Here is a 56458-nt window from a genome sequence, read left to right as displayed (position 1 = left end):
CCTTTTTACGCCCAGCCGTAAGGATCAACGATATTGCAGCGACCGTTGCCGCAAGAACAAGTCTCAGAAAGCAAGGCGCAAGGAGTTCCCAGTTAACTCGACATCCTCGCCATCCAAGCGGCAGGACAATCGAAGGCTTTTCGACTCTGCCGCCCGACATGCGGAGATTCTATATACGATGCCTCCAGAGCGACGACTGGGGTTCATGAAGGAACTGATTGATGCAGCCAGAGAGGGAGACTCTCACCTAAGGCAAATGCTGACGAACCAATATATTCTGAGGGCTAGCAGGGAACACAGATCGCTGTTTTATCCGAGACCTCAAGGATATTATACGATCTCCCAAGCAGCGGATCGCTACTGCCGGGTGTATTGGAAGGCTTCCATCGCTGATGTTGTTTACGGACGCGTGCCGGAGCCGCTGACTGGCGAAGTGGTAAAGCGTCGTCACCATAATAATATAGGCGCTGCATTCAGGGCACAGCTCGGGAATGCTACGGTTGCGCTAAGAAGGCTCGTCTGTGGCTCTAAGCTTCTGCCCGTATTGGAGGCAGCGACGGTGTGATATTGACGTCACTCTCTCTGAAGATCCGTGGCACTGGTGGGATGCTTAGATAATCTAAAGTAGGCATCTATAGCCATACCCCCTATCATCAGATACTTGGTATACCTTGGAGGCTATGGTTCTCTCAGGACGACCAGCGCATTACTTGGAAACGTAAGAATGCCCCCAAGGTTTCCCTTTCGTTCTGAGGTAAGGGCTCAGCGTCAAGAATAACAATAAGAGTAATAATATAACCCCTCTTTTTGAAGTCGCTTCCAACCCCCCCCTCTGACGGGTTGAAAAGCGCTACGGCCCAGCACCTCGCCAGAGTCCCTGGGAGGGCCGTGGAGTCGCCTCTTGCCGTCCCGAGTCTCACCCACGGGAAAGCCCAGGAAGGCCATTCTGCGGCCCTCTCCGAGTCTCCCAGGGCCAGACCTCAGCACATCCCCTCTGCCATTGAAGCTTGCCCCAGAGGCAGGGTCATCTGTGGCGGAATAGCCCCGTCATGGAAGTGGGTTCTGAGTTTTGGCAGACGCCTCTCCCCCACCTCTTTGACCCTATTGGCAGTAAAGGAGGATCACATGCTGATCGGTTATGCCCGCACCTCGACCCTGGACCAGATCGCGGGCTTTGTGGCCCAGAGGAAAGCCCTGCAGGCCCTCGGCTGCGAGAAGCTGTTTGAGGAGCAGGTCAGCTCGGTGGGGCAGCGAGACGCCCTCTCTGCGGCGCTGGAGTTCGTTCGGGAGGGGGACACTCTGGTGGTGACGAAGCTCGACCGTCTGGCTCGCTCGGTGCGTCACCTGGGCGAGATCGTGGAGGCCCTGGAGCGCAAGAAGGTGGGGCTGAGGGTGCTCGACCTGGGGCTGGATACGGCCAATGCAACGGGCAAGCTGATGCTGAATGTGCTCGGGGCCGTGGCGCAATTCGAGCGGGAGATGATGCTGGAACGGCAACGGGAAGGCATCGCCAAGGCCAAGGCGGATGGGAAGTACAAGGGCCGCAAGCCCACGGCGCAGTTCAAGCAGGCTGAGGCGCTGGCCCTGCTGGCGGCAGGGACACCGAAGCGGGAGATCGCCCGCAAGCTCGGCATCTCTGAGCGCTCGGTCTACCGCGTCCTCTCGGCTGCGGCCTGAGCATCCCCCCAGACATCACGACACAGGAGAGCATCATGCTTCGCAAACTGATCACCCTTTACCGCATCGTCTTCTTCGCCTGGTGCGGCTTGTTCCTGGCCCTGGCCCTGATCGTGGGGCTTGGCTTCTTCATCGCAGGGGACACGCCCAAGGCCCGAGAGACGGGGCTGATGATGGCCCTTGGAGGGCTGTTCTGCAGCATCGTCTTTACCGGGAACATGGCCCTGGCCCTGGAGAACCATGAGCTTCTGAAGCGCATCGCTGAGGGCCAGAGCAACTGATCAAAACATATCTAAGTGCCGCCGATACAATGAGGGAATCAGTTTAAAATAAGCTGGTTATCTTGCTGATGTAATCACCTAATTGCAATCAAATTCGCGTTGCAAAAGGTGTTGCACTTTCTTCTTGCCGTGCGCTAGCTTGGACGCGGCAGGGGGGAAGTGCGGTTGTTATTTTGGGTGGAGGTGTGCATGAGTTCGAGTTCTTGAGAAATCGATGCGCCTATAAATGTTGATAATGGAGGTAATATGGAAAATAATTCAGTTGATCTTGTTGATGTCAACTTCGTCGGAATTAGTGCTTCTGCTGCCATTCCTGGTGGAACATTGAAGATTTGGACAAGGGTCGCAGTTACTTCGGATGATTCTCTTTTTTATTCAATAATTGGTGGCATAACTGGAGCAATTGAGGGGTGGTTGCGGAAAAGTGATAAATTCATTGATTTGGCGACGGCAAATTCTGTTGTTTTGGTTGTTAAGCAGGACAATACGGCAAAACTCTGGGTGGACAACTTAAAGATTGCCGCCAATACGAGAATTAGGCGGGCTCGTCCATTTGATGTTGGTGATATAATATATGAAGATGATGTTGTTGATATTTTATCAATTTCATTTCCTGAAATTGAGCTGCACCCCGAAGACCGTATTTTATGTATCCTTCGGGATCGATGGCACTTTGTGCTCTTCTTTGATCTTGATCGCACTGCAGATCTTGATGTTGCGTCGGTTCAACGTACTCTTGGCGCGTTGTATCGAAAAATCCGTTATGCCGATCTTTATGCGGCGCTATCTCAGGAGCGCCTCTTTGCAGGGATAGTTTCTGCTGGCTGGTTCCCTTTCTTGGAGTTGATGCAGGGAGAATTTAGGTTACTTGTCTCAATGCTTGAGGCTGAGCTTCCTCTTGAGTATGCAGAAGAAGATTTGCTTGCAAAGTTTGACGACGCAAGAGTGGACAGAATTTTTGATCGATGGATGCAGAGATCTCATTTTATTGAAAGGAAAGATATTCTTAGGTCTGCTATAGATAGATTTAAGGCCCGTGATCCAGTTCCTGTTATAAAGATAATACTATCAGAAATTGAGGGAATCATGGCGGATGCGTTCTATCGAGCAACTGGTGAACATACGGCGCGGATAGACCGCCTGTTGAGCCACGTTGTTGAGGCTGCAGAACAGCAAGCAGGTCAAGCAGACACGCTTTTATTCCCGTCAGCCTTCGCGAGATACTTGAGAGACTACACTTATGCTGGTTTCACACCCGGTTTGCGGAGTGAGGCAGTTTCACGCAACGCTGTTGGGCATGGGGTAGCGTCTAGCGATCAATACACGATGGTGAGAGCGCTCCAAGCGCTGTTAACTTTGGACCAGCTTGCGTTTTATTCATTGTTCAAGCTGCCAGACTGATAAATTGTTCTCACAACCTGTAGCGCTTCAGCGCCATTTACGCTGCACGCCGAGCTTTTGCGTGCGCGCCCGCCATACCGATTGGCGTCATTTGATTGCTTCGGAAACGCAGCAATTAGGGTGCGAAGCGCTTGTGGTAGATATGTGTGGTAAGCATGTGTGGAATGCGTGGCGCGCTATCTTTTAAGCGCCTGATTTTAATGGGAAATTTTCTCATTCACATAAGTGGCGGAGAGGGAGGGATTCGAACCCTCGGACCCCTTGCAGGGTCAACGGTTTTCGAGACCGCCGCAATCGACCACTCTGCCACCTCTCCGCATCAGGGGTCGTCGTGAGGCGGGGGTTTAACGTGAGCCTCTGGGGGGCGCAACCGGTTTTTTCATCCCCGGACAAACTTTTTCACCGCGCGCATACTGATGCGCCTTCGCAGGGCGGCAAGGCCCTTGCTCGGCAGGGGGCAAGGGGCGAAATCGGATGTCATCCGGTGGCATGGCCGTTCGGCCCGGCGCCGACGTATAGTGTCCGGCGACTGGAAAATCTCCGTTGAATGCGGAAAAATTTCGGACATGATCCGGCAAATGACGCATCAGAGCGGACAGATCGGCATCATGGACGAGATCGACAGAAAGATTTGCGCGCTTTTGAGCGAGGATGCGCGGCAGTCGATGGCGCAGCTTGGGGTGCGGGTGGGGCTGTCGCCCTCGGCGGTCAATGACCGACTGCGCCGATTGATCGAACGCGGCGTGCTGCGCCGCACGCGCGCCGATGTCGATCCCGAGGCGGTGGGCCTGCCGGTCGCCGCCTTCGTCTGGATCGCGCTGGCCGAGGGCATCGACGAGACCGCCTTTCGTGCCGCCATCGCGGACAACACCGCCGTCACCGCCTGTCATCATGTCACCGGCGGCTGGTCCTATCTGGTGCAGATCCGCGTCGCCTCGCTTGTCGCGGTCGAGGACTTTCTGGTCGCGCTGAAACGGGCGGGCTGGATCGCGCGGACCGAAACCATGCTGGCGCTTTCGACCGTGGTCGAGCCGCCGTTTCGTTACAGGAGATAGAATGGACGCGCTTGTGCTGTTCGGAAAGGGGCTGTTCATCGGGCTGGCGATCGCCGCGCCGATCGGGCCGATGGGGGCGCTGTGCATCCAGCGCACGCTGGCGCGCGGGTTTTGGGCGGGCGTCGCGGGGGGGCTGGGCACGGCCTTGGCCGATCTGACCTTTGCCACCGGCGCCGCCGTCGGCTTCGCCGTCTTCCAGGATCTGGTCGAGCGCATCGCGGTGCCGCTGGGTCTGATCGGCGGGGCGTTCCTGATGGGGCTTGCCTGGAACGGCTGGCCGCGCGGGCAGGCGGGCGAGCCCGCGGCGGCGCAGGTGCCCGAGGCGCGCAGCCTGTGGCGCACCACCCTTGTCACCTATGGGCTGACGATCACCAACCCGCCGACGATCCTTTTGTTCGCCGCGATCTTCGCCGGGCTGGGTCTGGCGCAGACCGGATCGGGGCTGGCCATCGCCGCCCTTGTCGCGGGGGTGTTTCTGGGCTCGATCTGCTGGTGGGCGTTCCTGTCCGGCCTGGTCGCGGCCCTGCATCACCGCCTGCCGCCCGCCTTCGCGCTCTGGACGGCGCGGGTCTCCAGCCTGACGATGGCGGGCTTCGGCCTTTGGGCCTTTGCCTCGATCTTTTAGCGGCGGGCTTCTGGCGGCGGGCGTCTAGCCGTCGGGGGCGATCAGGCCGAGCCCGCGCAGATAGACGCCGATGCCGCTTTCCAGCAGATCCTCGGGCGAAAAGGGCGATTGCGTGCCCGGCGCGGCGCGGGCGTAAAGCTCGACCACCCCATGCGAGAGCGCGCGGACATGCGCCGCCACCATCGAGGGCGGCGGGCGGCGTCCCTCGGGGATATGGGCCGAGAGCGCCTGCGTCGCCTTCAGCGCCACCGCCTCGGCCCGCGCCATCCCCGCCGCCAGTTCGGGCGAGCGGTTGGGCGACAGGCCGCTTTCGAACATCGCCATGTAATGGCCGGGAAATTTCCGCGCGAAGGCGAGATAGGCCCGCCCCGTCGCGCCAAAGGCCGAGAGCGCCGTAGGTTTGCCGCCGTTCCAGGCATGTTCCATCAGATCGGCGAAGATCGCATAGCCCTGCCGCGCGCATTCGGCGATCAGATCCTCGCGCCCGGCAAAGTGGCGATAGACCGCGGCGGGGGTGACGCCCGCCTCCTTGGCGGCTTCCGACAGCGTGAAGCCCTGCGCGCCGCGCGCGGCAATCAGCGCCAGGGCCGCCTCGACCAGAGCCTGGCGGAGGTTGCCGTGATGGTATCCTGCCTTAGCCATCGACGTGATCGATGCCCCCGCAGATCAGCGGATCGGGCGTGCCGATCGCCGCCCGGTCCTTGCCCGGGTAATCGAGCGCCGCCAGCACGGTCTGGATCGCGGCGATGCGGGCGCGATACTTGTCATCGGCGCGGATCACCGTCCAGGGCGCGGCCGCGGTGTCCGAACGGCGCAGCGTTTCCGCGATGGCAACCGTATAGGCATCCCATTTCCGCAGCCCCTCGACGTCGATCCAGCTCAGCTTCCATTGCTTGAGCGGATCCTGTTCGCGGTCGAGGAAACGCTTGAGCTGCTCGGCGCGGGCCACCGACAGCCAGAGCTTCACCAGAACGATGCCCTCGTCGATCAGCATCTGCTCGAAGCCGGGCAGCTGGGCAAAGAAACGCGTGCGCTGCTCGGCGGTGCAAAAGCCGAAAACCTGCTCGACCACGCCGCGGTTGTACCACGACCGGTCGAACAGCGCGATTTCCCCCGCCGCGGGCAGCCGTTCCACGTAACGCTGAAAATACCACTGACCCTGTTCGCGCTCGGTCGGTGTCGGCAGCGCGACGACATTGGCCTGGCGCGGGTTCAGATTCTCGCGCATGCGCTCGATCGTGCCGCCCTTGCCCGCGGCGTCGCGGCCCTCGAACAGCACCACGAGCCGCCGCCCGTCCCGCTTGAGCCCCCAGCTCATCTTCACCAGCTCGACCTGCAGCGGCCGCATCTGCGCCTCATAGGTCTTTTTCGCCAGCTCTTCGCGATAGGGAAAAGAGGCCGAGAGGATCTCGTCGGGTTTCGCCGTCTCGATCGCCCGGCGCAGGCTTTCGGGGGCGTCATGGCGCAGGAATTTGGTGATTTCCCCGACGAAGGGCAGTCTGGGAAGCCCCTCGGGCGTCAGGTCCTTCGTGTCCCCGGCTCTGTCCCTGTCGGAGGGTCCGTGATCCTTGCCCATGCGCCGCCCTTTGAATGTGAAGCGCCTTCACTATAGCGGCCCGCAAGCCGGAGGCAAAGACGAAGCCGCCGCCTTGCCGCGCGGCGGGCGGATCGTCGGGGCGGCGCGTCGGCAGGGAATCGCCGGTTCCGCTAACCAAAATGTGATTCGTCACATCCGCGGTGCATTGGCGAACAAAGTGGCGGTTTCGCCCGCTTTGGTCGCAATGGCGGAACAATGACGCGGCCGCCATTGTTCCGGCGCGGGCCGAAGAATGATGCCGGATCGGAAACGCTCGGGGCGCCGCATTGTTGCAATTCCGGAAACGCCCGATCGAAACCGCCCGCCCGAAGCCCCCGATCCCGCCCGTCGGGGCAGGGTTAATGCTTGGTAAACAGGACAAATTTTAGGTTTTTTGTCGCATTTCGGCGCCGTCCTCCGGGGATTGCGGAAACAATCGTGGCGGGATCGGCGCGAAATCGCGGCGGCGCTTGGGCAATCGGGGAGGGATCGGGGAAAAATCGGGGCAAGATTGCGGCAGATTCCCGTTCCCCGAAGCTCGGCCTCTTGGTATCACGTAAGAGCCCGTGTTGGGCATCGGCCGTGGGGGCGGTCGAGGACGTTCGACATCTTCGGATGCTCGGAACGGTTGAAGTGGTGCTGCCGTGACCGGGATGATCTGCCATCCCGCAACGACCGCGAAGCGATCGAGACCGAGACCGCCGTTTTGGCGGTCCGCTTCGTGCATCCTGCTCCAGCCCGACCGCGTGAAAATGTCGCGTCCTTTCAGGTGGGATTTTTTTCCGCCGGTGACGAGTGACGGGCGCTGCGCGGGGCAGGGCCGAACGTTCAAGGCTTGCGGGGCATTGTCTTCGCCAATCGGGGTAAGGAGAGGCTGCCATGACCTATACTTTCAGCGATCGCACGATTTTCGCGTGGGATTTGTCGAACATCAGCTCTTCGAAAGCGGGTCTTTTCGCCGACAGCGCCTCCGGGCTGAGCAATGCCGCGGGCGCCACCTTCACCATCGGCACGGGCGCGACGGTCAACCAGATCACCGTGCGCGACAATGACAGCTACTTCAACGACGGCGACGGCGATCAGACGCTGAACTCGAGCGAGACCCTCGAAGGCTCGAGCTACGGCTCCGCCTCGGGCCGCATCACCCCCGAATACGCCTATACCGTCTGCCCCGCCGGTTGCACCGATCCTTCGGGCTACATCACCGTCTATGCGTTTGAAATGTCAGACAATGACATGGTCGGCATCGTGTCTTCGGCGCCGCTGCAGACGGGGGTCAGCTACAAGATCGTGTCCTGCACCGACAACTGCCCCTCGGTTCCCTATTCCGCGCTGGCGACCTATCCGACGCTCGACGGCATCGTCGAGGGCACCGCGGGCGCCGATCTGATCGACACGAGCTACACCGGCGATCCGGAAGGCGACAGGATCGACGCCAACGACTACCGCGGCGGCCATGCCGACAGCGTCGTCGCGGGGGCGGGCAATGACACGATCCGGTCGGGCGCGGCGGCCGATACCGTCCATGGCGAGGACGGCAACGACCTGATCGACGGCGGCGCCGACAATGACCTGCTGTTTGGCGGCAACGGCGACGACACCTTTGTCGGCGGTGCGGGCAACGACACGTTCAACGGCGGTGCCGGGCTTGACATCATCGACTATTCGAATTCCGGCGCGGGGGTGAATGTCAACCTTGGCACCGGGGCGCTGTCGGGCGGCGATGCGGCGGGCGATTCCATCGCCTCGGGCGTCGACGGGGTGATCGGTTCGGATCACAACGACAGCCTTGTCGGCTTCGACCATCAGGGCACCTCGGCCTCGGACACCTATACCAACGTCTTCCACGGCATGGACGGCAACGACACGATTGTCGGCCAGGGCTCGGATGACAGCCTTTACGGCGGCGCCGATGACGACAGCATCGAGGGCGGCGCGGGCAACGACTATATCGAGGGCGACGGCGATCTGGACGCCGGCACCCCCGCGCGCGATCTGACGATGGACTGGCAGGGCTTCAGCCAGAATTGCGGCGAGATCGTCAACGGCGCGTCTTATGACATGGGCGGCGTGCGGGTGACCTTCGGCTTCACCGACCAGACCTGCGGCGGCACCGCGACCTCGACCAATGCGGCGCAATATGTCGAGGCTGGCGACGGGCTGAACGGCGCGGGCGGGCTGCAGCTTTACGGCAACGGCGGCACGGGCGACACTTCGACCACCGCGCTGAACTTCACCTCGACCAATGCCGATTACGCCTCGGCGGTGACCGATGTCAGCTTCCGCATCAACGACATCGACATCGGCCCGAACGGCGATTTCCATCAGGACATCGTCACCGTCCGCGCCTATGACGCGCAGGGCAACCTGCTGAACGTCACCTATACGCTGGAAGGCGGGCAGACGCTGTCGAACGGCACCGTCACCGGCCATGATCTGGACAATGGCGGCTCGCTCTCGCCCGCCTCGGCCACCGGCTCGGTGCTGGTGCATATCGACGGCATCGTCGCGCGGATCGAGATCGACTACAACAACGGCGGCGCCTCGGATCAGGCGATCACCGTGACCGACCTGACCTGCAGCACCGTTCCGGCGGTTGATGCGGACGAGGCGGGCGATGACACGCTTTCGGGCGGCGAGGGCGATGACACGATCCTTGGTCAGGGTGGCAATGACGTCATCAGCGGCGGCGCGGGCAATGACCGGATCTCGGCGGGCGATGACCGCGACGTGATCCATGGCGCGGCGGGCGACACCGTCGATGGCGGCGCGGGTGGCGACGATCACGACACGCTCGACATCCGCGGCCAGGGCGACTGGCGCGTGGTGAACCAGACCGCCGACAGCAACGGCAACGGCTACAACGGCACCGTCGAATTCCTCGATGCCGATGGCAACGTGACCGGCTCGCTCGACTTCACCGAGATCGAGAGCATCACCGGCGATGACGTCAACCACCGTCCCGATGCGGTGAACGACAGCGCCAGCCTGGCCGAGGACGGCACGAAGACGATCACCGTTCTGGCCAATGACAGCGATCCCGATGGCGACACGCTGACGGTGACCGGGGCCACCGCGCTGCATGGCACGGTGACGGTCAATGCCGATGGCACGCTGACCTATGTGCCGAACGCCAATTACAACGGCCCCGACACCATCACCTATACGGTGCGCGATCCGGCCGGGCTGACCGACACCGCGACGGTGAATGTCACCGTGACCCCGGTGAACGACAGCCCCGATGCGGTGAACGACAGCGCCGCGACGACGTTCCAGACCGCGGTCACCGTGCCGGTTCTGGCCAATGACACCGACATCGACGGCGACACCCTGACGGTGACCGGCGCTTCCAGCCCGAACGGCACCGTCACGGTGAATGCCGACGGCACCATCACCTTCACCCCGGCCACCGGCTTTTCCGGCGCGGCCACGATCACCTATACCGTCTCGGACGGTCAGGGCGGCACCGATACCGCGATCATCACCGTCACCGTCGGCGCCGATCCGCGCGACGGTTACGTCGATGGCACGGCGGGCGGCGATCTGATCGACACCGGCTACACCGGTGATCCGCAGGGCGACCGGGTTGACGGCAATGACGCGATCCTGCCGGGCGACGGCCCGAACGACGACCGCATCCGCGCGGGCGCGGGCAATGACACCGTGCTGGCGGGGCTTGGCGACGACACCGTGACCGCGGGCAGCGGCAATGACTCGGTCGAGGGCGGCGACGGCGACGACAGCCTTTCGGGCGAGGGCGGCGCCGACACGTTGCGCGGCGGCGACGGCAATGACACGGTCGATGGCGGCGACGACAATGATCTGCTGATCGGCGGCACCGGCGACGATCTGCTGATCGGCGGGCTTGGCAATGACACGCTTGAGGGCGTGGCGGGCAATGACACCGCGCTGGGGGGCGCCGGCGATGACAGCATCACCACCGGCCGCGGCTCGGACCGGGCCGAGGGCGGCGACGGCAACGACTATATCAACACCCGCAATGACGCGGCCGCGCCCGATCTGGGCTATCCGGGGCTTTTCCCGGCCGATACCGACCCGAACGATGACCGCGACACCGTTCTGGGCGGCGCGGGCAATGACACGATCCTGACCGGCGACGATGCCGACAGCATCGAGGGCGGCAGCGGCAACGACGTGATCGATGCGGGCGTCGATGCCGACACCGTGCTGGGCGGCGAGGGCGATGACACGATCACCTCGGGCGAGGGCTCGGATGTGGTCGATGGCGGCGCGGGCAATGACATCATCTACGGCGGCCTTGGCCCGACCGTGCCCGATGCGATGAACATCCCCGACGCCACCGATCTGGTGCAAAACAACGGCATGGACACGATCCATGGCGGCGACGGCAACGATGTCATCTATGGCGAGGATGACGACGACCTGCTGCACGGCGATGCGGGCAATGACACGATCGACGGCGGCATCGACGAGGACACGATCTTCGGCGGCACCGGCAATGACAGCCTTATCGGCGGCGCCGGGGCCGACCAGATCTCGGGCGGCGACGACCGCGACACCTTCGCCGTGGCCACCGCGGCGGCGGGCGCGGGCGACGTGATCGACGGCAACGAGGGCGGCGACGATTACGACACGCTGGATCTGACCGGGGCGGGCCGGACGAACATCCTTTATGACCCGAACAATCCCGAAAACGGCACGGTGCAGTTCCTTGATGACCACGGCAATGTGGTCGGCACGCTGACCTTCAGCAATATCGAGAACATCATCGTCGACCGCGACGGCATCGTGACCGGCACCGATGGCGCCGATCTGATCGACTATGATTACACCGGCGATCCCGAGGGCGACAAGATCGACCACAATGACGCGCTGATCCCGGGCGACGGCCCGCAGGATGACCGCGTCGTGGCCGGGGCGGGCAATGACACGATCCGTTCGGGTCTGGGCAATGACACCGTGGATGCGGGCACCGGGGATGACTCTGTCGAGGCGGGCTCGGGCGATGACTCGGTGCTGGGCGGGGACGGCAACGACACCATCCTGGGCGAAGCGGGCGATGACACGCTGGACGGCGGCGCGGGCAATGACAGCATCACCGGCGGGCTTGATGACGACAGCATCCTTGGCGGCGCGGGCGACGACATCCTTGACGGGCGCGGCGGGCTGGACACGATCGACGGCGGCGAAGGCAATGACAGCATCGACGGCGGCGACGGCAATGACAGCGTTTCGGGCGGCACCGGCAATGACACGCTTTTCGGCGAACTCGGCAACGACACGCTGACCGGCGGCGAAGGCCGCGATCTGGTCGATGGCGGCGATGGCGACGATCTGATCGACACCTCGGGCACGGGCAGCCCCGACATCGCCTATCCGGGGCTTTACGGCGCCGACAGCGATCCGAATGACGACCGCGACACGGTGATTGCCGGGACTGGCAATGACACGATCCGCACCGGCGACGATGCCGACAGCATCGATGCGGGGCAGGGCAATGATGTGATCGACGCGGGCGACGATGCCGACACCGTCGCGGCGGGGATCGGCGACGATCTGGTGATCGGCGGCGAGGGCTCGGACAGCATCTCGGGCGGCGACGGCAATGACACGATCCATGCCGACAACGGCCCGGGCACGACCAGCCCGACCGAGGTCACCGACGACACCGACCCGGTGCCGCAAAACGGCCGCGACACGGTGCGCGGCGGCGAGGGCAACGACGTCATCTATGGCGGCGACGACGACGATCTGCTCAGCGGCGACAACGGCAACGACTGGATCGACGGCGGCATCGACGAGGACACGATCACCGGCGGCGAAGGCAATGACACGCTGCTGGGCGGCGCGGGCGATGACAGTCTGGACGGCGGCAATTCGTCCGACAGCCTTGATGGCGGCGCGGGCAATGACACGCTTCTGGGCGGCGAGGGCAATGACACGCTGCTGGGCGGCGACGGCAATGACAGCCTGGACGGCGGCTCGGCCTCGGACACGCTGGATGGCGGGGCAGGCGATGACACGCTGACGGGCGGCGAGGGCGACGATTCGATCCTCGGCGGCGAGGGCAACGATCTGGCCGCGGGCGGGACCGGTCAGGACACGATCCGCGGCGGCGCGGGCGATGACACGATCACCGGCGACGATGGCGATGACCGGCTTTACGGCGATGCGGGCAATGACAGCCTCTCGGGCGGTCAGGGCCAGGATCTGCTGGAAGGCGGGGCGGGCAACGACACGCTTCTGGGCGGCGACGGCGTCGACACGCTCTCGGGCGGCGATGACCGCGACGTCTTCATCGTGGTCAACCGCGATGGCGGCAACCATGATGTCATCGACGGCAACGAGGGCGGCGACGACTTCGACACGCTCGATCTGACGACGGCGGGGCCGCTGCGGATCGCCTATGATCCGACGAACCCGGAAAACGGCACCGTCACCTTCCTCGACGATCATGGCAATGTCACCGGCTCGCTGACCTTCCGCAACATCGAGAAGGTGATCCCGCCCTGCTTCACCCCCGGCACACTGATCGCGACGCCGAAGGGCGAGCGGCTGGTCGAAGAGCTGCGCGAAGGCGACAAGATCCTGACCCGCGACAACGGCATTCAGGAAATCCGCTGGATCGGCCGCACCGATCTGACCCGGGCGCAGCTGCTGGCGGCGCCGCATCTGAAGCCGGTGCTGATCCGGGCGGGCAGCCTTGGCAACGGTCTGCCGGAACGCGACATGCTGGTGTCGCCGAACCACCGGATGCTGGTGGCGAACGAACGCACCGCGCTTTATTTCGAGGAACACGAGGTTCTGGTCGCGGCCAAGCATCTGATCGACAACCGCGGCGTGAAGCCGGTGGAGACGCTGGGCACCAGCTACATCCACTTCATGTTCGACCGGCACGAGGTGGTTCTGGGCAACGGCGCCTGGACGGAAAGCTTCCAGCCCGGGGATCAGTCGCTGGAGGGTCTGGGCAATGCGCAACGCGCCGAGATCCTGGAACTGTTCCCGGAGCTGCGCTGCCGCGAAGGCCTTGAGGGCTATGGCGCGGCGCGCAAGATCCTGAAGAAACACGAGGCGGCGCTGCTCCGGCACCGCTGAGACCCGGCTTCGGCCAAACCGATTGCGGCGCCCGGGGGAAGTCCCGGGCGTTTTGCTGTTGGGCGGAAATCCGGGCGGAAAAGGGGCACATTGCGCCGGTTTCGGGGCGGGAAACGGAAAGTTCCGACAAATTGTGACAATTTCTGGATCGTTAACCTATTGGAAAGGCGGGTTCCGGAGTATGCTGGACTGCGGGGGCCGTCCGGTGCCCCCGATGGTTCCGATCAGGACGCGCAGGATGATAGCGACGGGCAATTTCACGCCGGGGACGGCGTTCCTTGGCAGCCCTCCCGGGCCGTGGGGGGATGACTATTCCATGGTCGAAATCCGCCTGCAATTCGACGGCTATGACGGCATGGGCGGCCGCGCCGAGGGCCGCGATGCCGCGGGGGCGCGGATCTTCGCGCTTGATCTCGCGCAGATCGCCGCGGCGGTGCCCTGTTTCACCGCCACAAGCCTGATCGCCACCGGGCAGGGGCCGATGCCGGTTTCGGCGCTGCGGCCGGGGATGCGGCTGATCACCCGTGACAGCGGCATGCAGGACCTGCTCTGGGTCGGGCGTCGCCGCTTCGGCTGGCAGGCGCTGGGGCTCAACCCGCTGCTGCGCCCGGTGCGAATCGCCGCCGGGGCGCTGGGGCAGGGCCTGCCCGAACGCGACATGCTGGTGTCGCCGAACCACCGCTTCCTGACCTGTCTGCCGGGCGGGGGCGAAAGCGGCGAATGCCTGACGATGGCGCGCGATCTGGTCGGGCTTGACGGCATCACCCTTCATGCCGCCGCCGAGGTCGAGTATTGGCAGCTGCTGTTTGCGCATCATGAGCTGGTTCTGGCCGATGGCGCGTGGTCGGAAAGCTTCCTGCCGACCGAGATCAGCCTGGCGGCGCTGGAAAGCGACAGCCGCGATGCCGTGACCCGGGCCCTGCCGGAGCTTGCCGCCGGGTCGGGCCCCGCCGCGGCGCGTCCCTTTGCCGAGGTCGGCTCGGCGGCCTGAGGCCCGGCCATCTTCCCGCCACGAGAGCGCACCGACTTTGCCGCTTTTGCGGCCCCGATCTGCCATTGTGCTGACCCATTGTTTCTGAAAAGCCCGAACCGGGCAGGCAGGAACGAAGATGGCGATCAACGGCACGGACCAGAATGACACCCTGACCGGGACGGCTGCGGCCGATACGATCATGGCGGGGGCGGGGGATGATTCGCTTTCTGGCGGGGCGGGCAACGATCTGCTTTATGGCGAGGCGGGCGATGACACGCTGGCGGGCGGCAGCGGGCGCAACACCGTCTATGGCGGGGCGGGCGACGATGTCTGGCAGGCCGGGTCGAGCCTGGCGGGCGGCTATGGCACCGATCTGGTCTATCTCGAGGATGGCAATGATCTGGCCTATGCGGGCTGGTTTCCCGCGGGCGCGGCCGACACGCTCAACTTTGGCGCGGGCGATGACACGCTGTCGCTCGAGGCGCTGGATCCGGCCGGCAATCAGGGCATCACGCTGAACGACACCGGCACGGCGACGACCTCGGGCTTCACCTCGGTCATTCTGAATGTCGAGAACGTGATCGGCAATGCCGGGGCGAATGCGCTGACCGGCAACAGCCTGGCCAATCTTCTGGCCGGGGGGGCGGGCAATGACACGCTGTCGGGCGGCGGCGGGAACGATTCGCTGGACGGCGGCGCCGGGGCCGACACGCTTTCGGGCGGCACCGGCGATGACACGCTGCGGGGGGGCGCGGGCAATGACCTGCTCTCGGGCGGGTCGGGGATGGATTACGCCGATTATACCGAGGCCACGACCGGGGTCTCGGTCAATCTGGGCACGGGCACGGCGACCGGGGCGGGCACGGACACGCTGAACGGCATCGACGGGATCTTCGGGTCGGGCTTTGCCGATACGCTGACCGGATTTGACGGCCAGGGCACCAGCAGCGGCGATGCCTTTACCAACGTGTTTTACGGCCATGGCGGCGATGACCTGCTGAGCGGGCTTGGCGGCGATGACAGCCTGTTTGGCGGCGACGACGACGACACGGTTCTGGGCGGGGCGGGCAATGACCTTGTCACGGGCGATGCGGGCAACGACAGCCTGGAGGGCGGCAGCGGCAATGACACGCTGAGCGGCGGCGCAGGCAGCGACATCGTCCTTGGCGGCGCGGGGGCCGACCGGATCGACACCGGCGCGGGCGATGACACGGTCGATGGCGGCGCCGGGTCCGACACGATTTCGGTCGTCTCGGGCGGCAATACCACGATCATCGGCTCGGAGGATGCCGACAACAGCGACGTGGACACGCTTTACGTCTTTCGCCACAACATCGACTGGTCGCGGACGGTGATCAGCGGCGAATCCGGCACGATCGTCTGGCTGAACGGCGCGACGACGACCTTTTCCAACATCGAAAACGTTGAATTCGTGCGCAATGTGCCCTGTTTCACCCCCGGCACGCTGATCGAGACGAAGCGCGGTCAAGTGGCGGTGGAAAAGCTGCGGCCGGGCGACCGGGTGCTGACGCGCGACAATGGCTATCAGCCGATCCGCTGGATCGGGCGGCGGCGGCTGAAGGCGGCGGATCTGGCGGCGGCGCCGCAGCTGCAGCCGGTGCGGATCGCCGCGGGGGCCCTGGGCGAAGGCCTGCCCGAAACCGACATGCTGGTGAGCCCGCAGCACCGGATGCTGATCTCGGGGGCGCGGGCGGAACTGCTGTTCGGCGAGGCCGAAGTGCTGGCGGCGGCGCTGCACATGCTCGGTCAGCCCGGCATCACCCGGCTGAAGCGCGACGAGATCACCTATCTGCATCTGATGTTCGACGCGCATGAAATCATCCGCGGCAACGGCGCCTGGACCGAAAGCTTTCAGCCCGGCGACCAGACCCTGTCGCATCTGGATGCGCCGCAACGTGCGGAACTGGCAGCGATTTTCCCCGATCTGGACAGGATCGCCCGGCGCGGGCGCTGGACCGCGGCCCGCCGCGCGCTCAAGGCGCATGAGGTGCGGGTGCTGATGGGCCGGAACGCCGCCTGAAACGGAAAAAAGGGCCGGATGCTATGCACCCGGCCTCAGGAAGAGGCCGACAGGGGACTGCGGCGCTCGGGATCAGAAGGCCGAATACTGCGACGGCAGCGATTTCGCCGCGCCGCTGGGCGCAAGGCCGATGTCACGCAAAAGGTGATCGTCGAGGCGGGCCAGCGCCAGTCGGGCGCGGCGGTCATCGCGCCAACGGGCAACCGCGCCCAGCACGACCGCAAGCGACGACGGCGCGGAACGACGCGACAGCGACGAGACGGGGTGGGACAGGCTGATCATGGGGCACCTTTTCTGTATTGATACAATTCTATATTTGCTGGTAGGAAGAGATTACAATTCCCACACAAGCGGCGCGAGGGAAACATTGTGACTGATACAAGTTGGAAACCCGACCTGCCGGTGCAATCCGGTCCGAAATATCTGGCGCTGGTGCGGGCGCTGCGCGAAGGCGTGCGGCGCGGCGATCTTTCGCCCGGATCGCGGCTGCCGACCGTGCGCGATCTGGCTTGGAAACTGGGGGTTACCCCCGGAACCGTGGCCCGCGCCTATCAGATTGCCACGCAGGAGGGGCTGCTGGAGGCGGCGGTGGGGCGCGGCACGTTTGTATCGACACAATCGCGCCGACTGGGGCCGACGGAATCGCTGTATCAGCAGCCGCTCTCGGATCCGGCGGCGGATGGGGTGATCGACCTGCGCTCGCCGCAATTGCCCGATGTGGGACAATCGGTGGCGCTGTCGCAGGCGATGGCCGATGCCGCGACCGAGCTGGGCGAGCATTATCTGGAATATCCCGGCCTGCGCCGCGACCGCTATTGCCGCGAGGCGGCGCTCGACTGGTTTTCGCATTGCTCGCTGCATGGGCTGATCGGCGCCGATGATCTGGTGCTGACGCATGGCGGGCAGAACGGCATCAGCATCGTGCTGCAATGCTGCCTGCGCGGTGACCGGCCGGTGGTTCTGTGCGAGGAACTCGCCTATCCCGGTTTCCGCCATGCCGCGCGGCTGAGCCGGGCCGAGGTGGTGCCGGTCAAGCTCGATGACGAGGGGATGATCCCCGAGGCGCTGGATGCCGCCTGTCGCCGTCATGGCGGGCAGGTGGTCTGCGTCACCCCCGATGCGCAGAACCCGACTACGGCGCGGATGTCGAACCGGCGTCGGCAGGCGATTGCCGAAGTCGCGCGCAAGCATGATCTGCAGATCATCGAGGATGATTGCTACACCGCGCCGGTCTCGGGGCTGGAGGCGATCCGGGTGATCGCGCCGGAACGGACCTGGCATGTGACCTCGCTGTCGAAGACGATTTCGGCGGGGATGCGCTTTGGCATCGTCATCGCCCCCGAGGGCATGGGCGAGGCCGGGCGGCTGACGGCGCAGCACAGCTTTTTCGGCCTGCCGCGGCCGGTCACCGACATCATCACCCGGCTCTTCACCAGCGGAGAGGCGATGCGGCTGCGCCATGCCGCGCAGGAGGTGATGAGCCGCCGTCTGCAGATGGTGGTGCAGGCGATGGAAGATCACGACATCGCCTGGCAACCGGGGCTGAGCTTCATCTGGCTGCGGCTGCCGACGGGCTGGCGGGCCTCGACCTTTGCCCGCGTCGCCGAGGCCGAGGGGGTGCTGGTGCGCTCGGCCGATGAATATGTGCTGGCCGATGGCCATGCGCCGAATGCGGTGCGTTTCGCGCTGGCGGGCGGCGTGCCCGAGGACCGGCTGATGCGGGCGATCGCGAAATTGCGGGCGCTGCTGGAGAATCCGCCCCGCGATCTGCCGGTCTGAAACTGCACGTTCCGGTTGCAAAGTGGCAGCAATCCTGCCGCTTTGCTGGGCACTCGCGGGAATTTTCCCGAGGCAGGGGGCAAGCCGGGGCATCGTCCCCCTTTCCTCTGCCGAAACCTTGTGCAAATTTGGCCCAACCGCGCCTGAGACGCGCTGAGGGAGAATAGAGTATGTCGGCATCTCCAACCCGGCGGTGGGCGCGCTCGGAGGCGGCCAACGGCTGGTTCATGGTCAGCCCAACGCTGATCTATGCAGTCCTGTTGCTGGCGGCGCCGCTGGTGACCATCGTCGCCTATTCCTTTTTCAAGGATGGCTATCTGGTCGTGGTGCATGAATTCACCACGCAGAACTATATCGACGCCTGGTCGGATCCGATCTTCCGCACCATCCTGTTGCGGTCGGTTCTGGTGTCGGCGCTGGTGACGCTGGTCACCGTGGTCCTGGCCTTTCCGATCGCCTATTTCATTTCGTTCAGCGTGCCCGCGGCGCACAAGTCGCGCTGGCTGTTCCTGATCACCATCCCGTTCTGGACCTCGTATCTGATCCGGGTGTTCCAGTGGAAGGTGATCCTGAACTTCAACGGCGTGGTGAACTCGACGCTGATGGGGCTCGGCATCATCGACAGCCCGCTGCAGATGCTGAACTCGGTCGGCGCCATCGCGATCACGCTGGCGCATGCCTATGCGCCCTTCGCGATCCTGCCGATCTTTGTCAGTCTGGAAAAGATCGACCGCTCGCTGCTGGAAGCCGGGCAGGATCTGGGCGAAAGCAAGCTGATGACGTTCTGGCGGGTGACGCTGCCCCTGGCGATGCCCGGGGTGATCGGGGCGGTGATGATCGTCTTCATCCCGACGATCGGCGACTATGTCACGCCCGAGCTGATCGGTGGCGGCAAGCTGCCGATGGTGGCGAACCTGATCCAGAAGGACATGCTGAAGATCGACAACAAGCCTTTGGGCGCGGCGGTGGCGGTTTCGGCCATGCTGGTCGTCTCGGCGGTGGCGCTGATCTTCCTGTTCCTCAACCGTCGCTTCCTGAGGGGGGGCAAATGAAGTTCTCCGGTCTGAGGGCCTATGCCTTTCTGTATCTTGCCTTCCTCTATGCGCCGATCGCGCTTCTGCCGGTCTTCGCCTTCAACGACGGCACGGTGATCGCCTTTCCGCTCAAGGGCTTCACGCTGAAATGGTTCGGGCAGCTGTTCGAAAACCAGTCGCTGGCGACGGCGCTGGCGAATTCGCTGATCGTGGCGGTGTCGACCTCGATCCTGGCGACGACGCTCGGCATCTTTGCCGCGCGCTCGGCCACGCGTTACAATTACCGCGGCAAGGCGGGGGCGATGGGGCTGATCATGCTGCCGCTCGTGCTGCCCGAGATCATCGTCGCGGTGTCGCTTCTGGTGGTGCTGCTGGCGATTGGCGTGCCGATGTCGATCTTCACCGTGATCCTCGGCCATGTGCTGGTGGCGACGCCCTATGCGATTGCGGTGCTGAATGCGGCGTTTTCCTCGCTGGACCGGTCGCTGGAAGAAGCGGCCTATGATCTGGGCGAGACGAAATGGTCGACCTTCCGGCTGATCATCCTGCCGCTGGTGACGCCCGGGATCATTTCGGCGGCGCTGATGGCGTTCACCATCTCGCTCGATGAATTCATCATGGCCTTCTTCCTGGCGGGCGAGCAGACGACGCTGCCCACCTATATCTATTCGCAGCTGCGCTTTCCGAAACAGATCCCGATGATCATGGCGCTTGGCACCGTGCTTGTGGTCTGCTCGGTGCTGCTGCTGACGCTTGCCGAATATTTCCGCCGCCGCGGCATCGCGAAGACCGGCGCCAAAGACACTGGGGGGTTCCTGTGAGCCAGAACGTCATCACCGCGAAAGTGCCGCTCGAACAGCGCAAGAAGATGATCGAATTCGATCGCGTGCACAAATATTACGGCGATTACCACGCGCTGCGCGGCATCACCGCGACGATCCGCGAGGGCGAGTTCTTTTCGCTGCTGGGCCCCTCGGGCTGCGGCAAGACCACGCTTTTGCGCACCATCGCCGGGTTCGAGGATATTTCCTCGGGCGCAGTGCTGATCGATGGCAAGCACATGGAAGACGTGCCGCCGAACAAGCGCCCGACGAACATGGTGTTTCAAAGCTATGCGATCTTCCCGCATCTGAGCGTGGCGGAAAACGTCGGCTTCGGGCTGCGCCGCGATCCGCGGTCCGAGGCCGAAAAGGCCCGGGCGGTGGAAGAGGCGCTGGAGATGGTCGGCCTCAAGGGCTATGGCGCGCGGGCGGCGCATGCGCTTTCGGGCGGGCAGCGGCAGCGGGTGGCGCTGGCCCGGGCGCTGATCCTCAAGCCCAAGGTGCTGCTGCTCGATGAGCCGCTCTCGGCGCTCGACAAGAAGATCCGCGAGCAGATGCAGATCGAGCTGATCAAGCTGCAGCGCGAGGTGGGGATCACCTTCGTTCTGGTGACGCATGATCAGGAAGAGGCGCTGGTGATGTCGGACCGCATCGCCGTGATGTTCGAGGGCGAGATCGCGCAGCTGGCCGATCCGGAAACGCTTTACCGCCGTCCGGCCTCGCGCCGGGTGGCGGATTTCATCGGCGTGATGAACTTCCTGCCCGCCAATGTTCTGAGCGAGGGCGGCGGCCATGTGCAGCTGGACGTCGCGGGGCTTGGTCCGGTCGAGGTGACCGACGAACAGGCCTCGGCCAAGCCCACGGGCGGCGCGGCGGCGGTGGGCTTCCGCCCCGAGACGCTGACGATCCTGTACGAGGGCCAGAAAGCGCAGGATCGCGAATCCCCCGGCGTGATCGACGAGGTCGTCTATTACGGCGACATGACCTATTACGACGTGAAGCTGGAGGGGGTGGAGACGCCGGTCCGCATTTCGATGCGCAACGTCTTCGGCCGCCCGGTGCTGGATGTGGGCACACAGACACGGGTCGCCTGGTCGCCCGGTGCGCTGGTGCTGTTTCGCTGATGGAAAAGGGGGGCGCTGCCCCCCTCTTTCATTCGTGCCGAATGAAATTCACCCCCGGGATATTTGCGCCAAGGTGAAACCAAAACCGGAAAGGCCCGGTTTCACCTTGGTCCAAATATCCCGCGGGGGGTGAATTTGCGCAGCAAAGAGGGGGGCGCGAAGCCCCCCCTTTTTCGTCTTATTCCGAGCGCGAGGCGCGTTTGCGCTCATGCGGGTCCAGAAGCCGCTTGCGCAGGCGGACGATCTTCGGGGTGACTTCCACCAGCTCGTCGTCGTCGATATAGGCGATCGCCTCTTCCAGGCTCATCCGCACCGGCGGCGTCAGGCGCACGGCTTCGTCCGTGCCCGAGGCGCGGACGTTGGTCAGCTTCTTGCCCTTGAGCGGGTTCACCTCGAGGTCATTGTCGCGCGAATGCTCGCCGATGATCATGCCCTCGTAGATCTGTTCCTGCGCGCCGATGAAGAGCTTGCCGCGTTCTTCGAGGTTCCACAACGCATAGGCGACCGAGACGCCGTTCTCCATCGAGATCAGCACGCCCTGGCGACGGCCCTGGATCGGGCCCTTGTAGGGTGCCCAGCCGTGGAAGATGCGGTTCAGCACGCCGTTGCCGCGGGTGTCGGTCATGAATTCGCCCTGATAACCGATCAGGCCGCGCGACGGCACATGGGCGACGATCCGGGTCTTGCCGTGACCGGCGGGGCGCATTTCGACCAGATCGCCCTTGCGCGGCCCGGTCAGTTTCTCGATCACCGCGCCCGAATACTCGTCGTCGACATCGACGATGACCTCTTCGATCGGCTCGAGCCGTTCGTTGTTTTCCTCGCGGAAGATCACGCGCGGGCGCGAGATCGACAGCTCGAAGCCTTCGCGGCGCATGTTCTCGATCAAGACGCCCATCTGAAGTTCGCCGCGCCCCGAGACGACGAAAGCATCGCCGCCGGGCGTGTCTTCGACGCGGATCGCGACGTTGGTTTCGGCTTCCTTCATCAGCCGTTCGCGGATGACGCGCGATTGCACCTTGGTGCCGTCACGCCCCGCAAGCGGGCTGTCGTTGATCCCGAAGGTGACCGAAATCGTCGGCGGATCAATCGGTTGCGAGGGGATCGCGGTTTCGATTTCCAGCGCGCAAAGGGTGTCGGCCACGGTCGCCTTGGTCATGCCCGCGATGGTGACGATATCGCCCGCCTCGGCCAGATCGATCGGCTGTTGCGTCAGGCCGCGGAAGGCGAGGATCTTGGTGCAGCGGAACTGCTCGATCCGCTCGCCGGTGCGCGAGAGCGCCTTGAGCGTGTCGCCGACCTTGAGCCGCCCGGCCTCGACGCGGCCGGTGAGGATGCGGCCGATGAACGGGTCGGCCGAGAGCGTGGTGGCGAGCATCTGGAACGGCTCGTCGGCGCGGAATTCCTGTTTCGGCGGCTCGACATGTTCCAGGATCAGGTCGAAGAGCGCCGACAGATCCTGACGCGGCCCGTCAAGCTCGCGGTCGGCCCAGCCGCCGATGCCCGAGGCGTAGACATGCGGGAAATCGAGCTGCTCGTCACTGGCGCCAAGGTTGGCAAACAGGTCGAAGACCTCGTTCAGCGCGCGGTCGGGCTCGGCCGCGGGTTTGTCGACCTTGTTCAGCACGACGATCGGCTTGAGCCCAAGGGCGAGGGCCTTCGAGGTCACGAATTTCGTTTGCGGCATCGGACCTTCGGCGGCATCGACCAAGAGGCAGACGCCATCGACCATGCTCAGGATCCGTTCCACCTCGCCGCCGAAATCGGCGTGGCCGGGGGTGTCGACGATGTTGATCCGCGTGCCCTTCCATTCGACCGAGGTGCATTTGGCCAGAATGGTGATGCCGCGTTCGCGTTCGATGTCGTTTGAGTCCATCGCCCGTTCGGCGACGGCCTGATTTTCCCGGAATGACCCGGATTGACCCAGCAGCTTGTCGACGAGGGTCGTCTTGCCGTGGTCAACGTGTGCGATGATCGCAATATTGCGAATGTCCATGAAGTCCGCCTGTTCGAGATTTGTGCTGCCCTTACGGGAAAAGCAGCCGTTTGGCCAGCAAGAACCGCGTCAGGGATGCCCTGCGGATGAAAACAGGTTGATGACGGCGATGCCCGCGATGATGAGCCCGATGCCGAAAAGCGCGGGCGCGTCGAGTTTTTGCTGAAAGATCAGCCAGCCCGAGGCGGTGATCAGCACGATGCCGATCCCCGACCAGAGCGCATAGGTGATGCCAAGCGGCAAGGTTTTCAGCACGAGGGTAAAGAACCAGAAGGCCACGCCGAAGCCAAAGATCACGCCCAGCGTCGGCCAGAGCCGGGTGAACTGGTTCGAGGCCTGCAGGCAGGTGGAGCCGAAGGTCTCGAACAGCACCGCGATGAGGAGGTAGAGATAGGGTTTCATCACGACACGATATACCAGTCGCGGCGGTGGTTGAAGGCGATCACGAAGTTCAGAACGACGGCGCCGAGAAGCGACCAGCCGATGCGGTCCAGCGGCAGGATCAGCGTGGCGATGGCGAACAGGATCAGGTCATGCGCCAGTTGCACATGGCCCGCGCGCCAGCCGTAGCGGTCCTGCACGATCAGCGCGACGATCGAGACGCCGCCCAAGGTGCCGGAATGGCGGAACAGGCCCAGAAGCCCGACGCCCGCCGAAACGCCGAACAAAAGCGCCGCGGCGGCCGGGTGGATCGTGTCGAGGACGAGAACGGGTTTGAGCGCCTCGGCCAGGACCGAGACGAAGCTGACGGTGACCAGCGATTTCACGCAAAAGACGGGCCCGCGCGCCCACCAGGCCAGCGCGAAGAAGGGGATGTTGAGCCCGAAGAACAGCGCCGAGAAATTCAGCCCGGTGGCGTAGGACAGGATCAGCGCCGTGCCCGCGGTGCCGCCCGTCACCAGCCCCGCCGCGCGCAGAAGGTGGATGCCCAGCGCCGCCTGTGCCGAGGCGAGGACGAGCCCCTGGGCGTCCTCGAACACGGTGTAGCGGCGGGGGGATGGGTCAGCACTCATGACTTGAATATGCGTCAGAAGGGCTGTCCTGTCAACGGATCAGGTGGCGATATAGCGGTCGCGGCGGTGGTTCATTGCAATGACGATGTTGATGACGAGCGCGCCCAAGGCCGAGATCGCGACGGTCTTCCAGTCGCGCAAGGTCAGGGCGAGGCCGAAGACGCAGGCGTCAAAGATCAGCTGCGTCCAGCCGGCGCGAAAGCCGGTGCGGTCCTGCAGGTAAAGCGCCATGATGCCGACGCCGCCGAGGCTGGCGCCGTGGCGGAAAAGCGCGAGCAGGGCGGAGCCGGAGAGAAAGCCGAAGATCACCGCGCCGACGAGCGGGTTGACATTGGCGAAGCTGACATAGCCGGGCAGGAAGGCGGCCAGCGCCGAAAGTGCAGCGACCGAGAGGAAGGTCTTGATCACGAAGCCAAGCCCCATGCGCCGGTAGCCGAACCAGTAAAAGGGAATGTTGATCGCGAAGAAGACCGGGCCAAAGCCCCAGCCGGTGGCGTAGCTGATCAGCACGGCAAGCCCCGCGGTCTGGCCGGTGACAAGACCCAGATGGGTGAGCAGCACGATGCCGAAAGCGGCCATCGTGGTGCCATAGGCGATCCCCTGGGCATCATCCAGAAGCGTGTGTTCGACGGGGTTTTCGGCGATGATTTCGGTCATGCGGGCTTTTCTCATGCTCCGCGGTCTCGGGCAAGGGGCTGTGGCCGCGCGGACACGGGCCGCGCGTGTTCCACCCGGCGCGTGGCTTTTTTCTTGGCGCGACTCAGGGGCGCGTGCATCTTCGCCGCATCCGGCAATTCAGACAGGGAGGGCGGGTCATGACCATTTATGCATCCAACCTCCGAACCGGTGGGCTCACTCGCGCTGCGGCAACCGCAGCCGCAGTCAATCGCTACCGCATTTTCGCGTAAGCCATCCGCCCCGGTGTCTCGGCACCACGTCTGACCTTCGACCGGATCCCCCCAAGCCTGCGTCTGGCCCCTGGCCCGTTCCGGTCTTTTTCCATCCAAACCAGAGGCCGGTTGCCGCGTGCACCGGAAAGGACATGACCAGAACCGACGACTTCGAGCTGTCGCTGAAACTTGATCTTGAAACGCTGATGGCGGCCCATGGGCCGCGCCGGGTGCTGTTGGGCACGCTGGCGGCGCTTTTGACCCATCACCGCAACCGGGGCCTTGCCGCCCGCTTCGCCGAGATGGACGACCACTTGCGGCGCGATATCGGCCTGCCGCCGCGCGGGCCCACGCCGCCGATGCCGCATTGGACGCATTTCGGCTGGTAACATGCAAAGCGCATTGCAACGCATTGAAAAAGGGCCGGGAAATCCCGGCCCTTGCAGTTTCGAAAAGATGCCCGGGATCAGCCCGCCAGCGCCTTGTTCAGATATTCGTCGACCTTCTCCAGATAGCCCATGGTGGTCAGCCATTTCTGATCGGGGCCGACCAGCAGCGACAGGTCCTTGGTCATGAAGCCGTCTTCGACCGTCTGCACGCAGACCTTTTCCAGCGTCGTCGCGAAAGTCATCAGCGCCGCGTTGTCATCGAGCTTCGCGCGATGTTTCAGACCGCCGGTCCAGGCGAAGATCGAGGCGATCGAGTTCGTCGAGGTCTCCTTGCCGGCCTGATGCTGGCGGTAGTGACGGGTGACGGTGCCATGCGCGGCCTCGGCCTCGACGATCTTGCCATCGGGCGTCATCAGAACCGAGGTCATGAGACCGAGCGAGCCGAAGCCCTGCGCCACGGTGTCCGATTGCACGTCGCCATCGTAGTTCTTGCAGGCCCAGACATAGCCGCCCGACCATTTCAGCGCCGAGGCCACCATGTCGTCGATCAGACGGTGTTCGTAATGGATGCCCGCCGCCTTGAACTTGTCGGCGAATTCTTCCTCGTAAACCTTCTGGAACAGATCCTTGAAGCGGCCGTCATAGGCCTTGAGGATGGTGTTCTTGGTCGAGAGATAGACCGGCCAGCCCTTGAGCAAGCCATAGTTCATCGACGACCGCGCGAAGTCGATGATCGAGGCGTCGAGGTTGTACATCCCCATCGCCACCCCGGCACCGGGGGCGTCGAAGACGGTCTTTTCGATCACCGTGCCGTCCTCGCCGACGAATTTCATCGTCAGCTGGCCCTTGCCGGGGAAGTGGAAATCGGTGGCGCGGTATTGATCGCCAAAGGCATGGCGGCCGATCACGATCGGCTGGGTCCAGCCCGGCACCAGACGCGGCACGTTGCGGCAGATGATCGGCTCGCGGAAGATCACGCCGCCGAGGATGTTGCGGATCGTGCCGTTCGGCGATTTCCACATCTGCTTGAGGTTGAATTCGGCCACCCGGGCCTCGTCGGGGGTGATCGTGGCGCATTTCACCGCCACGCCGACCTCTTTCGTCTTCAGCGCGGAATCGATGGTGATCTGGTCGTTGGTGCGGTCACGTTCCTCGATGCCGAGATCGTAGTACAGCAGATCGATGTCGAGATAGGGCAGGATCAGCTTCTTCTTGATGAAATCCCAGATGATCCGGGTCATCTCGTCGCCGTCCATCTCGACGATGGGATTCGCTACCTTGATCTTCGACATTGGGCCCTCATGCCTTGGTGACTCGTTGCCGCTTTTTAGCGGGTTTTCGCGGGTTTGGCTAGCCTTGTATGCGATTGCATACCGATTTCCGGATCAGAGTCCGCGCGCGTTGAACCAGGGGCGGATCTTCGCTTGCACCCAGTCCCAGACGGCGGGCAGGCCGCGGGCGACCTTGGTGCCGACGCGGGTCTGCAGCTGATCCCAGGTGACGTCATATTCGAGCCACGACCCGCCGCCGGAAAGCTGGTTCAACAGCACCGGCTGCACCCGGTCGAGCGATTTCGCATAGATCGCGGTGGCCGTTTCGGCGGCTTCGAATTCTTCCCAAAGCGCATGAAGATCGTCGCTCAAATCCTTGGGCAGAAGGCCGAAAATGCGCTTTGCCGCAGCAGCTTCGGCGTTCTGGATTTCGGCCGAGCCATGGGCGGCGCCGCCCGCGGAATGGATCGGCACATCGCCCACGTCGATTTCCACAAGATCGTGGATCAGAAGCATCTTCACCGCGCGCAGGGGATCGACGCCGGGCGCCGCTTCCTCAGCCAGAACCAGCGCATAAAGCGCCAGCGTCCAGCTGTGCTCGGCCGAGTTTTCGCGCCGCGACCCGTCATGGATCGGCGTCGCGCGGCTGACCGATTTCAGCTTTTCGGCCTCAAGCAGGAAGGCGAAAAGCTGATCGCGCCGCCCCGCTTTCGTCTGGTCGCTCATTCGGCCCGCAGCGCCTTCAGCCGCGTCTCGAAGAAATCGCGGCCGCGATCGGCGGCCATATAGGCGCGGCAGGCGGTCATGAAGGCTTCCTGCATCGAGGGCGAGGAGGTGCCGATGTAATTGCCCACCTCCATGAACAGCCGGTCGGCCTTGTCGCCCAGGTCGCGCTGCGCCGCGATCACGTCGCGGGCCAGCGCCTCGGCGAGATCCTCGGTCAACGCCATCTTACCGCGAGCCCTCGGTCAGGCGGCGGCGGACATAGGTCTGCACCGTCTCGATCATCGGTTTCATATGGGCTTCGTCATCCTTGAAGAAGTGGTCGGCGCCCTCGACTTCCGAATGGGTGATGGTGATGCCCTTCTGCTCGCGCAGCTTGCCCACCAGCGTCGCCGTGTCCTTCGGCGGCGCGACGCGATCGGCGGTGCCGTTGATGATCAGACCCGAGGACGGGCAGGGCGCCAGGAAGGAGAAGTCATAAATGTTGGCCGGCGGCGCCACCGAGACGAAGCCGGTGATTTCCGGCCGCCGCATCAGAAGCTGCATGCCGATCCAGGCGCCAAAGGAAAAGCCCGCGACCCAGCAATGCTTCGAATTCGGGTTCATCGCCTGCAGATAATCCAGCGCCGAGGCGGCGTCGGAGAGTTCCCCGATGCCCTGATCATATTCGCCCTGGCTGCGCCCCACACCGCGGAAGTTGAAGCGCAGCACGGTGAAGCCGAGCTTGTGGAAGGCATAATGCAGATTATAGACAACGCGGTTGTTCATCGTGCCGCCATATTGCGGATCGGGATGCAGGATGATCGCGATCGGCGCGTCGGGGGCGGGCTGCGGATGGTAACGTCCTTCGAGACGGCCCTCGGGGCCGGGGAAGATCACTTCGGGCATGTTCTCTCGCCTGTCTGCAGCGTTCTCGGGGGATCTGCGGCGGTGCGCAATCTTGACGCTTTTACCACAAGACCCTAGGACGAAAACGTCCCGGCACGATGCCGGGATTTCGGATGCAATCGAGTTAAGCGGCCCAAGGCGCGTCGTCAATGCTTCGCCGCAGTTTCGGCGGGGTTTCCGGTGCACCGCTTGGCTTTGGCGGGGGGGGAACCATGAAACTTTCGACGAAGGGGCGCTATGCGATGGTCGCGCTGGTCGATCTGGCCACCGTCGGGCCGGGGCAGATGACCTCGCTGGCCGAAATTTCCAAACGGCAGGATATTTCGCTGCCCTATCTGGAGCAGCTTTTCGTGCGGCTGCGCCGGGCCGGGCTTGTGGCCTCGGTGCGGGGCCCGGGGGGCGGCTACAAGCTGGCGAAGACGCCCGCCGAAATCCGGATTTCCGAAGTGTTCGAGGCGGTCGACGAGACGGTCTCGGCGCTGCATGTGGGGGCGGGGGCCTCGGGCGGGATTTCCGGCTCGCGCGCGCAATCGCTGGCGAACCGGCTTTGGGAAAGCCTTTCGGCGCAGGTCTTCGTCTTCCTGCACCAGACCACGCTTGAAGACGTGGTGAAGAATGGTCTGAAGCCTTGCCCTGCGGTGCCAAGCCTGTTTTCAGTGGTGGATGACTGACCGTCGTCCCGGATGCGGGCGCGGGAAGGGCGTATTTGAGCCAAGAAGAAACGGGATCGGCGTCTTCTTGGTCAAAATACGCCCCTTTCTTTGGAAGACGGGCGCAACGACGGGGATTGGATGACACGGCTTTATCTCGACTGGAACGCGACGACGCCGCTGCGCCCCGAGGCGAAGGCGGCGATGATTGCGGCGATGGAGGTCGGGGGCAATCCGTCTTCAGTCCATGCCGAGGGCCGCGCGGCCAAGGCCTTGATGGAAAAGGCGCGCGCGCAGGTGGCGGCGGCGCTGGGGGCGGAGGGGGCGGATATCGTCTTCACCTCGGGCGCGACCGAGGCGGCGGCTTTGGCGCTTTCGGGGCGGGGCTGTGCGGCGGCGGCGATCGAGCATGATGCGGTGGCTGCCTGGTGTGCCGATGCGCTGCCGGTCGATGGCTTCGGGCGGGTGGCGGTGGCCGATCCGGGCCGCGCGACGCTGCAGCTGGCCAATTCCGAAACCGGGGTGATTCAGGATCTGCCCGCGGGGCTCTGGGCGGCGGACCTGACCCAGGCTTTCGGCAAGTTGCCCATGGCTTTCAACTGGTTGGGGGTCACCTGCGGTTTCATTTCCGCCCATAAACTGGGCGGGCCGAAGGGCATCGGCGCCTTGGTGCTGCGCCGTGGCACGGAGCTTGCGTCGTTGCTGAAAGGCGGCGGGCAGGAGATGGGACGGCGCGCGGGCACGGAAAACCTTATCGGCATTGCCGGTTTCGGCGCCGCGGCCGAGGCGGCGGCGGCGGACTTGGCACGGGGCGTGTGGGCGGAAGTTGCTGAAGTTAGAGATATTCTAAAAGAGGCACTGGAATTCCCGACGAAAGAAGTCTATTTTCCGGGATGGGAGACGCCGGAAGGGGAAACGGCTGGGCGGCCACAGGTCCTGCCCAACACGCTTTCGGTGATCGCTCCGGGCTGGAAAGGCGAGACTCAGGTGATGCGCATGGACCTTGCGGGCCATGCGGTGTCGGCGGGCTCGGCCTGTTCCTCGGGCAAGGTCCGTGCGAGCAAGGTTCTGCGCGCGATGGGCTGGTCCGACGAGCAGGCGGGGTCCGCGATCCGGGTGTCGCTGGGTCCGGGGATCGGACGGGACGAGATCTTGCGCTTTGCCGACACATGGCGGGCGGCATATGAAAAGCACCGCGCAAGGCGCTGACGCGGAAGGGGAAAAGACGATGACGCAGGACCAGGATATCCGCGAAGGCGTGGACCGCGAGACGGTCGAGACGGTGCAGAACATGGGCTCCTACAAATACGGGTGGGAGACCGAGATCGAGATGGAATATGCGCCGAAGGGCATTTCCGAAGACATCGTGCGGCTGATTTCGGCGAAGAACGACGAGCCGGACTGGATGCTGGACTGGCGGCTGGAGGCCTATCGGCGCTGGGTCGAAATGGAGATGCCGGACTGGGCGCTGTTGAAGCTGCCCGAGATCGATTATCAGGATCTTTATTATTACGCCCGGCCGAAAAGCATGGTGGAAAAGCCGAAATCGCTCGACGAGGTCGATCCGAAGCTTTTGGCCACCTATGAGAAACTCGGCATTCCGCTGAAGGAGCAGCTGATCCTTGCGGGGGTCGAGGGGGCCGAAAACATCGATCTGTCGAACCGGCAAGTGGCGGTGGATGCGGTGTTCGATTCGGTGTCCGTCGGCACCACCTTCAAGGAGAAACTGGCCGAGGCCGGGGTGATCTTCTGTTCGATCTCGGAGGCGATCAAGGAGCACCCCGAGCTGGTGAAGCAGTATCTGGGCACCGTCGTGCCGCAGACCGACAACTTCTTTGCCACGCTGAATTGCGCGGTCTTCTCGGACGGGTCTTTCGTCTATGTGCCGCCGGGGACGCGCTGCCCGATGGAGCTGTCGACCTATTTCCGGATCAACGCGGAAAACACCGGGCAGTTCGAACGCACGCTGATCATCTGCGACAAGGGCGCCTATGTGAGCTACCTTGAGGGCTGCACGGCGCCGAAACGCGACACCGCGCAACTCCATGCGGCCGTTGTGGAAATCGTCATCCTGGAAGATGCAGAGGTGAAATATTCCACGGTGCAGAACTGGTTCCCGGGCGACGAGGAGGGCAAGGGCGGCATCTACAACTTCGTCACCAAACGCGCCGATTGCCGCGGTGCGCGGGCGAAGGTGATGTGGACGCAGGTCGAAACCGGCTCGGCGATCACCTGGAAATACCCGTCCTGCATCCTGCGCGGCGACGAGAGCCAGGGCGAGTTCTATTCGATCGCCATCGCCAACAACTACCAGCAGGCCGATACCGGCACGAAGATGGTGCATCTGGGCAAGAACACCCGAAGCCGCATCGTCTCGAAGGGGATTTCGGCGGGGCAGGCGCAGAACACCTATCGCGGGCTGGTCAGCATGCATCCGCGGGCGAAGAATTCGCGCAATTACACGCAATGCGACAGCCTGCTGATCGGCGACAAATGCGGCGCCCATACCGTGCCCTATATCGAGGTGAAGAACAACTCGTCCCGGGTCGAGCACGAGGCGACGACCTCCAAGGTCGATGACGATCAGCTGTTTTATTGCCGCGCCCGCGGCGTCGGCGAGGAAGAGGCGGTGGCGCTGGTCGTGAACGGCTTCTGCCGCGAGGTGTTGCGGGCGCTGCCGATGGAATTCGCGATGGAGGCGCAAAGCCTGGTCGCGATCAGCCTAGAAGGCTCGGTGGGCTGAGGTGGCGGCGATGCGCCCCCGGATCGAACGGCCGAAACTGACCCTGCCCGAGGCCGAGGCCGAGGCTTTGGGGGCGGCCTATGCCGCGGCCGGGGTGATCCTGGAATATGGCTCGGGCGGATCGACGGCGCTGGCGGCCGAGATGCCCGGCAAGGTGGTGTTTTCGGTCGAAAGCGACGCCGACTGGCTGGCGATGATGCGCAGCTGGTTTGACGCCAACCCGCCGAAAGCGCGGCTGGTGCTGCATCACGGCGATGTCGGGCCGACCAAGGAATGGGGCGCGCCGAAGGATACGGCCGCCTTCCGGCAATGGCCTTCCTATCCGATCGGGGTCTGGGACCGGCCCGATTTTGTGCACCCGGATCTGGTGCTGATCGACGGCCGTTTCCGCGCCGCCTGTTTCCTGACCACGCTGTTCCGGATCACCCGGCCCGTGACGGTGCTGTGGGACGATTATACGCTGCGTCCCGGCTATCACCTGATGGAAAGCTTCTGCCCGCCGGTCCGCAGGATCGGGCGCATGGCCGAGTTCCATCTGACCCCCACCGCCATTCCGGCCGAGAAACTTGGCCTGATCCTTTCCACATACTTGCGCCCGAACTGACCCGGCGCCGCTGATCGCAAGGACGAAAAAATGCTTGAAATCAACAATCTGCACGTCAAACTTGAAGAAGGCGAAAAGGTCATTCTGAAGGGGATGAACCTGACGGTCGAGACGGGCAAGGTGCATGCGATCATGGGGCCGAACGGCTCCGGAAAATCGACCATGAGCTATGTGCTGGCGGGCCGTCCGGGCTATACCGTCACCGAGGGCTCTGCGAAGCTGCAGGGGCAGGAGCTTCTGGACATGGAGCCCGAGGCGCGGGCGGCGGCGGGTCTGTTCCTGGCCTTCCAATACCCGGTCGAGATCCCGGGGGTGGGCAACATGACCTTCCTGCGCACGGCGCTGAATGCGCAGCGCAAGGCGCGGGGCGATGACGAACTCTCGGCGGGCGAGTTCCTCAAACTGGTGCGCGACAAGGCGAAATCGCTGAAGATCGACGCCGAGATGCTGAAGCGTCCGGTCAATGTCGGTTTCTCGGGCGGGGAAAAGAAGCGCAACGAGATCCTGCAGATGGCGATGCTGGAGCCGAAGATGTGCATCCTGGACGAGACCGACTCGGGTCTTGATGTCGATGCGATGCGGCTGGTCTCCGAAGGCGTGAACGCGCTGCGGTCGGAAGGGCGCAGCTTCCTTGTGATCACACACTATCAGCGGCTTCTGGATCACATCCAGCCCGATGTCGTGCATATCATGGCCGATGGCCGCATCCTGCACACCGGCGGCCCCGATCTGGCGCTGGAAGTCGAGAAGAATGGCTATGCCGAGATCCTCGCGGCGCATGGGCTGACGGAGGCGAAGTGATGGCGACGAAAGAGGACATCGTTGCGGCGCGGCTGGCGGGACTGACCGCCGGGCCGGGCCTTTCCGGTCCGCGGGCGGCGGCGCGGGCGCGTCTTGAGGCGATGGGCCTGCCCGGTCGGCGCGACGAATACTGGCGCTGGACCGATCCGGCGGCGCTGAATGGGGTCACCCCTGCAGCGGCGACAGCGGCCGAGGAGGACGAGGCCCCGCTTTTCGACGGGCTGGACCGGCTGAAGATCGTCTTCGTCGATGGCGTTTTCGATGCGGCCGCCTCGGACGATCTGGCGCTGTCCGGGGTCGAGATCGCCCGGCTTGCCGACAAGATCCCGGACTGGGCCGAAGCGCTTTACGGCACGCTGGAGGCTGCGGGGCAGGATCCGGTGAAACGGCCCTTTGCGGCGCTGAACACGGCGCAGGCGACGGATGGCGTGCTGATCCGGGTGACGGCCGCGGCCGCAAAGCCGATCAGCCTGATTTATGTCCATAAATCAGAGGTTTCCGATCCGATCCTGCATCATCTTGTGCAGCTGGATCCGGGGGCGGAGCTGACGCTTCTGGAAACCGGCCCGGCCGGGGCGCGGTTCAACAAGGTGATGGAGGTCGATGTCGGTGCGGGGGCGCGCTTCCATCACATCCGCGCGCAGGGCCCCGACAGCGAACGCCGCGCCGTCACCCACATCTTTGCCCGGGTCGCCGAAAAGGCGCTGTTCAAAAGCTTTACAGTGACGGTGAACGGCGCGCTGACCCGTAACGAAGCGGTAATCGATATTATCGGCAATGATGCGGTGGCTCATGTCGCCGGGGCCGCGCTTGGCGACGGGGCGACGGGCGCCTTCCTGCATGACGACACCGTCTTCGTCACCCATGCGGGGCTGCGCTGCGAAAGCCGTCAGGTGTTCAAGAAAGTGCTGAAACACGGCGCGATCGGTACGTTTCAGGGCAAGATCCTGGTCAAGCCCGGCGCGCAGAAGACCGATGGCTATCAGATCAGCCAGTCGCTTCTGCTCGATGACGACAGCCAGTTCCTTGCCAAGCCCGAACTCGAGATCTATGCCGATGACGTGAAATGCTCGCATGGCTCGACCACCGGGGCGATCGACGAGACCGCGCTCTTTTATCTGCGCTCGCGCGGTGTCCCCGAGGACGAGGCCAAGGGCTTGCTGGTCCTGTCCTTCCTTGCCGATGCCATCGACGAGATCGAGGATGCGGGGCTGAAGGACGAAATCATCGCGCGGCTGGAAACCTGGCTGGCGCGACACAGGGACTGAGGGAAGAGACATGGCCGCCGTCGAAGACATCCTGCGCAGCTACCGGCGCCCGCGCGTCGTGATCCGGGACCATCTGGCGCGGATGCGGTCGGAACCGCGGCTGTTCAGCTTTCTGTTCTCGGCGCTGTTGCTGATGTTCGTGGCGCAGTGGCCCGCTTTGGCGCGGCAGCATTTCCAGACCCCGGATGTGCCGATGCCGGGCCTGTTTCTGGGCACGGCGCTGGCGCTGGCGGCGACGACGCCGTTCTTTTATGCGCTGGCCTTTCTGGTCACCCAGGCCACCCGGCTGTTTCGCGGTCGCGGCGATGGCTACGGCGGCCGGCTCGCGCTCTTTTGGGCGCTCTTCGCGGTCTCGCCGCTGATGCTGCTGCAGGGCCTGACCCAGGGCATGATCGGGCCTGGGCCGCAGGCGAATGCGGTCGCGGCCGTCGTCTTCGCGGTTTTCGCGGTGATCTGGGCCGCCGGTCTGCGGGTGACACAATTCGAGGGCCGGACATGAGCCTTGCGCTGTATCTGCACCTGGTGCGTCTGAGCTTCACCGATCCGATCGCGGCGTCGGTCCGGGTGACGCGTCTTCTGGATCGTCCGGCGGCGCGCTGGCTGGCCTTTGGCGCGGTGATCGCGGTTGGCGCCGCGCTTGGACTGCTCAGCGAGATCCTGTTTTCGCTCGTCACCGGCATGGATCTGGGACCGGCGGTGTCGCCCTTTCTGATGGCGGCGATTCAGGGCGGCCTGCTGCTGTATTCCGCTTTTGCCATGGCCTTCTTCGGGCGCCAGTTCGGCGGTCAGGGCCGGTTTGGCGATGCTTTCGCGCTGATGGTCTGGATTCAGGCGATCATGGTGGGCGCGCAGCTGGTGCAGGCGGCGGTGATGCTGCTTTTCCCGATCATCGGCGTGCTGATGACGCTGGCGCTTTTCGGGGTGCTTTTGTGGCTGATCACGCTCTTCACCGCGGCGCTGCACGGGTTCGAAAACCTGATGCTGACCGGGGCGGGGGTGCTTGTGGTTTTCTTCGGCTCGGCGATGCTGATCGGCTCGGGCCTTCTGGCGACGGGGCTCAGCCCCGCTCTTTTGACGGAAAGCTGAGAGGGACAGAATGTACGATGTCGCACGGATCCGCGCCGATTTCCCGATCCTGTCGCGGCAGGTGAACGGCAGGCCGCTTGTCTATCTCGACAATGGTGCCTCGGCACAGAAGCCCGCCTGCGTGATCGAGGCGATGACGCAGATGTACACGCAGGATTATGCCAACGTTCACAGGGGCTTGCACACCCTTTCGAATATTTCGACCGAACGTTACGAAGCCGTGCGCGGCATTGTCGCCCGCTTTCTGGGCGCGCCGTCCGAGGAAGAGATCGTCTTCACCACCGGCTCGACCGAGGGGATCAACCTTGTCTCCTACGCCTGGGCCGCGCCGCGGCTCCAGCCGGGCGACGAGATCGTGCTGTCGATCATGGAGCATCACGCCAATATCGTGCCCTGGCATTTCCTGCGCGAGCGGCAGGGTGTGGTGCTGAAATGGGTCGAGATCGAGCCCGACGGCAGCCTGCCCGCGGAAAAGGTGCTGGAAGCGATCGGGCCGCGCACGAAGCTGGTGGCGATCACCCAGATGTCGAACGTGCTGGGCACGGCAGTCGACGTGAAGACGATCTGCGCGGGGGCGCGCGAAAGGGGCGTGCCGGTGCTGGTCGACGGCTCGCAGGGCGCGGTGCATGCGCCGGTCGATGTCGCCGATCTGGGCTGCGATTTCTACGCCATCACCGGGCACAAGCTCTATGGGCCGAGCGGCTCGGGGGCGATCTACATCAGGCGCGAGCGGATGGCGGAGATGCGGCCGTTTCTGGGCGGCGGCGACATGATCGCCACCGTCACCCGCGATGCCGTCACCTACAACACGCCGCCGATGAAATTCGAGGCGGGCACGCCCGGGATCGTGCAACAGGTCGGCCTTGGGGTGGCGCTCGACTATCTGATGAGTCTCGGCATGCAGAATGTCGCCGCGCATGAGGCGCATCTGCGCGCCTATGCGGAAGCGAAGTTCAAGGGCCTGAACTGGCTGCATATTCAGGGCAACGCGCCGCACAAGGGGGCGATCTTTTCGATGACCCTTGATGGTCCGGCGCATGCCCATGACATCTCGACGATTCTCGACAAGCGCGGCGTGGCGGTGCGGGCCGGGACGCATTGCGCGATGCCCTTGATGGCGCATCTGGGGCTGAGTGCCACGGCGCGGGCCTCGTTTGGGCTTTACAACACGACCGAGGACGTCGATGCGCTGGTCTCGGCGCTGGAACTTTGCCACGAGCTTCTGGCCTGAGCAAATCGGCGCAAGAAATTCCGGTCAAAGCGGTTGCAGCCCGGAAGGCTTTCGAGTATGAACCCGTCACGCGGCACCCGTAGCTCAGCTGGATAGAGTACTGCCCTCCGAAGGCAGGGGTCACAGGTTCGAATCCTGTCGGGTGCGCCAAATCTCTCCCCCAAACTCTCCTCAAAACAGACATGCGGAATGCGTTTTTACGCAGAGTTGTCCCCCGCCGTGAAAGCCGCTCAACAGATTGGCGCACAACAAAAAAGCGCCGCTGGGCGACGCTTTCTCCGGAAAGTTTTCCTCAGGCTGGAAAGGCGGGCTCAGCCCTGCCAGCTGCGGACATCGCCGCAATCCATGTGCACGAAATCGGAGCGCGCATATTTGCCAACGCCCCCCGCCCGACAGGACAGGGCGGCGGAATAGACCTGACCGACCGAGCGCGATTTCAGCCGCAGATCCGCCGCCATCCCGCGCATGTGCAGCGAATTGCGCGCCACCCCGCCCGAGCGCGAGCGCAGCATCGCATTGGTCGCGGGCGAGCGGTAGCCCGACAGCAGCATGAAGGGTTCCGACGTCTCGAGCAGACGATGCGAGGCGGCGGCAATATCGACGGTGCGCGGATCGATCGTCTTCACGTCATTGGTGCGCCAGTCGCGCATGAACCGGGTGATTTCCTTCAGCGCCTCGGGGATATACTCGCCCTCGATCCAGTAGATCGTGTCAAGACTTTCGCCGGTGCGGCCGGAATACATGTGGATCCGACGGATATCGCCCGCGCCACGCAGAAAGCTGAAGGCGTTGGAGGCTTTCGGGGCGGCTACCACAAGCGTGGCTGCAAAGGCCGCAAGAAGCCCGCGACGAGAAGTCGTGATCGTGCTCATATCGGTTCGCCTGTCCCTCGGTCTGTGCCGTCTGAAGTTTGCGGCTTGATCCGTGCTTACCCGGATTCCGTGGCAATGTTATGGCACGAAGCGAATCGTGTTTCAAATTGTCATTTTTTCACGGGTAGGGAAAACCGGACCTGTCGGCAATTTCTTGCCAGAGCCGACCGCTGTGGCCGGTTTGCATCTGTCGCGCCGCCGAGGCGGGGAAAGCCCGGGCGAAACCGCCTGCGGGGTGGACTTGGCCTCGGTTTTCCCACAGGTTGCAGGCTGCTTTTCTGTGGCGGGGACAGAATGACTGCATCTTGTCTTGGGGTTGGATCTTGTCTTGGGGTTGGTCGGGCCGCCCTTGTTGCGATGATGATGGCCGGGGCGGCCATGGCGCCCTTTGTGGCGGCGGATCCGGCCCGGGCGCAGGTGCTGTCGGGCTTTGCCCAGGCGGTGGCGGAAACCGCCGCGGCCGAGCCCGCGCTGGCCGCCTTTTACGCCGCGCGCGGTCATGCGCCGCTCTGGACCACCGCCGAGGCCGCGTCGCGTCGGGCCGCCTTTCTTGCCGCGCTCGATCAGGCCGATGCGAATGGCCTGCCGGTGGCGCGCTATGGCGCCGAGGATCTGCGCGCCCGGTTCGCCACGATCGAGACCGAACGCGAGCGTGGCCAGCTCGATGCGGCGATGTCGCTGGCCTATCTTGCCTGGGCGCGCGACATTGCCTCGGGCGCGCTCGAGCCGAAGAAGATCGATGCCGGGATCGTGCGCGAAATCCACCGCCCCGATCCGCAGGCGCTGCTGAACGGGCTGCTGTCCAGCCCCGCGCCGGCACGGTTCCTGCGCGATCTGGCGCCGAATTCGCCGCGCTATGCGGCGCTGGTCAAGGCGCGGCTCGATCTGCAGGCCGAGATCGCCACCGGCGGCTGGGGGCCCGAGGTCGCGGCGAAGCGGCTTGGCCCGGGCGACAGCGGCCAGGGCGTCATCGCGCTGCGCGACCGGCTGATCCGCATGGGCTATCTGCGCCGTTCGGTCAGCGCGACCTATGACAGCGATCTGCAAAAGGCGGTGCAGACCTATCAGCTGGATCAGGGGCTCAAGGCCGATGGCGTCGCGGGCGAGGGCACGCTGGCGCGGATCAACCGCGCCCCCGAAGAGCGGATGAAAGCGATCCTCGTCGCGCTGGAGCGGCTGCGCTGGATGAACGGGCTTGATCTGGGCAAGCGTCACATCTGGGTGAACCTGCCCGATTTCACCGCCCGCATCGTCGATGACGGCAAGATGAGCTTCGAGACGGTGACCGTGGTCGGCATGAACCAGGGCGACCGCCGCACGCCGGAGTTTTCCGACGTGATGGAGATGATGGTGATCAACCCGAGCTGGTCGGTGCCGCGCTCGATCACCGTCAAGGAATATCTGCCGATGATGCAGCGCAACCCGGGCGCGGCGGGGCATATCCAGCTCGTCGACAGCCGGGGCCGGGCGGTGTCGCGCGACTCGGTCGATTTTGCCGCCTACAATGCGCGCAACTTCCCCTTTGCGATGCGTCAGCCGCCCTCGGACGGCAATGCGCTCGGGCTGGTGAAGTTCCTCTTCCCCAATCCCTACAACATCTATCTGCATGACACGCCGTCGAAATCCCTGTTCCAAAAGGATGTCCGCGCCTTCAGCCATGGCTGCATCCGGGTCGGGCGGCCCTTTGATCTGGCCTATGCGCTGCTCGCCGCGCAGGAGACCGACCCCGAGGGCTATTTCAAATCGGTGCTGAAGACCGGCGCCGAGACGACGGTGAAGCTGCGCACGCCGGTGCCGGTGCATCTGGTCTATTTCACCGCCTTCCCGAATGCCCAGGGCCGGATCGAGTATCGCGACGATGTCTACGGGCGGGATGCCGCGCTCTTTGCCGCTCTGGACAAGGCGGGGGTGGCATTGGGGCCGCTGACGAATTAAATCGGGGACGAGGCGCGGGACGGCGCCGGTCAACGAGAGGCAAGATCCATGGCGCAAACGGTCGAAACCATTGCACGGGCCCTGGCGGCGCGGGCGGAAGGTGATCTGTCCCTGCCGATCGAGGGCGCCTCGGAGCCGCAATCGGCGGGGCCGCGTCAGATCGCGCTGGCGATGAGCGCGAAATACCTTTCGGGGCTTGCCGCCGGTCAGGCGCTGGCGGCGATCCTGCCCGAGGGCACGGATTGGCAGGCGCTGGGGCTGAAGGCGGCGATCTTTGTCGCCCGGCCGCGGCTCGCCATGGCGGGGCTCTCGAAAGCCTTCGATCCGGGCCCCGAGATCGCGCCCGGCATTCACCCGACGGCGGTGATCGATCCCACGGCCGAGATTGGCACAGGCGCGGCGATCGGCCCCTTCGTCGTCATCGGCCGCGGCGCGCGCATTGGCGCGGGGGCGCGGATCGCGGCGCATGCCTGCATTTCGGAAGATGTAAAGATCGGCGAGGAAGCCCTTGTTCTGCAAGGCGTAAAGATCGGCGCCCGGGTGGTGATCGGGGATCGCTTCATCGCCCAGCCCGGCGCGGTGATCGGCGCCGACGGGTTTTCCTTTGTCACCCCGGAAAAATCCGGCGTCGAGGAAATCCGCGAGACGCTTGGTCAGCGCGACACGATCACCGAACAAAGCTGGACCCGGATTCACAGCCTGGGCACCGTCGTCATCGGCGATGATGTCGAGCTGGGCGCCAATGTCTGCATCGACCGCGGCACGGTGCGGGCGACGATGATCGGCTCGGGCACCAAGCTCGACAATCTTGTCCACATCGGCCACAATGTGCAGATCGGTCGCGACTGTCTTCTGTGCGGTCAGGTCGGCATCGCGGGCTCCTCGCGCATTGGCGACCGGGTGGTGCTGGGCGGCCAATGCGGGGTGAACGACAATATTTTCGTCGGCGATGACGTGATCGCCGGCGGCGCCACCAAGATCTTCACCAATGCCCCCGCGGGGCGGGTGCTGCTCGGCTATCCGGCGGTGAAGATGGAAACCCATGTCGAAGCCTGGAAGAACATCCGCCGTCTGCCGCGACTCTTTGCGCAAATGGCCGAACTTCGGGAAACTGTTACAAATCTCACGCAGAAGAAGGGCACGGAGTAACAGCCAGATGAGGCCCGACGTGCAGGACAAGATTCTCTCGATCATCGCCCGCGAAGCTGCGATGGAACCGGCGGAAGTGCGCCCGGACATGACGCTTGACGAGTTGGGGCTCGACAGCCTCGGCCTTGTCGAGATGATCTTCGCGATCGAGGAAACCTTCGGGGTTTCCGTTCCCTTCAACGCCAACGAACCGACGCAAAGCGAGTTCGACATTTCCTCGGTCGGCGCGATCGTGCGCGCGGTCGAGCGGCTGATCTCGGGGCCGCAGGCGGCGCTGGCGTGACCCAAAGACGTGTCGTCATCACCGGGGCCGGAACGGTCAATGCGCTGGCCCCGGACGTGCAGGGCACCTTCGCCGCGATGGCGGAGGGGCGGTGCGGCATCGGTCCGCTCGACTTTCCCGATGTCGAGCGGCTGACGATCCGGATCGGCGCGCAGGTGCGCGACTTCACCCCCGAAAGCCATTTCGACAAGGGCAAGCTGTCGCTTTACGACCGCTTCACGCAATTCGCGCTGGTCGCGGCGCGGCAGGCGATGGCGCAGGCGGGGCTGCCGCAGGAAAGCTGTGATCACACCCGCTGGGGCGCGATCATCGGCACCGCGGGCGGCGGCAATGCGACGGTGAACGAGGCCTATCGCGCGGTTTATGCCGAGGGCAAGAACCGGGTGCATCCGTTCACCGTGCCGCGGCTGATGGGCAATGCGGCGGCGTCTCATATTTCGATGGAATTCGGGCTGATGGGGCCCAGTTTCGCGGTGGCGACGGCCTGTGCCAGTTCGAACCATGCGCTGGGTCTGGCGTTCCAGATGATCCGCGCGGGGCTGGCCGATGGCATGCTGGCGGGCGGGGCGGAATCGATGCTGAATTTCGGCGGGCTGAAGGCCTGGGAAGGGCTGCGGGTGATGTCGCCCGACGGCTGCCGCCCGTTCAGCGCCAGCCGCAACGGCATGGTGCAGGGCGAGGGCGCGGGCGTCTTCGTGCTGGAGACATTTGAAGGCGCCAAGGCGCGCGGCGCCGAGATTCTGGCCGAGATCAAGGGCTTCGCCATGACCTCGGACGCAAGCGACATCGTCATGCCCTCGCGCGGGGGGGCGGCGCGGGCGATGCGGCTGGCGCTTGCGGATGCCGGGTTGCCGCCCGAGGCGGTGGAATATGTCAACGCCCATGGCACCGGCACGGCGGCCAATGACAAGACCGAGGCGGCGGCGCTGTCGGATATCTTCGGCGCGCATCTGCCGCGGCTTCCGGTCAGTTCCACCAAGGCAATGCACGGCCATTGCATCGGCGCCACCGGGGCGATCGAGCTTCTGGCCTGTCTGATGGCGTTGAACGACGGGGTGATCGCGCCGACGCTGGGCTTTGACGCAGCCGATCCCGACTGCCCGCTCGATGTCGTGCCCGGCGCGGCGCGTCAGGCGCGGGTCGACACGGTGATGAGCAATGCCTTTGCCTTTGGCGGTCTGAACGCGGTGCTGATCCTTTCCAAAGCATGACGCCGCCCCGAAAGGCGGCGTCTTTCAACATCTTGCAGGGCGATCCTTAGTTTCGGATCACTTCGGCTGCATCGCATCCCAGGCAGCGCTGAAGCCCTTGAGCGAGATCGCCAGCTCCACTTTCTGATCGGGCGCGCGCATCGGCACGATCGTCATGGCGATCTTCTTGCCCTTCTTGAACAGCTCCAGCTCTTCCGCCTTCAGCACGACGTTCGAGAAGCAGCCCACTTGCGAGCAGAAGGAATAAGGCAGCGTGATCGGCTTTTGCGTGTCGATCTGCAGCGTGACCCCGGCGGTCAGCGCCGATTCGAGCGGCGTCGCAATGGTGGCGCCGGCCACGGCTTCCTTGCCCTTCGGCAGGCCCAGAACCGAGATCGAGGCGACCTTGTTGCCGTCCTTGTCGGTCAGCAGCTGGAACATCTCGCAGGGCTCGTCGCCGCTTTCGACGCGGATGCACTGCACTTTCCAGTCGCCTTCCGTGGTCTTGACATAGGGCTCGGCGGGGGCTTCGGCGGCGGGTGCGGCAGCAGGCGCGGGGGCTTCGGCGGCGGGCGCCGGTGCCGGGGCGGGCGCTGCGGCATCCTCGGCCAGCGCCATCGGCGCGGCAAGGCTGGCGGCCAGCAGAAGAGCAAGGGAAGCGGTGTTTTTGATCATGAAATGTCCTCCATGGGGATGGAGCCGCCTTAGCATGCCGCCCGAAGCCTGTCAGGGGCAAAAGCGCCCGCGCGGCCGTGGCGGCACAGGCAGGCGGTGAAACTTGCGTGAGGACGGAGGGCAGACGCGCTGCGGAATAAAGAAGGGCTCCGTTGACCGGAGCCCTGTATTCCCCCTGTCGGACTGGCCGACTATGTCATTGCCCGAAACGCTAATGCGGAAAAACCCGCAGGTCAACACGCAAAAATGATCGGCCCGGGGCGATTTCGGTCGCGATCCGGTGCGGAAAACCGAAAAAACCGCGCCCGAAGGCGCGGCCAGTCTGACAGGGAGGAAGTGTCCCGCGGCCAATGGGCCCGAAGCGGAACATCTGCAGACTGGCACAAAAGGGTTAAACAAGTATGCTCGCGGCAGATCAGGTTCCCGGACCCAGTCGGGCCGGGGCAGCAGCGGGGGAACGGATGAGCGCAGGTCTGACCGGGGCGGGGATCTTCGTCGGCGGCGGGGGCGAGGGATATGCTCAGCCGCAGGAGCTATTGCTGAAGGCGGGCAACCGGCACGGGCTGATCGCGGGGGCGACGGGCACCGGCAAGACGGTGACGCTGCAGGTTCTGGCCGAGGGCTTCTCGGCCGCGGGGGTTCCGGTGTTTCTGGCCGACGTCAAGGGCGATCTTTCGGGCCTTGGTGCGGCGGGGACCGAGACCGGCCCGCTGCACGAGGCTTTCCGCAAACGTGCCGCCACGATCGGCTATGATCTTGTCTATCGGGCCTGTCCGGTCACGTTCTGGGATCTGTTCGGGGAACAGGGCCATCCGATACGCACGACGGTGACCGAGATGGGGCCGCTGCTGCTGGCCCGGTTGCTGGATCTGAGCGAGGCGCAGGAAGGCGTGCTGAACATCGCCTTCCATCTGGCCGATGCCGAGGGGCTGGCGCTGCTCGATCTGGCCGATCTGCGGGCGATGCTCGTGCATGTGGGCGAACGCGCGGCCGAGCTGAAACTGCGCTACGGCACTGTCTCGGCCGAGTCGGTGGGGGCGATCCAGCGGCAGTTGCTGATCCTGGAAAATCAGGGCGCGGCGCAGTTTTTCGGGGAACCGGCGCTTGATCTGGCCGACATGATGACGCTGGCGCCGGATGGCCGCGGCCGGATCAACATTCTGGCCGCCGACCGGCTGATGGTCAGCCCGCGGCTTTACGCGACCTTCCTGCTCTGGCTTCTGTCGGAGCTTTTCGAGGATCTGCCCGAGGTCGGCGACCCCGACCGGCCCCGTTTCGTGTTTTTCTTCGACGAGGCGCATCTGCTGTTCGAAGATGCCCCCAAGGCGCTGGTGGACAAGGTGGAACAGGTGGCGCGGCTGATCCGCTCGAAAGGCGTCGGCCTCTATTTCATCACCCAAAACCCCGCCGACGTGCCCGAGGACATTCTGGGTCAGCTGGGCAACCGGGTGCAGCATGCGCTGCGCGCCTTTACCGCCCGCGATCAGAAGGATCTGCAACGCGCCGCCGAAACCTATCGCCCGAACCCGCGTTTCGACACCGAAACCGCGATCAGGGAAGTGGGCACGGGCGAGGCGGTGACCTCGTTTCTGAAGCCGAAGGGCGCGCCCGGCATGGTCGAGCGCACGCTGGTGCGGCCGCCGCAATCGCGGCTCGGCCCGCTCGAGGCCGCGGACCGCGCGGCGCTGCGGGCGGCCTCGCCCCTTGGCGCGAAATATGACCGCGCCCTGGATCGGCCGTCGGCATTCGAGATCCTGACGGCACGGGCGCAAAAGGTCACGGCCGAAGCCGCCGCCGCCGAGAGCCCCCCGGCGGGATCGACCGCGGCACGGCCGGAGTTCAACCGCGCCAGACGTTTCGAGGCGCCGCAGCCCGAGGCCAAGACCCCGCGCCGACCGGCCGGGTCGGCCTCGCGCAGCGACAGCATCGCCGAGGTCTTCGGCAAGTCGCTGGCGCGGCAGCTGGGCCGCCAGGCCGGTCAGCAGATCCTGCGCGGGGTTCTGGGCTCTCTGTTCAAGGCGCGTTGATCCGGGATCAGGCGACGCGGATCTGCGCGGGCTGGCGGGCTTGCGGCAGCATCCGCGCCTCGGCCATCATCGCGATCAGCACCTCGATGTGGCGCAGGAAACTGTAGGCGGCCTCTCCGGTCTGGCGGGCCTCTTCCAGCCCGGCTTCCTCGGCCATCAGCGCGCGCAGCGCCGCTTCGGGGCCGGGCAGCTCGCGGGCGGCCAGCAGCCGGCGCAGATCGCGGCTGCGGTCATAATCGCGCTGTCCGAAGCGGGCGGCCCGGATCAGCAGTTTCGGACGGCGCAGACGCGCCATCTGGTCGATCTGGTCGGTCATCGTGATCCCCTCACTCAGTCCGGGCCAGGGTGGCACAACCCAAGCAGGTGTTGCGCAAGGGAAAGTTCAACCGAACGCTGCATTTGGAAATCTTTAGAGTTTATAAAGAATTTTCGGTATCGCCCCATTTCTTAACCAAGGGGTAACCAAAGCAACCCACGGTTGCAGATGCAGTTTGCGCTATCTTACGTCAGCGTATCGAACTGGGAGACGGGGAATGAAGACCTTGCAAGCTCTGGAGCTGCTGCCTGCCTGGCTGCCCGACCATGCACGGCTCTATCTGCGTCACGTCGAAGACGGTGTGCCGATCCGGCAACTGGCGCGGGCCGAGGGCTGTCACGCCTCGACCATCCTGCGCCGGGTGCGCCGGATCGAGCAGCGCCGCGACGATCCGCTTGTCGATGAAGCCCTGACGCGGCTTGGCCGTTGTGCTTCCGCTGCATCTGCCGCCCCGCCCAGAGAGGATGACCCCGCGATGACCGCTCCGATCCGCCCGACTGCGCCGCAAGCCTGCCCCGAAGCTGCCGATCCCCATTACCCGGAACTTGACACGCTCTCGCGCGAGGGGCGGCGGGTGCTGCGCCGCCTGGCCGAACCGGGGGCGCTGTTGATCATCGCCCCCGACATGGAAAAGGCGGTGGTGCTGCGCGGCACGGTGCGGACGGCGGTGGTGGCGCGCGAAGTGGCGCAGGGCTTTGCGCTGAACGGCTGGATCGGGGTGCAGCACAGCGGCCGGGTGACAAGCTACGAGCTGTCCCCGGCGGGGCGGGCGGCGCTGAAGCGGTTGCTGGAGGCGGAGGCGGCGACCGAGGGGCGCGACCCCGAGGCGGACGGCAATCCGCAGGCCGACCGGCACCGGGACTGGGGCGAGCGCACGGTGCACGAGGGGCAGGGCCGGGTGACGCGGATGCGGATGAACCTGGCCGAAAGCCCGCTTGGCGTGCTGGCGCGGCGGCGCGATGCGGATGGGCGGCCGTTTCTGGCGCCCGATCTGGTGGCGGCGGGGGAACGGCTGCGCGAGGATTTCGAACTGGCGCAGATGGGGCCGCGGGTGGCGCAGAACTGGGAACGCTTCATGACCGGCGGCGCGCGGGGTCAGTATCGGCCGGATCTGGGCCATGGCGGCTCGGGCGGCTCCGAACGCGCCCGGGAACGGGTGGCGGCGGCGCTCTCTGATCTGGGGCCGGGTCTGGGCGACATGGTCCTTCGGTGCTGCTGTTTTCTCGAAGGGCTCGAAGCGGCGGAAAAGCGCATGGGCTGGTCGGCGCGTTCGGGCAAGATCGTGCTGCGCATCGCGCTGATGCGGCTCAAGCGGCATTATGACGAGACCTATGGCGGGGCCTCGCCCTTGATCGGCTAGGTGGGGCCGGGGCGGCACAGGCAATTTGCATCGGGCGGGTTTTCGGCCTATCTGGGGGCAATCCCGCTGCGAAAGGAAGCCCGATGCCCGACACTCAGGACCCGGCCCACAAGGCGCCCGTTCTGCGCCACCCGGAAAAGGCGCATCGCCCCGACAATGCCCAGCCGAAGAAACCGGGCTGGATCAAGGTCAAGGCGCCGACCTCGCAGGGCTACAAGGACACCCGCGATCTCTTGAAGACGAACAAGCTCGTCACCGTCTGCGAGGAGGCGGGCTGCCCGAATGTCGGCGAATGCTGGAGCCACGGCCACGCCACGATGATGATCATGGGCGAGACCTGCACCCGCGGCTGCAGTTTCTGCAATGTCGCCACCGGCAAGCCCGAGGCGCTTGACGCCTTTGAACCTGGACGGGTGGCGCATGCGGTGGCGACGCTCGGTCTGAAACATGTCGTCATCACCTCGGTCGATCGTGACGATCTTGACGATGGCGGGGCCGAGCATTTCGCCCAGACGATCCGGGCCGTGCGCCACCGCGCGCCGGACACGACGATCGAGGTCCTGACCCCCGACTTTCTCAAGTGTGCCCCGCAAGCGCTTGAAAAGGTTGTCGAAGCCCGGCCGGACGTGTTCAACCACAACCTTGAGACCGTGCCCGGCCTTTATCCGACCGTGCGGCCCGGGGCGCGCTATTTCCATTCCTTGCGGCTGCTGCAACGCGTCAAGGAACTCGACCCGGCGATGTTCACCAAATCCGGCATCATGGTCGGTCTGGGCGAGGACCGGCAGGGCGTGCTTCAGGTGATGGATGACATGCGCGCCGCCGACATCGATTTCCTGACCATCGGCCAGTATCTGCAGCCGACGCCGAAACACCATGCGGTGTCCCGCTTCGTCACCCCCGAGGAATTCGCCGATTATGAAAAGGCGGCCTATGGCAAGGGCTTCCTGATGGTCTCGGCGACGCCCCTGACGCGGTCAAGCTATCACGCGGGCGATGATTTCGCGAAACTGCGCGTGGCGCGGCTGGCGAAGCTGGGCCGCTGAGCCCTAGCGCGGCAGACCTTCGAGCGGGCGGATGCGCAGCTGGCTGATGCGGTTGTCCTTGCGCCCGGCCACCTCGAAGCGGAAGCCGTGGAAGGAGAACACCTGACCGACCTCGGGGATCGACTGGGCCTCGTGGATGACGAGGCCCGCCACCGTATGCGCCTCGTCATCGGGCAGCGCCCAGTCGGTTTCCCGGTTCAGATCGCGGATCGTCATCGCGCCTTCGACCAGATAATCGCCCGTCTCTGTCGGTTTCAGCTGCCGCGCCGCGCGGGGGTCGAATTCGTCGGTGATCTCGCCGACGATCTCTTCCAGAATGTCTTCCAGCGTCAAAAGCCCCTTCAGATCGCCATATTCATCGACGACCAGCGCGAAATGGGTGCGCCGCTTCAGGAATTCCCGCATCTGTTCATCGAGCGGCGTCGTTTCCGGGATGAAATAGGGCTTCATCGCCACTTTCATCAGGTCAAGATCGCTGACAGAATCCAGCTTGCCATCGCCGCTGCGCAAAAACCGCTCGACCGCGCGCAACAGATCCTTGGCATGCAGGATGCCGACGACGTTTTCCCGCTCGCCCTTGTAAAGCGGCAACCTTGTATGCGGCGAGGCCAGCACCTGCGCCAGCACCTCGTTCGGGTCGTCCTCGGCGTCGATCATCTCGACCTGGCTGCGGTGGCGCATGATCTCGGCCACGCTGCGGTTGCCCAGATCGAGCGCCCCCAAAAGCCGGTCGCGGTCGGCCTTGTCCACCGTCCCCTCCGAGGCCCCAATCGCCAGCGCCCCGGCGATTTCCTCGTGGATCGAGAACATGTTCTGGTTCGCATCGGTGCGCAGCCCGAACACCCACAGGATGGCGCGCACGATCATCCGCACCACCGTCACGATCGGGCTGAGCAGCCGGATCAGCACCCGCACGAGCCGCGCCACCCGCGCCGCCACCGTCTCGGGGGTGCTGATCGCCCAGGTCTTCGGCAGCACCTCGGAAAAGATCAGCACAAGCGCCGTCATCACCACCGTCGCCAAAGCCACCCCGGACTGGCCGAAGAGCCGCGTCAAGAGCGCCGTCGCCAGCGCCGCGGACAGGATGTTGACGACATTGTTGCCCAAAAGCAGCGCGCCGATCAGCCGCTCGTTGTCCTCGGTGATCTGCAGCGCGGCTTCGGCCCCCTTGTCGCCCCGGTCGGCCCGGGCCCGCAGCTTCGGCCGCGAGGCCGCCGTCAGCGCGGTTTCCGAGCCCGAAAAGAACGCCGAGAGCATCAGCAGAACGACGATCGCCCCGGCAGTGAGCCAAAACCCGGTGTCAAGCCGGGCGGCAAAGGCGGAAAGGGTCGCAAGAAGGGTGGTTTCGGTCATGATCGGGGATGATGGCGCGTTGCGGGGCCGGGATCAAGCGGGCGGATCAGCCCTTGCGGGCGAGCGGGTGGTGGCCCAGCACCAGATCCTTCAGCCGTTCCTCCAGCACATGGGTATAGATTTCGGTGGTGGACAGGTCGGCATGGCCCAGAAGCGTCTGGATCACCCGCAGATCGGCGCCGCCCTGCAACAGATGCGTGGCAAAGGCATGGCGCAGCACATGCGGCGTCACCCGCGCCGGGTCGAGCCCCGCCGCCAGCGCGATCTCTTTCAGCAGCGCATGAAATCCCTGCCGCGTCAGATGCCCTTCCTTGCCCGAGGACGGGAAAAGATGGCGCGAGGGCGGCAGACGGCGGGCGATCCGCGCCGCGTCCTCGGCCGCATCACGGGTGATCAGCCAGGCCGCCAGCGCCTCGCGCGCCGGGGCAGAGAGCGGCACCATCCGTTCCTTGTCGCCCTTGCCGCGCACCATCAGCATCGCCGGATTGCCGCGCGCCGCCGCCACCGGCAGGCCCACCAGCTCGCTCACCCGCATGCCGGTGGCGTAAAGCAGCTCCATCAGGCAGCGGTTGCGGATCTGCTCGGCCGGGCTGCGGCCCTGATCGCGTCCGGCCTCCAAAAGCGCCTCGACCTCTTCGATGCTCAGCGTTTTCGGCAGCCGCTGCGCCTTGCCCGGCCCCGAGATCTGCAAGGTCGGATTGTCGCTGCGCCAGCCCTCGTCATAGGCGAAGCGGTAGAACTGCTTCACCGCCGAAAGCCGCCGCGCCCGGGTCGCCTTTGCCAGCCCCTCGGCCTCAAGCCGGACCAGCCAATCCTCGACCGCGGCGCGGTCCAGCGTGAGCAGATCAAGGCCCTTGGCCGTGGTGAAGTCCAGAAAATCGCTCAGATCGCGGCCATAGGCGGCGATCGTGTTGCGCGCCGCCCCGGCCTCGGCCGCTTGCGCCTCAAGGAAGACGGCGATGCGTTCGCGCGGCAGCATCCGGATCATCCGCGCCGCTCCAGAATGATCAGCTGCAGCGCCGTGCGCCGCGCCAGGCTTTCGAACCCGGTCTTGCGCAGAAGCGTCAGCCCGGATTCAAGCCGCCGCGCGTCGCCCTTGGCGCCTTCGGAAATGTCATCGACCGCGGCCAGCAGCGCCTCGCCCAGCCGGTCGGGCACAAGGCCCGCATAGGCTTCGGGCACGGCGGCGGGCGGGGCGTCGAAGATGCGCTTCACCGTCAGGCCCAGCAGATCCTGCGCCTCCACCGGCGCGGTGTCGCCGCGGGCGAGCGCGATCAGCAGCGGTTCTTGTGCTGCGGCGTCTGCTTGGGTCCGCGCGACACTCTCGAAGGCGCCGGTGAGCAGCGCCAGCCGCAGCGCCAGCCGTTTGGCCTCTCCGCTCAGCGGCAGATCCAGCAGCCGGGGGGCGAACATCGCGGCGAATGCGGTTTCCAGCTCCTGCGCTTGCATCAGATCCCAGGCGGCGGGCAAAACCTTTGAGACGCGCGCGACATCACTTGCAGAAAGGGCTGCATCCAATTGGGAAACAAGGGAAACCCGGTCCCACACCCCGCCCGAGGCAGAAGCGCGGTCCTGCGTGTAAAGCCCAAGCAGCTGGTTCGGATCAAGCACGCCCATGCGCGAAAGCCGCTCGGCCGCCTCCAGTTGCGTCTTCCAGCCGGCATTGGCGCGCAGGTCGGAATGGGCAAAGGCGACGGGCAGGGTCGTCGTCGCCATCGGCTGGCCGATCGCCTCCATCAGCCGGAAGCTGAGTGGCGTGGGCCGCGCGGGCGGCGGCAGATCGGCGGCGCCATCGGCGCCCTCGTCATCGAGAAACCGTTCCAGAAGCAGCGCGGTTTCGCTGTCGATCTGCCCAAGCGCCCGCCCGGTGCCGAGCGTCAGCATCGCCGCATCCCATTTCGACCGCCGCGCCAGACAGAAGATCCGGGCCGGATAAGAGGGCGCGACCGCGGGGGTTTTCTCCATGATTTCACAGGCATGGTCTTCCTCGCCCAGAAGCAGGGCGACATCGAAGCGGCGCCGGAAAATCTCGGGGTCCGAGGGCTCGGCCTGTTCCAGCAGCGCCATCGCCTGATCGAGCGCGCCCAGATCCAGCAGCCGGTCGATGCGGGCCAGAAACAGCACGTTCTGCCCCTCGGGCGCGGGGGTGATCGGCGGGTCCAGCTCGGCCAGCATCAGTTCAAGCAGGAACCCCTGCACCGCGGGCAGGGTGTCGAGCCGCTCCTTGCGCAGCGCCGCGGCCAGATCGACCTCGGGCGTGGCGCCCCAAAGCCCGCGCGGCAGGCCCAGACGGCTGGCGGGCAAAAGCCCGAGACTGTCCGCATTGCGCGCAGACTCGAGCGAGGCGACGCCGATGCGTTCCACCGTGCCCCCGCCCGAAACCGGGGCCTCGCCCACGACGGGAGGCAGCACCGCCGCCGAGCCGCCGCCTGGGCGGACCGGCACGCCGCTGACCGAGGTCGACAGCCAGTCGATCGCCGACATCGGCGCCTCGGCCAGCGCCGCGGTGGCGGGCCAAAGCCCCAGCGTCAGGCCCAGCAGCAGGCGGCGATCAATCGTCAAGCCCCGCCCCCGCAGCTTCAGTCGCCGGGGCCGGTTGCGCGGCGGCCTGCGGCGCCGGGGAGGCGGGAGAAGCGGGCGACACGGCGGCGGCCGGAACCGCGGCGGCCGGCGCCAGATCGGGCAGGGCGACGGGGCTGCGGATCTCGACCGGATCGGCGGTCATGTCGCCGAAATAGGCATAGCCCAGCGTGCCCAGCACCGCCGCCAGAAGAAGAACGAGAATGACCTTGAACATGCGCCCCATGATTTTGCTTTCTTGTCTTTATGTTCGTCTGCGATCGTCTTCGATGGCGGCAGCCTGACCCCGTCCGGGGCGCCGCCGCTGCGGGGATGCCGCCGAAACGTCGCGCTGGCAAGATTATATATGGCATTTCGACAAAGTTCACGCCATTGAAGGGCGCAAAGATCACGAATGCGCAAGCGCCCCAAGGGCGTCGGGCCGGGGAGGGCTGCGTGACCGGGCAAGAGCAAGTTCACCCGCACCTGCAAAAGACGATCGTGCTGGTGGGCATGATGGGCGCGGGCAAGACCGCGGTGGGCACCGCGCTGGCGCGGGCGCTGCGGGTGCCGTTTCACGACAGCGACGAGGAGATCGTCAAGGCGGCGCAGCGCTCGGTGGCGGAGATTTTCGAACGCGATGGCGAGCCGTTCTTTCGCGCCCGCGAATCGGAGGTGATCGCGCGGCTGCTGTCGGGCGCGCCCGGGGTGGTCTCGACCGGCGGCGGCGCCTTTTTGTCCGAGACGAACCGGGCGATGATCGCGCGGCTGGGGGTCTCGGTCTGGCTGCAGGCGGATCTGGAGCTGCTCTGGACCCGGGTCAAGGGCAAGACGACGCGGCCGCTGTTGCGCACGCCCGACCCGAAGGGGACGCTCGCCGAGCTGATCGAGCGGCGCTATCCCGTTTATGCGCTGGCGCAGGTGGCGGTGGAGGCCGAGCCGGGTCTTTCGATCGAGCAGATGGCGCAAAAGGTGATCGAAGCGCTTCGGGGCCGCCCGGGGCTGTTCGCGGAGGAGTGAATGACCGAAGTGGTGAAGGTGGAGCTGGGCGCGCGCGCCTATGAGGTGCGGATCGGTGCCGGGCTGCTGGCGCGGGCGGGGGCGGAAATCGCGCCGCTTTTGCGCAAGCCCAAGGTGGCGGTGATCGCCGACGAGACCGTGGCCGGGCTGCATCTGGAGGCGCTGCGCGCGGGCCTGGGTGATGTCGAGATGGTGACGATGACGCTGCCCTCGGGCGAGGGAACGAAAAGCTGGCCGCATTTCGAGCGCGTCTGCGAATGGCTTCTGGCGCAAAAGGTCGAGCGCAAGGATATCGTTGTCGCCTTTGGCGGCGGCGTGATCGGCGATCTGGTCGGCTTTGCCGCGGCGGTGCTGCGGCGCGGCGTGCGCTTCGTGCAGATCCCGACGACGCTTCTGGCGCAGGTCGACAGTTCAGTCGGCGGCAAGACCGGGATCAATGTCGCGGCGGGCAAGAACCTGATCGGCGCCTTTCATCAGCCCTCGCTGGTTCTGGCCGATATCGGGCTTCTGGACACGCTGCCGCCGCGCGATTTTCTGGCCGGTTATGGCGAGGTGGTGAAATACGGCCTTCTGGGCGATGCCGCGTTTTTCGACTGGCTCGAGGCGAAGGGCCCGGCGATGGCGGCGGGCGACCGGGCCTTGCGGCAACATGCGGTGAAGCGCTCGGTCGAGATGAAGGCCGAGATCGTCGCGCGCGACGAGACCGAGGAAGGCGACCGGGCGCTGTTGAACCTGGGTCACACCTTCTGCCATGCGCTGGAAGCCGCGACGGGCTATTCGGACCGGCTGCTGCATGGCGAGGGCGTGGCGATCGGCTGTGCGCTGGCGTTTGAGCTGAGCCAACGGCTGGGGCTGTGCGCGCAAGAGGCGCCCTCGCGCGTGCGGGCGCATTTGCGCGACATGAAGATGAAGGTGGAACTGGCTGATATTCCAGGGGAATTGCCCGATGCCGAGGGGCTGATCGCGCTTATGGGCCAGGACAAGAAAGTGCTGGATGGCAAGCTGCGCTTCATTCTGGCGCGGGGGATCGGCGACGCCTTCGTGACCTCGGATGTGCCGCGCGCGGTGCTGAAGGATCTGCTGACCGAAGCCCTGGCGCGGCGGTAAGTGCGGACGGGGGCGCTGCCCGGATCAGTTGCGGACGGGGGGCTCTGCCCCCCCGGGCCCCCCGGGATATTTGCACCAAGGTGAAAGGGACGCGGGTCAGTCGTCCAGATCCGCGAAGGCGGCCGCGTGGCGGATCTCGCCTTTGGGCAGCGCCGTGCCGGTCAGGTTCAGCAACTGCAGATGCGGCCCGGCATGGGGGCTGATGAAACCGCGGGCGGCCTCGGCGGAGAAGCCGAAGCGGTGGTACCAGGCCGGATCGCCCAGCACGAAGATCGCCGCGATACCGCGGGCGCGGGCGATTTCAAGACCGGCCTGCACCAGTGTCGTCGCAATCCCCTGACGGCGCAGGCTGGCGCGGGTGGCCAGCGGGCCCAGCGCCCAGGCCGGAAACGGCGCGGCAAGCGCGGAAAAGGCACAATGGCCAAGACAGGCGCGGCCGAAGCGGGCGGTGAGCGAGAGCGCGAGATCGCCAGAGGCGCGCAGGGCATCGACCAGATCGGCCTCGGCGCGGCGGGCGAAGGCGGCCTCAAGCAGCTGATGCAGCGCGCGCGGATCGGCGGCGGTTTCGGGGCCGATCTCCGGCTTGGCCGGGCGGGGGGTGAGGTCGTGGCGGATACCGCGGCTGGCCCACTCCGAGGTCTCGGTGGCCTGCTGCCAGGCCGTGAAGGCATGGCGGTCGGCAAAGCCCGCATCGAGTTGCCAGACAAAGGGATCCTCGGTCTGGGTGATTTCGTAGAACAGACAGCCGGGGTGGCCCAGGCTCTGGCGCAGATGCGCCGCGAGCCCGGAAAGCACCACGCGCCGATCCTCGGGCGTGGTGCAGATCAGTTGGCCTTGCAGATGGATCAGCGACACTTCTCCCTCCTAGGGCGCCAGAAAGCGACCCTTGCGGGTCACTCCCATTCGATCGTGCCCGGGGGCTTGCTGGTGATGTCGTAGGTCACCCGGTTGATGCCCTTGACTTCATTGATGATCCGCGTCGCGGTTTCGCCCAGGAACTCATGGCTGAACGGGTAGTAATCCGCCGTCATGCCATCGACCGAGGTCACCGCACGCAGCGCGCAGGCGTAATCATAGGTGCGCCCGTCGCCCATCACGCCGACGGTCTTCACCGGCAGGATCGCGACGAAAGCCTGCCAGATCGCGTCGTAAAGCCCGTGCTTGCGGATCTGGTCGATGTAGACCGCATCGGCCTTGCGCAGGATATCGAGTTTTTCCCGGGTGATTTCGCCGGGGCAGCGGATCGCCAGACCCGGGCCGGGGAAGGGGTGGCGGCCGATGAATTTTTCCGGCAGGCCCAATTCGCGGCCAAGGGCGCGGACTTCATCCTTGAAGAGTTCGCGCAAGGGTTCGACCAGCTTCAGCCCCATCTTTTCCGGCAGGCCGCCGACATTGTGGTGCGACTTGATCGTGACCGAGGGGCCGCCACTGAACGAGACCGATTCGATCACGTCGGGGTAAAGCGTGCCCTGCGCCAGGAATTCGGCGCCTTCGATCTTGTTCGCCTCGCGCTGGAAGACGTCGATGAAGAGCTTGCCGATGGTCTTGCGCTTGACCTCGGGGTCCGAAACGCCTTCGAGCGCACCGATGAAGAGATCGGCCTCGTCGGCGTGGATCAGCGGGATGTTGTAGTTGTCGCGGAACATCGTCACGACTTCGTCGGCCTCGTTGAGCCGCATCAGACCGTGATCGACGAAAACGCAGGTCAGCTGATCGCCGATGGCTTCGTGGATCAGCACGGCCGCGACCGAGCTGTCGACGCCGCCCGACAGGCCGCAGATCACCCGCTTGTCACCCACCTGCGCGCGGATTTTCGCAATGGCGTCGTCCTTGTAGGACGCCATCGTCCAGTCGCCGGTGAAGCCCGCCAGACGCACGAAGTTTTCGTAAAGCTTCGCGCCTTTCGGGGTGTGGTGCACCTCGGGGTGGAATTGCACGGCGTAGAAGTGGCGCGAGACATCGGCGGTGATCGCGAAGGGCGCGCCGGGCGAGGTGCCGTAGACCTCGAAGCCCGGGGCGATGCGCGAGACGTGATCGCCGTGGCTCATCCAGACCTGCTCGGGACCGGCGTCGAACCAGCCGCGCAGCAGCGGCAGGACATTTTCGGACGGGGTCACGAAGGCACGGCCGAATTCGGCGGTGCCATGGCCGGTTTCAACGAGGCCGCCCAGCTCCTGCATCATCACCTGCTGGCCGTAGCAGATGCCAAGGATCGGCACGCCCAGGGTGAAGGCGGATTTCGGCGGGCGGGGGGAACCCTCCCGGGTGACCGAATCCGGGCCGCCCGAGAAGATGATGGCCTTGGGGGCGAAATCTGCCAGGAAGGCGTCGGTCACCTTCTGGTAGGGGTGGATTTCGCAGTAGATGGAAAGCTCGCGCAGGCGCCGGGCGATGAGCTGGGTCACCTGCGAGCCGAAGTCGATGATGAGAAGGCGCTGATGCTGGGTCATGGCTGCGGAATAGGTTGGGATGGGCCGGAAAGCAAGAGGGGGGGGGGGGGGGGGGGGGGGGGGGGGGGGGGGGGGGGGGGGGGGGCTAGAAATGAAAGA

General features: G+C 65.0%; 51 protein-coding genes and 2 tRNA genes. 32 read left to right on the top strand and 21 right to left on the bottom strand.

Annotation, left to right across the window (positions count from 1 at the left end):
• Positions 1-1125 precede the first annotated feature (1125 nt).
• The 3 genes from FBT96_RS06770 to FBT96_RS21015 all read left to right on the top strand — a co-directional run bounded on the left by FBT96_RS06770 (position 1126) and on the right by FBT96_RS21015 (position 3359).
• Positions 1126-1677, top strand: a complete 552-nt coding sequence (locus tag FBT96_RS06770; RefSeq protein ID WP_136905549.1) for a recombinase family protein — start codon at positions 1126-1128, stop codon at positions 1675-1677.
• Positions 1678-1712: 35 nt separating this feature from the next.
• Complete coding sequence (locus FBT96_RS06765) at positions 1713-1958, top strand: hypothetical protein (protein ID WP_136905548.1); 246 nt, start codon at positions 1713-1715, stop codon at positions 1956-1958.
• 246 nt (positions 1959-2204) lie between these two features.
• Positions 2205-3359 carry a hypothetical protein gene (locus FBT96_RS21015; RefSeq protein WP_212635362.1) on the top strand — a complete coding sequence of 385 codons (1155 nt, stop codon included), beginning with the start codon at positions 2205-2207 and terminating at the stop codon, positions 3357-3359.
• Positions 3360-3585: 226 nt separating this feature from the next.
• Here the strand turns inward: FBT96_RS21015 and FBT96_RS06755 are convergent.
• A tRNA-Ser gene (locus FBT96_RS06755) sits at positions 3586-3675 on the bottom strand.
• Between the two features lie 262 nt (positions 3676-3937).
• On the opposite strand from FBT96_RS06755, the gene FBT96_RS06750 reads away from it, so the two are divergent.
• Complete coding sequence (locus FBT96_RS06750; protein WP_249306346.1) at positions 3938-4414, top strand: Lrp/AsnC family transcriptional regulator; 477 nt, start codon at positions 3938-3940, stop codon at positions 4412-4414.
• Between the two features lies 1 nt (position 4415).
• Positions 4416-5039, top strand: coding sequence for a LysE family translocator (locus FBT96_RS06745; protein WP_136905546.1), 624 nt, complete (start codon positions 4416-4418; stop codon positions 5037-5039).
• A 24-nt stretch (positions 5040-5063) separates the two neighbouring features.
• Here the strand turns inward: FBT96_RS06745 and FBT96_RS06740 are convergent, their stop codons facing one another.
• Positions 5064-5681, bottom strand: a complete 618-nt coding sequence (locus FBT96_RS06740) for a TetR/AcrR family transcriptional regulator (protein ID WP_136905545.1) — start codon at positions 5679-5681, stop codon at positions 5064-5066.
• A complete protein-coding gene (gene ppk2 / locus FBT96_RS06735; protein WP_249306343.1) occupies positions 5674-6615 on the bottom strand; it encodes a polyphosphate kinase 2 in 942 nt (313 codons plus the stop codon). The genes FBT96_RS06740 and ppk2 overlap by 8 nt, the downstream gene beginning before the upstream one ends.
• A gap of 879 nt (positions 6616-7494) precedes the next feature.
• On the opposite strand from ppk2, the gene FBT96_RS21220 reads away from it, so the two are divergent.
• From FBT96_RS21220 to FBT96_RS06705, 3 genes are all read left to right on the top strand, one after another.
• A complete protein-coding gene (locus tag FBT96_RS21220) occupies positions 7495-13692 on the top strand; it encodes a Hint domain-containing protein (RefSeq protein WP_249306342.1) in 6198 nt (2065 codons plus the stop codon).
• 238 nt (positions 13693-13930) lie between these two features.
• Positions 13931-14683, top strand: a complete 753-nt coding sequence (locus FBT96_RS06710; RefSeq protein ID WP_169583271.1) for a Hint domain-containing protein — start codon at positions 13931-13933, stop codon at positions 14681-14683.
• Positions 14684-14801: 118 nt separating this feature from the next.
• Positions 14802-16706, top strand: coding sequence for a Hint domain-containing protein (locus FBT96_RS06705; protein WP_136905543.1), 1905 nt, complete (start codon positions 14802-14804; stop codon positions 16704-16706).
• Between the two features lie 72 nt (positions 16707-16778).
• Here FBT96_RS06705 and FBT96_RS06700 read toward each other — a convergent pair whose 3' ends face one another.
• A complete protein-coding gene (locus tag FBT96_RS06700; RefSeq protein ID WP_136905542.1) occupies positions 16779-16988 on the bottom strand; it encodes a DUF1127 domain-containing protein in 210 nt (69 codons plus the stop codon).
• An 87-nt stretch (positions 16989-17075) separates the two neighbouring features.
• Between FBT96_RS06700 and FBT96_RS06695 the strand changes: the two genes are divergently transcribed.
• The 4 genes from FBT96_RS06695 (at position 17076) to FBT96_RS06680 (ending at position 21464) form a co-directional block, all read left to right on the top strand.
• The gene (locus FBT96_RS06695) at positions 17076-18485 is read left to right on the top strand and encodes an aminotransferase-like domain-containing protein (RefSeq protein WP_136905541.1); all 1410 of its coding nucleotides are present in this window, start codon (positions 17076-17078) and stop codon (positions 18483-18485) included.
• Positions 18486-18655: 170 nt separating this feature from the next.
• A complete protein-coding gene (locus FBT96_RS06690; RefSeq protein WP_136905540.1) occupies positions 18656-19537 on the top strand; it encodes an ABC transporter permease in 882 nt (293 codons plus the stop codon).
• A complete protein-coding gene (locus FBT96_RS06685) occupies positions 19534-20340 on the top strand; it encodes an ABC transporter permease (RefSeq protein ID WP_136905539.1) in 807 nt (268 codons plus the stop codon). The genes FBT96_RS06690 and FBT96_RS06685 overlap by 4 nt, the downstream gene beginning before the upstream one ends.
• 47 nt (positions 20341-20387) lie before the next feature.
• Positions 20388-21464: an ABC transporter ATP-binding protein gene (locus tag FBT96_RS06680; RefSeq protein WP_136905609.1), complete on the top strand. Its 1077-nt coding sequence runs from the start codon at positions 20388-20390 to the stop codon at positions 21462-21464.
• A gap of 178 nt (positions 21465-21642) precedes the next feature.
• Here FBT96_RS06680 and typA read toward each other — a convergent pair whose 3' ends face one another.
• The 4 genes from typA to FBT96_RS06660 form a co-directional block, all read right to left on the bottom strand.
• Positions 21643-23460, bottom strand: coding sequence for a translational GTPase TypA (gene typA, locus FBT96_RS06675; RefSeq protein ID WP_136905538.1), 1818 nt, complete (start codon positions 23458-23460; stop codon positions 21643-21645).
• Between the two features lie 69 nt (positions 23461-23529).
• Positions 23530-23862, bottom strand: coding sequence for a DMT family transporter (locus FBT96_RS06670; RefSeq protein WP_023913002.1), 333 nt, complete (start codon positions 23860-23862; stop codon positions 23530-23532).
• Entirely contained in the window at positions 23862-24473 is a 612-nt protein-coding gene (locus FBT96_RS06665; RefSeq protein WP_136905537.1) for a YitT family protein, read from the bottom strand. The genes FBT96_RS06670 and FBT96_RS06665 overlap by 1 nt, the downstream gene beginning before the upstream one ends.
• A 39-nt stretch (positions 24474-24512) precedes the next feature.
• Positions 24513-25130 (bottom strand): YitT family protein, encoded by a 618-nt coding sequence (locus FBT96_RS06660; protein ID WP_136905536.1) that lies wholly within the window; start codon positions 25128-25130, stop codon positions 24513-24515.
• A gap of 385 nt (positions 25131-25515) precedes the next feature.
• Between FBT96_RS06660 and FBT96_RS06655 the strand changes: the two genes are divergently transcribed.
• Positions 25516-25752, top strand: a complete 237-nt coding sequence (locus FBT96_RS06655; RefSeq protein WP_136905535.1) for a hypothetical protein — start codon at positions 25516-25518, stop codon at positions 25750-25752.
• Between the two features lie 77 nt (positions 25753-25829).
• Here FBT96_RS06655 and FBT96_RS06650 read toward each other — a convergent pair whose 3' ends face one another.
• The 4 genes from FBT96_RS06650 to FBT96_RS06635 all read right to left on the bottom strand — a co-directional run bounded on the left by FBT96_RS06650 (position 25830) and on the right by FBT96_RS06635 (position 28634).
• Positions 25830-27044, bottom strand: a complete 1215-nt coding sequence (locus FBT96_RS06650) for an NADP-dependent isocitrate dehydrogenase (RefSeq protein WP_055208196.1) — start codon at positions 27042-27044, stop codon at positions 25830-25832.
• Positions 27045-27137: 93 nt separating this feature from the next.
• Complete coding sequence (locus tag FBT96_RS06645; RefSeq protein ID WP_136905534.1) at positions 27138-27749, bottom strand: HD domain-containing protein; 612 nt, start codon at positions 27747-27749, stop codon at positions 27138-27140.
• Positions 27746-27973 (bottom strand): hypothetical protein, encoded by a 228-nt coding sequence (locus FBT96_RS06640; protein WP_136905533.1) that lies wholly within the window; start codon positions 27971-27973, stop codon positions 27746-27748. The genes FBT96_RS06645 and FBT96_RS06640 overlap by 4 nt, the downstream gene beginning before the upstream one ends.
• Before the next feature lies 1 nt (position 27974).
• Complete coding sequence (locus FBT96_RS06635; protein ID WP_136905532.1) at positions 27975-28634, bottom strand: alpha/beta hydrolase; 660 nt, start codon at positions 28632-28634, stop codon at positions 27975-27977.
• A 212-nt stretch (positions 28635-28846) separates the two neighbouring features.
• Here FBT96_RS06635 and iscR point away from each other — a divergent pair, with 212 nt between their 5' ends.
• The 10 genes from iscR (at position 28847) to FBT96_RS06585 (ending at position 37167) form a co-directional block, all read left to right on the top strand.
• On the top strand, positions 28847-29305 hold the full coding sequence (iscR, locus tag FBT96_RS06630; RefSeq protein ID WP_013067607.1) for a Fe-S cluster assembly transcriptional regulator IscR: 459 nt from the start codon (positions 28847-28849) through the stop codon (positions 29303-29305).
• A 120-nt stretch (positions 29306-29425) separates the two neighbouring features.
• Positions 29426-30493, top strand: coding sequence for a cysteine desulfurase family protein (locus FBT96_RS06625; RefSeq protein WP_136905531.1), 1068 nt, complete (start codon positions 29426-29428; stop codon positions 30491-30493).
• A gap of 19 nt (positions 30494-30512) precedes the next feature.
• The gene (sufB, locus tag FBT96_RS06620; protein ID WP_136905530.1) at positions 30513-32027 is read left to right on the top strand and encodes a Fe-S cluster assembly protein SufB; all 1515 of its coding nucleotides are present in this window, start codon (positions 30513-30515) and stop codon (positions 32025-32027) included.
• A gap of 10 nt (positions 32028-32037) precedes the next feature.
• Positions 32038-32631: a hypothetical protein gene (locus FBT96_RS06615; protein ID WP_136905529.1), complete on the top strand. Its 594-nt coding sequence runs from the start codon at positions 32038-32040 to the stop codon at positions 32629-32631.
• Between the two features lie 30 nt (positions 32632-32661).
• Complete coding sequence (gene sufC / locus FBT96_RS06610) at positions 32662-33432, top strand: Fe-S cluster assembly ATPase SufC (RefSeq protein ID WP_136905528.1); 771 nt, start codon at positions 32662-32664, stop codon at positions 33430-33432.
• Positions 33432-34700: a SufB/SufD family protein gene (locus tag FBT96_RS06605; protein ID WP_136905527.1), complete on the top strand. Its 1269-nt coding sequence runs from the start codon at positions 33432-33434 to the stop codon at positions 34698-34700. Before sufC ends, FBT96_RS06605 begins: the two co-directional genes overlap by 1 nt.
• 10 nt (positions 34701-34710) lie before the next feature.
• A complete protein-coding gene (locus FBT96_RS06600) occupies positions 34711-35199 on the top strand; it encodes a YIP1 family protein (RefSeq protein ID WP_136905526.1) in 489 nt (162 codons plus the stop codon).
• Entirely contained in the window at positions 35196-35786 is a 591-nt protein-coding gene (locus FBT96_RS06595) for a YIP1 family protein (RefSeq protein ID WP_136905525.1), read from the top strand. Before FBT96_RS06600 ends, FBT96_RS06595 begins: the two co-directional genes overlap by 4 nt.
• 10 nt (positions 35787-35796) lie before the next feature.
• On the top strand, positions 35797-37017 hold the full coding sequence (locus FBT96_RS06590) for a cysteine desulfurase (RefSeq protein WP_136905524.1): 1221 nt from the start codon (positions 35797-35799) through the stop codon (positions 37015-37017).
• 73 nt (positions 37018-37090) lie between these two features.
• Positions 37091-37167: transfer RNA gene (locus FBT96_RS06585), tRNA-Arg, on the top strand.
• A gap of 161 nt (positions 37168-37328) precedes the next feature.
• Here the strand turns inward: FBT96_RS06585 and FBT96_RS06580 are convergent.
• Positions 37329-37889 (bottom strand): YcbK family protein, encoded by a 561-nt coding sequence (locus FBT96_RS06580; protein WP_136905523.1) that lies wholly within the window; start codon positions 37887-37889, stop codon positions 37329-37331.
• Positions 37890-38267: 378 nt separating this feature from the next.
• On the opposite strand from FBT96_RS06580, the gene FBT96_RS06575 reads away from it, so the two are divergent.
• The 4 genes from FBT96_RS06575 to FBT96_RS06560 are packed head-to-tail and all read left to right on the top strand — an operon-like array spanning position 38268 to position 42467.
• The gene (locus FBT96_RS06575) at positions 38268-39824 is read left to right on the top strand and encodes a L,D-transpeptidase family protein (protein ID WP_249306341.1); all 1557 of its coding nucleotides are present in this window, start codon (positions 38268-38270) and stop codon (positions 39822-39824) included.
• Positions 39825-39872: 48 nt separating this feature from the next.
• Positions 39873-40973: a UDP-3-O-(3-hydroxymyristoyl)glucosamine N-acyltransferase gene (gene lpxD / locus FBT96_RS06570; protein ID WP_136905522.1), complete on the top strand. Its 1101-nt coding sequence runs from the start codon at positions 39873-39875 to the stop codon at positions 40971-40973.
• Between the two features lie 7 nt (positions 40974-40980).
• Entirely contained in the window at positions 40981-41256 is a 276-nt protein-coding gene (locus tag FBT96_RS06565) for an acyl carrier protein (protein ID WP_055208257.1), read from the top strand.
• Positions 41253-42467 (top strand): beta-ketoacyl-[acyl-carrier-protein] synthase family protein, encoded by a 1215-nt coding sequence (locus FBT96_RS06560; RefSeq protein ID WP_136905521.1) that lies wholly within the window; start codon positions 41253-41255, stop codon positions 42465-42467. Before FBT96_RS06565 ends, FBT96_RS06560 begins: the two co-directional genes overlap by 4 nt.
• Positions 42468-42524: 57 nt before the next feature.
• Here FBT96_RS06560 and FBT96_RS06555 read toward each other — a convergent pair whose 3' ends face one another.
• Positions 42525-43121, bottom strand: a complete 597-nt coding sequence (locus FBT96_RS06555; RefSeq protein ID WP_136905520.1) for an invasion associated locus B family protein — start codon at positions 43119-43121, stop codon at positions 42525-42527.
• Between the two features lie 461 nt (positions 43122-43582).
• Between FBT96_RS06555 and FBT96_RS06550 the strand changes: the two genes are divergently transcribed.
• Positions 43583-45148, top strand: a complete 1566-nt coding sequence (locus FBT96_RS06550; RefSeq protein ID WP_136905519.1) for a helicase HerA-like domain-containing protein — start codon at positions 43583-43585, stop codon at positions 45146-45148.
• Positions 45149-45155: 7 nt separating this feature from the next.
• On the opposite strand, the gene FBT96_RS06545 is transcribed toward FBT96_RS06550, so the two are convergent.
• Entirely contained in the window at positions 45156-45464 is a 309-nt protein-coding gene (locus FBT96_RS06545) for a DUF6477 family protein (protein ID WP_136905518.1), read from the bottom strand.
• Between the two features lie 217 nt (positions 45465-45681).
• Here FBT96_RS06545 and FBT96_RS06540 point away from each other — a divergent pair, with 217 nt between their 5' ends.
• Both FBT96_RS06540 and lipA read left to right on the top strand, forming a co-directional pair.
• Positions 45682-46824 (top strand): DUF6456 domain-containing protein, encoded by a 1143-nt coding sequence (locus tag FBT96_RS06540; RefSeq protein WP_136905517.1) that lies wholly within the window; start codon positions 45682-45684, stop codon positions 46822-46824.
• A gap of 83 nt (positions 46825-46907) precedes the next feature.
• Entirely contained in the window at positions 46908-47870 is a 963-nt protein-coding gene (gene lipA, locus FBT96_RS06535) for a lipoyl synthase (RefSeq protein WP_136905516.1), read from the top strand.
• Positions 47871-47873: 3 nt separating this feature from the next.
• Here the strand turns inward: lipA and FBT96_RS06530 are convergent, their stop codons facing one another.
• From FBT96_RS06530 to FBT96_RS06515, 4 genes are read right to left on the bottom strand one after another with little or no spacing between them, the layout of a single operon-like run.
• A complete protein-coding gene (locus tag FBT96_RS06530) occupies positions 47874-49223 on the bottom strand; it encodes an HlyC/CorC family transporter (protein WP_136905515.1) in 1350 nt (449 codons plus the stop codon).
• Positions 49224-49269: 46 nt separating this feature from the next.
• Positions 49270-50202: a site-specific tyrosine recombinase XerD gene (locus FBT96_RS06525; protein WP_136905607.1), complete on the bottom strand. Its 933-nt coding sequence runs from the start codon at positions 50200-50202 to the stop codon at positions 49270-49272.
• 5 nt (positions 50203-50207) lie between these two features.
• Positions 50208-51785 carry a hypothetical protein gene (locus FBT96_RS06520; protein ID WP_136905514.1) on the bottom strand — a complete coding sequence of 526 codons (1578 nt, stop codon included), beginning with the start codon at positions 51783-51785 and terminating at the stop codon, positions 50208-50210.
• Positions 51775-52020, bottom strand: a complete 246-nt coding sequence (locus FBT96_RS06515) for a hypothetical protein (protein ID WP_169583269.1) — start codon at positions 52018-52020, stop codon at positions 51775-51777. Before FBT96_RS06515 ends, FBT96_RS06520 begins: the two co-directional genes overlap by 11 nt.
• Positions 52021-52238: 218 nt before the next feature.
• On the opposite strand from FBT96_RS06515, the gene FBT96_RS06510 reads away from it, so the two are divergent.
• The gene (locus tag FBT96_RS06510; RefSeq protein WP_136905512.1) at positions 52239-52802 is read left to right on the top strand and encodes a shikimate kinase; all 564 of its coding nucleotides are present in this window, start codon (positions 52239-52241) and stop codon (positions 52800-52802) included.
• Positions 52803-53909 carry a 3-dehydroquinate synthase gene (gene aroB / locus FBT96_RS06505; protein WP_136905511.1) on the top strand — a complete coding sequence of 369 codons (1107 nt, stop codon included), beginning with the start codon at positions 52803-52805 and terminating at the stop codon, positions 53907-53909.
• A 96-nt stretch (positions 53910-54005) separates the two neighbouring features.
• Here aroB and FBT96_RS06500 read toward each other — a convergent pair whose 3' ends face one another.
• On the bottom strand, positions 54006-54764 hold the full coding sequence (locus FBT96_RS06500) for a GNAT family N-acetyltransferase (RefSeq protein ID WP_136905510.1): 759 nt from the start codon (positions 54762-54764) through the stop codon (positions 54006-54008).
• 38 nt (positions 54765-54802) lie between these two features.
• Positions 54803-56359, bottom strand: coding sequence for a glutamine-hydrolyzing GMP synthase (guaA, locus tag FBT96_RS06495; protein WP_136905509.1), 1557 nt, complete (start codon positions 56357-56359; stop codon positions 54803-54805).
• Between the last annotated feature and the right edge of the window lie 99 nt (positions 56360-56458).

The sequence above is a fragment of the Rhodobacter capsulatus genome (genome assembly GCF_005144475.1).
GTDB lineage: Bacteria > Pseudomonadota > Alphaproteobacteria > Rhodobacterales > Rhodobacteraceae > Rhodobacter > Rhodobacter capsulatus_C.
This window is presented reverse-complemented; position numbering and strand designations above follow the sequence as displayed.

Bases quoted from the DNA above. Each gene is read 5' to 3' on its own strand.
- FBT96_RS06770 (WP_136905549.1), top strand. From the start codon at position 1,126: ATGCTGATCGGTTATGCCCGCACCTCGACCCTGGACCAGATCGCGGGC.
- FBT96_RS06765 (WP_136905548.1), top strand. From the start codon at position 1,713: ATGCTTCGCAAACTGATCACCCTTTACCGCATCGTCTTCTTCGCCTGG.
- FBT96_RS21015 (WP_212635362.1), top strand. From the start codon at position 2,205: ATGGAAAATAATTCAGTTGATCTTGTTGATGTCAACTTCGTCGGAATT.
- FBT96_RS06750 (WP_249306346.1), top strand. From the start codon at position 3,938: ATGACGCATCAGAGCGGACAGATCGGCATCATGGACGAGATCGACAGA.
- FBT96_RS06745 (WP_136905546.1), top strand. From the start codon at position 4,416: ATGGACGCGCTTGTGCTGTTCGGAAAGGGGCTGTTCATCGGGCTGGCG.
- FBT96_RS06740 (WP_136905545.1), bottom strand. From the start codon at position 5,681: ATGGCTAAGGCAGGATACCATCACGGCAACCTCCGCCAGGCTCTGGTC.
- ppk2 (WP_249306343.1), bottom strand. From the start codon at position 6,615: ATGGGCAAGGATCACGGACCCTCCGACAGGGACAGAGCCGGGGACACG.
- FBT96_RS21220 (WP_249306342.1), top strand. From the start codon at position 7,495: ATGACCTATACTTTCAGCGATCGCACGATTTTCGCGTGGGATTTGTCG.
- FBT96_RS06710 (WP_169583271.1), top strand. From the start codon at position 13,931: ATGATAGCGACGGGCAATTTCACGCCGGGGACGGCGTTCCTTGGCAGC.
- FBT96_RS06705 (WP_136905543.1), top strand. From the start codon at position 14,802: ATGGCGATCAACGGCACGGACCAGAATGACACCCTGACCGGGACGGCT.
- FBT96_RS06700 (WP_136905542.1), bottom strand. From the start codon at position 16,988: ATGATCAGCCTGTCCCACCCCGTCTCGTCGCTGTCGCGTCGTTCCGCG.
- FBT96_RS06690 (WP_136905540.1), top strand. From the start codon at position 18,656: ATGTCGGCATCTCCAACCCGGCGGTGGGCGCGCTCGGAGGCGGCCAAC.
- FBT96_RS06685 (WP_136905539.1), top strand. From the start codon at position 19,534: ATGAAGTTCTCCGGTCTGAGGGCCTATGCCTTTCTGTATCTTGCCTTC.
- FBT96_RS06680 (WP_136905609.1), top strand. From the start codon at position 20,388: ATGATCGAATTCGATCGCGTGCACAAATATTACGGCGATTACCACGCG.
- typA (WP_136905538.1), bottom strand. From the start codon at position 23,460: ATGGACATTCGCAATATTGCGATCATCGCACACGTTGACCACGGCAAG.
- FBT96_RS06670 (WP_023913002.1), bottom strand. From the start codon at position 23,862: ATGAAACCCTATCTCTACCTCCTCATCGCGGTGCTGTTCGAGACCTTC.
- FBT96_RS06665 (WP_136905537.1), bottom strand. From the start codon at position 24,473: ATGAGTGCTGACCCATCCCCCCGCCGCTACACCGTGTTCGAGGACGCC.
- FBT96_RS06660 (WP_136905536.1), bottom strand. From the start codon at position 25,130: ATGACCGAAATCATCGCCGAAAACCCCGTCGAACACACGCTTCTGGAT.
- FBT96_RS06655 (WP_136905535.1), top strand. From the start codon at position 25,516: ATGACCAGAACCGACGACTTCGAGCTGTCGCTGAAACTTGATCTTGAA.
- FBT96_RS06650 (WP_055208196.1), bottom strand. From the start codon at position 27,044: ATGTCGAAGATCAAGGTAGCGAATCCCATCGTCGAGATGGACGGCGAC.
- FBT96_RS06645 (WP_136905534.1), bottom strand. From the start codon at position 27,749: ATGAGCGACCAGACGAAAGCGGGGCGGCGCGATCAGCTTTTCGCCTTC.
- FBT96_RS06640 (WP_136905533.1), bottom strand. From the start codon at position 27,973: ATGGCGTTGACCGAGGATCTCGCCGAGGCGCTGGCCCGCGACGTGATC.
- FBT96_RS06635 (WP_136905532.1), bottom strand. From the start codon at position 28,634: ATGCCCGAAGTGATCTTCCCCGGCCCCGAGGGCCGTCTCGAAGGACGT.
- iscR (WP_013067607.1), top strand. From the start codon at position 28,847: ATGAAACTTTCGACGAAGGGGCGCTATGCGATGGTCGCGCTGGTCGAT.
- FBT96_RS06625 (WP_136905531.1), top strand. From the start codon at position 29,426: ATGACACGGCTTTATCTCGACTGGAACGCGACGACGCCGCTGCGCCCC.
- sufB (WP_136905530.1), top strand. From the start codon at position 30,513: ATGACGCAGGACCAGGATATCCGCGAAGGCGTGGACCGCGAGACGGTC.
- FBT96_RS06615 (WP_136905529.1), top strand. From the start codon at position 32,038: ATGCGCCCCCGGATCGAACGGCCGAAACTGACCCTGCCCGAGGCCGAG.
- sufC (WP_136905528.1), top strand. From the start codon at position 32,662: ATGCTTGAAATCAACAATCTGCACGTCAAACTTGAAGAAGGCGAAAAG.
- FBT96_RS06605 (WP_136905527.1), top strand. From the start codon at position 33,432: ATGGCGACGAAAGAGGACATCGTTGCGGCGCGGCTGGCGGGACTGACC.
- FBT96_RS06600 (WP_136905526.1), top strand. From the start codon at position 34,711: ATGGCCGCCGTCGAAGACATCCTGCGCAGCTACCGGCGCCCGCGCGTC.
- FBT96_RS06595 (WP_136905525.1), top strand. From the start codon at position 35,196: ATGAGCCTTGCGCTGTATCTGCACCTGGTGCGTCTGAGCTTCACCGAT.
- FBT96_RS06590 (WP_136905524.1), top strand. From the start codon at position 35,797: ATGTACGATGTCGCACGGATCCGCGCCGATTTCCCGATCCTGTCGCGG.
- FBT96_RS06580 (WP_136905523.1), bottom strand. From the start codon at position 37,889: ATGAGCACGATCACGACTTCTCGTCGCGGGCTTCTTGCGGCCTTTGCA.
- FBT96_RS06575 (WP_249306341.1), top strand. From the start codon at position 38,268: ATGGCGCCCTTTGTGGCGGCGGATCCGGCCCGGGCGCAGGTGCTGTCG.
- lpxD (WP_136905522.1), top strand. From the start codon at position 39,873: ATGGCGCAAACGGTCGAAACCATTGCACGGGCCCTGGCGGCGCGGGCG.
- FBT96_RS06565 (WP_055208257.1), top strand. From the start codon at position 40,981: ATGAGGCCCGACGTGCAGGACAAGATTCTCTCGATCATCGCCCGCGAA.
- FBT96_RS06555 (WP_136905520.1), bottom strand. From the start codon at position 43,121: ATGATCAAAAACACCGCTTCCCTTGCTCTTCTGCTGGCCGCCAGCCTT.
- FBT96_RS06550 (WP_136905519.1), top strand. From the start codon at position 43,583: ATGAGCGCAGGTCTGACCGGGGCGGGGATCTTCGTCGGCGGCGGGGGC.
- FBT96_RS06545 (WP_136905518.1), bottom strand. From the start codon at position 45,464: ATGACCGACCAGATCGACCAGATGGCGCGTCTGCGCCGTCCGAAACTG.
- FBT96_RS06540 (WP_136905517.1), top strand. From the start codon at position 45,682: ATGAAGACCTTGCAAGCTCTGGAGCTGCTGCCTGCCTGGCTGCCCGAC.
- lipA (WP_136905516.1), top strand. From the start codon at position 46,908: ATGCCCGACACTCAGGACCCGGCCCACAAGGCGCCCGTTCTGCGCCAC.
- FBT96_RS06530 (WP_136905515.1), bottom strand. From the start codon at position 49,223: ATGACCGAAACCACCCTTCTTGCGACCCTTTCCGCCTTTGCCGCCCGG.
- FBT96_RS06525 (WP_136905607.1), bottom strand. From the start codon at position 50,202: ATGCTGCCGCGCGAACGCATCGCCGTCTTCCTTGAGGCGCAAGCGGCC.
- FBT96_RS06515 (WP_169583269.1), bottom strand. From the start codon at position 52,020: ATGTTCAAGGTCATTCTCGTTCTTCTTCTGGCGGCGGTGCTGGGCACG.
- aroB (WP_136905511.1), top strand. From the start codon at position 52,803: ATGACCGAAGTGGTGAAGGTGGAGCTGGGCGCGCGCGCCTATGAGGTG.
- guaA (WP_136905509.1), bottom strand. From the start codon at position 56,359: ATGACCCAGCATCAGCGCCTTCTCATCATCGACTTCGGCTCGCAGGTG.